At 64.0% G+C, this 55,425-nt stretch carries 56 protein-coding genes and 1 pseudogene (1 of these 57 cut by a window edge); 15 read left to right on the forward strand and 42 right to left on the reverse strand.

From position 1 onward, the window contains the following. Positions 1-125 precede the first annotated feature (125 nt). The 17 genes from AC0L21_RS20635 to motA form a co-directional block, all read right to left on the reverse strand. Positions 126-1,034, reverse strand: a complete 909-nt coding sequence (locus AC0L21_RS20635) for a flagellin N-terminal helical domain-containing protein (protein WP_473263667.1) — start codon at positions 1,032-1,034, stop codon at positions 126-128. Between the two features lie 264 nt (positions 1,035-1,298). Continuing rightward, complete coding sequence (gene fliP / locus AC0L21_RS20640) at positions 1,299-2,039, reverse strand: flagellar type III secretion system pore protein FliP (RefSeq protein WP_473263668.1); 741 nt, start codon at positions 2,037-2,039, stop codon at positions 1,299-1,301. Then, positions 2,036-2,479, reverse strand: coding sequence for a flagellar basal body-associated FliL family protein (locus AC0L21_RS20645; RefSeq protein WP_473263669.1), 444 nt, complete (start codon positions 2,477-2,479; stop codon positions 2,036-2,038). The genes fliP and AC0L21_RS20645 overlap by 4 nt, the downstream gene beginning before the upstream one ends. Before the next feature lie 42 nt (positions 2,480-2,521). Beyond that, complete coding sequence (gene flgH, locus AC0L21_RS20650) at positions 2,522-3,217, reverse strand: flagellar basal body L-ring protein FlgH (RefSeq protein WP_473263670.1); 696 nt, start codon at positions 3,215-3,217, stop codon at positions 2,522-2,524. Continuing rightward, entirely contained in the window at positions 3,218-3,976 is a 759-nt protein-coding gene (locus AC0L21_RS20655) for a MotE family protein (protein ID WP_473263671.1), read from the reverse strand. 64 nt (positions 3,977-4,040) lie between these two features. Next, a complete protein-coding gene (gene flgI / locus AC0L21_RS20660) occupies positions 4,041-5,171 on the reverse strand; it encodes a flagellar basal body P-ring protein FlgI (RefSeq protein ID WP_473263672.1) in 1,131 nt (376 codons plus the stop codon). Further along, positions 5,168-5,644, reverse strand: coding sequence for a flagellar basal body P-ring formation chaperone FlgA (gene flgA / locus AC0L21_RS20665; protein ID WP_473263673.1), 477 nt, complete (start codon positions 5,642-5,644; stop codon positions 5,168-5,170). The genes flgI and flgA overlap by 4 nt, the downstream gene beginning before the upstream one ends. 13 nt (positions 5,645-5,657) lie before the next feature. Beyond that, the gene (gene flgG, locus AC0L21_RS20670; protein WP_007595892.1) at positions 5,658-6,446 is read right to left on the reverse strand and encodes a flagellar basal-body rod protein FlgG; all 789 of its coding nucleotides are present in this window, start codon (positions 6,444-6,446) and stop codon (positions 5,658-5,660) included. A 15-nt stretch (positions 6,447-6,461) separates the two neighbouring features. Further along, on the reverse strand, positions 6,462-6,791 hold the full coding sequence (fliE, locus tag AC0L21_RS20675) for a flagellar hook-basal body complex protein FliE (protein ID WP_473263675.1): 330 nt from the start codon (positions 6,789-6,791) through the stop codon (positions 6,462-6,464). Positions 6,792-6,793: 2 nt separating this feature from the next. Next, complete coding sequence (gene flgC, locus AC0L21_RS20680; protein ID WP_473263676.1) at positions 6,794-7,210, reverse strand: flagellar basal body rod protein FlgC; 417 nt, start codon at positions 7,208-7,210, stop codon at positions 6,794-6,796. A gap of 11 nt (positions 7,211-7,221) precedes the next feature. Then, on the reverse strand, positions 7,222-7,602 hold the full coding sequence (gene flgB / locus AC0L21_RS20685; RefSeq protein WP_473263678.1) for a flagellar basal body rod protein FlgB: 381 nt from the start codon (positions 7,600-7,602) through the stop codon (positions 7,222-7,224). Positions 7,603-7,687: 85 nt separating this feature from the next. Then, on the reverse strand, positions 7,688-8,773 hold the full coding sequence (gene flhB / locus AC0L21_RS20690) for a flagellar biosynthesis protein FlhB (protein WP_027519863.1): 1,086 nt from the start codon (positions 8,771-8,773) through the stop codon (positions 7,688-7,690). A gap of 13 nt (positions 8,774-8,786) precedes the next feature. Next, a complete protein-coding gene (locus AC0L21_RS20695; protein WP_473263680.1) occupies positions 8,787-9,827 on the reverse strand; it encodes a flagellar motor switch protein FliG in 1,041 nt (346 codons plus the stop codon). Between the two features lie 2 nt (positions 9,828-9,829). Then, positions 9,830-10,210 (reverse strand): flagellar motor switch protein FliN, encoded by a 381-nt coding sequence (fliN, locus tag AC0L21_RS20700; RefSeq protein ID WP_473263682.1) that lies wholly within the window; start codon positions 10,208-10,210, stop codon positions 9,830-9,832. 76 nt (positions 10,211-10,286) lie between these two features. Then, a complete protein-coding gene (locus tag AC0L21_RS20705) occupies positions 10,287-10,601 on the reverse strand; it encodes a hypothetical protein (protein WP_473263683.1) in 315 nt (104 codons plus the stop codon). Next, complete coding sequence (locus AC0L21_RS20710; protein WP_007613971.1) at positions 10,582-11,520, reverse strand: flagellar motor switch protein FliM; 939 nt, start codon at positions 11,518-11,520, stop codon at positions 10,582-10,584. Before AC0L21_RS20710 ends, AC0L21_RS20705 begins: the two co-directional genes overlap by 20 nt. Further along, positions 11,517-12,416, reverse strand: a complete 900-nt coding sequence (motA, locus tag AC0L21_RS20715) for a flagellar motor stator protein MotA (protein WP_007613972.1) — start codon at positions 12,414-12,416, stop codon at positions 11,517-11,519. Before motA ends, AC0L21_RS20710 begins: the two co-directional genes overlap by 4 nt. Before the next feature lie 142 nt (positions 12,417-12,558). Between motA and AC0L21_RS20720 the strand changes: the two genes are divergently transcribed. The 4 genes from AC0L21_RS20720 (at position 12,559) to AC0L21_RS20735 (ending at position 16,928) form a co-directional block, all read left to right on the forward strand. Then, positions 12,559-13,347, forward strand: a complete 789-nt coding sequence (locus AC0L21_RS20720; protein WP_473263684.1) for a DUF1217 domain-containing protein — start codon at positions 12,559-12,561, stop codon at positions 13,345-13,347. 3 nt (positions 13,348-13,350) lie between these two features. Continuing rightward, positions 13,351-14,079, forward strand: coding sequence for a flagellar basal-body rod protein FlgF (gene flgF / locus AC0L21_RS20725; RefSeq protein WP_007595915.1), 729 nt, complete (start codon positions 13,351-13,353; stop codon positions 14,077-14,079). A gap of 37 nt (positions 14,080-14,116) precedes the next feature. Continuing rightward, positions 14,117-15,442 carry a flagellar protein export ATPase FliI gene (fliI, locus tag AC0L21_RS20730; RefSeq protein ID WP_018453953.1) on the forward strand — a complete coding sequence of 442 codons (1,326 nt, stop codon included), beginning with the start codon at positions 14,117-14,119 and terminating at the stop codon, positions 15,440-15,442. 850 nt (positions 15,443-16,292) lie between these two features. After that, complete coding sequence (locus AC0L21_RS20735; RefSeq protein ID WP_473263685.1) at positions 16,293-16,928, forward strand: MarR family winged helix-turn-helix transcriptional regulator; 636 nt, start codon at positions 16,293-16,295, stop codon at positions 16,926-16,928. Positions 16,929-18,022: 1,094 nt separating this feature from the next. Here the strand turns inward: AC0L21_RS20735 and AC0L21_RS20740 are convergent. Further along, on the reverse strand, positions 18,023-19,606 hold the full coding sequence (locus AC0L21_RS20740; protein ID WP_473263686.1) for a porin: 1,584 nt from the start codon (positions 19,604-19,606) through the stop codon (positions 18,023-18,025). 506 nt (positions 19,607-20,112) lie between these two features. Between AC0L21_RS20740 and AC0L21_RS20745 the strand changes: the two genes are divergently transcribed. Further along, positions 20,113-20,592: a MarR family winged helix-turn-helix transcriptional regulator gene (locus AC0L21_RS20745; RefSeq protein ID WP_106942150.1), complete on the forward strand. Its 480-nt coding sequence runs from the start codon at positions 20,113-20,115 to the stop codon at positions 20,590-20,592. Between the two features lie 76 nt (positions 20,593-20,668). Here the strand turns inward: AC0L21_RS20745 and AC0L21_RS20750 are convergent, their stop codons facing one another. After that, on the reverse strand, positions 20,669-21,751 hold the full coding sequence (locus AC0L21_RS20750) for an alpha/beta hydrolase family protein (RefSeq protein ID WP_473263687.1): 1,083 nt from the start codon (positions 21,749-21,751) through the stop codon (positions 20,669-20,671). 851 nt (positions 21,752-22,602) lie between these two features. On the opposite strand from AC0L21_RS20750, the gene AC0L21_RS20755 reads away from it, so the two are divergent. Together AC0L21_RS20755 and AC0L21_RS20760 are read left to right on the forward strand one after the other, a co-directional pair. After that, on the forward strand, positions 22,603-23,667 hold the full coding sequence (locus AC0L21_RS20755) for a ketopantoate reductase family protein (protein WP_007595931.1): 1,065 nt from the start codon (positions 22,603-22,605) through the stop codon (positions 23,665-23,667). A gap of 287 nt (positions 23,668-23,954) precedes the next feature. After that, positions 23,955-25,463: a helicase HerA domain-containing protein gene (locus AC0L21_RS20760; RefSeq protein ID WP_473263689.1), complete on the forward strand. Its 1,509-nt coding sequence runs from the start codon at positions 23,955-23,957 to the stop codon at positions 25,461-25,463. Positions 25,464-25,479: 16 nt separating this feature from the next. Here the strand turns inward: AC0L21_RS20760 and AC0L21_RS20765 are convergent, their stop codons facing one another. The 9 genes from AC0L21_RS20765 to AC0L21_RS20805 form a co-directional block, all read right to left on the reverse strand. Then, a complete protein-coding gene (locus AC0L21_RS20765; protein ID WP_473263730.1) occupies positions 25,480-26,511 on the reverse strand; it encodes a HoxN/HupN/NixA family nickel/cobalt transporter in 1,032 nt (343 codons plus the stop codon). Positions 26,512-26,687: 176 nt separating this feature from the next. Continuing rightward, positions 26,688-27,428 (reverse strand): ABC transporter ATP-binding protein, encoded by a 741-nt coding sequence (locus tag AC0L21_RS20770; protein ID WP_473263690.1) that lies wholly within the window; start codon positions 27,426-27,428, stop codon positions 26,688-26,690. Next, positions 27,425-28,267 carry an ABC transporter ATP-binding protein gene (locus tag AC0L21_RS20775; protein WP_473263691.1) on the reverse strand — a complete coding sequence of 281 codons (843 nt, stop codon included), beginning with the start codon at positions 28,265-28,267 and terminating at the stop codon, positions 27,425-27,427. The genes AC0L21_RS20770 and AC0L21_RS20775 overlap by 4 nt, the downstream gene beginning before the upstream one ends. Next, positions 28,267-30,090, reverse strand: coding sequence for an ABC transporter permease (locus AC0L21_RS20780; RefSeq protein ID WP_473263692.1), 1,824 nt, complete (start codon positions 30,088-30,090; stop codon positions 28,267-28,269). The genes AC0L21_RS20775 and AC0L21_RS20780 overlap by 1 nt, the downstream gene beginning before the upstream one ends. 13 nt (positions 30,091-30,103) lie before the next feature. After that, complete coding sequence (locus AC0L21_RS20785) at positions 30,104-31,261, reverse strand: ABC transporter substrate-binding protein (protein WP_473263693.1); 1,158 nt, start codon at positions 31,259-31,261, stop codon at positions 30,104-30,106. Positions 31,262-31,321: 60 nt separating this feature from the next. Then, positions 31,322-31,906: an alkylhydroperoxidase domain protein gene (locus tag AC0L21_RS20790; protein WP_473263694.1), complete on the reverse strand. Its 585-nt coding sequence runs from the start codon at positions 31,904-31,906 to the stop codon at positions 31,322-31,324. Positions 31,907-31,918: 12 nt separating this feature from the next. Then, on the reverse strand, positions 31,919-32,545 hold the full coding sequence (locus AC0L21_RS20795) for a CMD domain protein (RefSeq protein WP_473263695.1): 627 nt from the start codon (positions 32,543-32,545) through the stop codon (positions 31,919-31,921). 47 nt (positions 32,546-32,592) lie between these two features. Further along, complete coding sequence (locus AC0L21_RS20800) at positions 32,593-33,627, reverse strand: putative FMN-dependent luciferase-like monooxygenase (RefSeq protein WP_473263696.1); 1,035 nt, start codon at positions 33,625-33,627, stop codon at positions 32,593-32,595. Between the two features lie 136 nt (positions 33,628-33,763). Beyond that, positions 33,764-34,558 carry a MetQ/NlpA family ABC transporter substrate-binding protein gene (locus AC0L21_RS20805; protein ID WP_473263731.1) on the reverse strand — a complete coding sequence of 265 codons (795 nt, stop codon included), beginning with the start codon at positions 34,556-34,558 and terminating at the stop codon, positions 33,764-33,766. Positions 34,559-34,947: 389 nt separating this feature from the next. Here AC0L21_RS20805 and AC0L21_RS20810 point away from each other — a divergent pair, with 389 nt between their 5' ends. Continuing rightward, a complete protein-coding gene (locus AC0L21_RS20810) occupies positions 34,948-36,735 on the forward strand; it encodes a peptide ABC transporter substrate-binding protein (protein ID WP_473263698.1) in 1,788 nt (595 codons plus the stop codon). Positions 36,736-36,790: 55 nt separating this feature from the next. Here AC0L21_RS20810 and AC0L21_RS20815 read toward each other — a convergent pair whose 3' ends face one another. From AC0L21_RS20815 to AC0L21_RS20825, 3 genes are all read right to left on the reverse strand, one after another. Next, positions 36,791-36,976 carry a hypothetical protein gene (locus AC0L21_RS20815; protein ID WP_473263699.1) on the reverse strand — a complete coding sequence of 62 codons (186 nt, stop codon included), beginning with the start codon at positions 36,974-36,976 and terminating at the stop codon, positions 36,791-36,793. A 336-nt stretch (positions 36,977-37,312) separates the two neighbouring features. After that, positions 37,313-37,495, reverse strand: coding sequence for a hypothetical protein (locus tag AC0L21_RS20820; protein WP_473263732.1), 183 nt, complete (start codon positions 37,493-37,495; stop codon positions 37,313-37,315). 120 nt (positions 37,496-37,615) lie between these two features. Next, the gene (locus AC0L21_RS20825) at positions 37,616-37,810 is read right to left on the reverse strand and encodes a hypothetical protein (protein WP_473263700.1); all 195 of its coding nucleotides are present in this window, start codon (positions 37,808-37,810) and stop codon (positions 37,616-37,618) included. 71 nt (positions 37,811-37,881) lie between these two features. Here AC0L21_RS20825 and AC0L21_RS20830 point away from each other — a divergent pair. Continuing rightward, positions 37,882-38,049 (forward strand): annotated as a pseudogene (locus tag AC0L21_RS20830) (DUF892 family protein); the annotation flags it as partial. Positions 38,050-38,152: 103 nt separating this feature from the next. On the opposite strand, the gene AC0L21_RS20835 reads toward AC0L21_RS20830, so the two are convergent. Both AC0L21_RS20835 and treZ read right to left on the reverse strand, forming a co-directional pair. Further along, a complete protein-coding gene (locus tag AC0L21_RS20835) occupies positions 38,153-39,010 on the reverse strand; it encodes an SDR family oxidoreductase (RefSeq protein ID WP_473263701.1) in 858 nt (285 codons plus the stop codon). Positions 39,011-39,073: 63 nt separating this feature from the next. After that, on the reverse strand, positions 39,074-40,885 hold the full coding sequence (gene treZ / locus AC0L21_RS20840) for a malto-oligosyltrehalose trehalohydrolase (protein WP_473263702.1): 1,812 nt from the start codon (positions 40,883-40,885) through the stop codon (positions 39,074-39,076). Positions 40,886-41,161: 276 nt separating this feature from the next. On the opposite strand from treZ, the gene AC0L21_RS20845 reads away from it, so the two are divergent. The 4 genes from AC0L21_RS20845 to AC0L21_RS20860 all read left to right on the forward strand — a co-directional run bounded on the left by AC0L21_RS20845 (position 41,162) and on the right by AC0L21_RS20860 (position 45,515). Then, positions 41,162-41,443, forward strand: coding sequence for a hypothetical protein (locus tag AC0L21_RS20845; RefSeq protein WP_473263703.1), 282 nt, complete (start codon positions 41,162-41,164; stop codon positions 41,441-41,443). 19 nt (positions 41,444-41,462) lie between these two features. Further along, positions 41,463-43,700 carry a glycogen debranching protein GlgX gene (glgX, locus tag AC0L21_RS20850; RefSeq protein ID WP_473263704.1) on the forward strand — a complete coding sequence of 746 codons (2,238 nt, stop codon included), beginning with the start codon at positions 41,463-41,465 and terminating at the stop codon, positions 43,698-43,700. 104 nt (positions 43,701-43,804) lie between these two features. Beyond that, the gene (locus tag AC0L21_RS20855; RefSeq protein ID WP_473263706.1) at positions 43,805-44,098 is read left to right on the forward strand and encodes a hypothetical protein; all 294 of its coding nucleotides are present in this window, start codon (positions 43,805-43,807) and stop codon (positions 44,096-44,098) included. A gap of 145 nt (positions 44,099-44,243) precedes the next feature. Beyond that, entirely contained in the window at positions 44,244-45,515 is a 1,272-nt protein-coding gene (locus AC0L21_RS20860; RefSeq protein WP_473263707.1) for a DUF892 family protein, read from the forward strand. Between the two features lie 3 nt (positions 45,516-45,518). On the opposite strand, the gene AC0L21_RS20865 is transcribed toward AC0L21_RS20860, so the two are convergent. Continuing rightward, positions 45,519-48,635, reverse strand: coding sequence for a DEAD/DEAH box helicase (locus tag AC0L21_RS20865; protein ID WP_473263708.1), 3,117 nt, complete (start codon positions 48,633-48,635; stop codon positions 45,519-45,521). Here AC0L21_RS20865 and AC0L21_RS20870 point away from each other — a divergent pair. Further along, on the forward strand, positions 48,634-48,879 hold the full coding sequence (locus tag AC0L21_RS20870; RefSeq protein WP_473263709.1) for a hypothetical protein: 246 nt from the start codon (positions 48,634-48,636) through the stop codon (positions 48,877-48,879). The genes AC0L21_RS20865 and AC0L21_RS20870 overlap by 2 nt on opposite strands. A gap of 159 nt (positions 48,880-49,038) precedes the next feature. On the opposite strand, the gene AC0L21_RS20875 is transcribed toward AC0L21_RS20870, so the two are convergent. Then, positions 49,039-49,299 (reverse strand): hypothetical protein, encoded by a 261-nt coding sequence (locus AC0L21_RS20875; RefSeq protein WP_007595982.1) that lies wholly within the window; start codon positions 49,297-49,299, stop codon positions 49,039-49,041. A gap of 121 nt (positions 49,300-49,420) precedes the next feature. Between AC0L21_RS20875 and AC0L21_RS20880 the strand changes: the two genes are divergently transcribed. Next, positions 49,421-50,152: a DUF3750 domain-containing protein gene (locus AC0L21_RS20880; protein WP_473263710.1), complete on the forward strand. Its 732-nt coding sequence runs from the start codon at positions 49,421-49,423 to the stop codon at positions 50,150-50,152. 276 nt (positions 50,153-50,428) lie between these two features. Here AC0L21_RS20880 and AC0L21_RS20885 read toward each other — a convergent pair whose 3' ends face one another. The 7 genes from AC0L21_RS20885 to AC0L21_RS20915 form a co-directional block, all read right to left on the reverse strand. Next, entirely contained in the window at positions 50,429-50,716 is a 288-nt protein-coding gene (locus tag AC0L21_RS20885) for a DUF2934 domain-containing protein (protein ID WP_063996830.1), read from the reverse strand. A 282-nt stretch (positions 50,717-50,998) separates the two neighbouring features. After that, positions 50,999-51,160, reverse strand: a complete 162-nt coding sequence (locus AC0L21_RS20890; protein WP_007595988.1) for a DUF2934 domain-containing protein — start codon at positions 51,158-51,160, stop codon at positions 50,999-51,001. A 146-nt stretch (positions 51,161-51,306) separates the two neighbouring features. After that, entirely contained in the window at positions 51,307-51,963 is a 657-nt protein-coding gene (locus tag AC0L21_RS20895; RefSeq protein WP_473263711.1) for a hypothetical protein, read from the reverse strand. 14 nt (positions 51,964-51,977) lie between these two features. Beyond that, positions 51,978-52,472 carry a type II 3-dehydroquinate dehydratase gene (locus tag AC0L21_RS20900; protein ID WP_473263712.1) on the reverse strand — a complete coding sequence of 165 codons (495 nt, stop codon included), beginning with the start codon at positions 52,470-52,472 and terminating at the stop codon, positions 51,978-51,980. Positions 52,473-52,504: 32 nt separating this feature from the next. Continuing rightward, positions 52,505-53,785 carry a TRAP transporter large permease gene (locus AC0L21_RS20905; protein ID WP_473263713.1) on the reverse strand — a complete coding sequence of 427 codons (1,281 nt, stop codon included), beginning with the start codon at positions 53,783-53,785 and terminating at the stop codon, positions 52,505-52,507. A gap of 61 nt (positions 53,786-53,846) precedes the next feature. Further along, positions 53,847-54,356 (reverse strand): TRAP transporter small permease, encoded by a 510-nt coding sequence (locus AC0L21_RS20910; protein WP_007614042.1) that lies wholly within the window; start codon positions 54,354-54,356, stop codon positions 53,847-53,849. Between the two features lie 76 nt (positions 54,357-54,432). Then, positions 54,433-55,425, reverse strand: the 3' portion of a protein-coding gene (locus AC0L21_RS20915) for a TRAP transporter substrate-binding protein (protein ID WP_018453915.1). It continues 24 nt past the right edge of the window; the window shows 993 of its 1,017 coding nt (coding positions 25-1,017); its start codon lies beyond the right edge, outside the window; it ends in the stop codon at positions 54,433-54,435.

Consider the following 55,425-nt stretch of genomic DNA (forward strand, 5'->3'; position numbering starts at 1 on the left):
TTTTTTTTTTTTTTGCCCCCCCCCCCCCCCCCCCCCCACCCCCCCCCCCCCCCCCACACACACCCCCCCCCCCCCCCCCCCCCCCCCCCCCCCCCCCCCCCCCCTCTTCCCGGATGGTTCGGAGGTTAGCGGAACAGCGACAGGATGCTCTGGCTGCTGTTATTGGCGATCGAGAGCGCCTGCACGCCGAGCTGCTGCTGGACCTGGAGGGCCGACAGGCGGGTGGACTCCTGGTTCATGTCGGCGTCGACGAGCTGGCCGATACCGCGATCCACGGAGTCCATCAGCGACTTCACGAAGTCCGTGTTGGTCGAGAGCCGGTTCTTGACAGCACCGAGATTGGCGGCGGCCGAGGCCACCGAGTTGATGCCAGCGGTGACCTGCGCGATGTAGCCATCGAGCGTGGTCTGGTCAGCCGCCGAGTCGGTGAGCGCGGAGATGCTCATCGTGTCGATCGACGGAGCGGTCGAGCCGGCCGTGTCCAGAATGCCGCCTTGAGCCGAGGTGTAGAGCGAGTAGTTGGCGGTGGTCACGCTGATGGAGCCGATGGTGGGCGTACCGCCGACACGCGAGTACGACGACACGAGGCTGAAGGTCGTCGGCGTCGTGGCGGTCGTGCTCAGCCAGTTGATGCCGTTGAAGGTCGCCGCATTGGCTGTCGCCTTCATCTGCTGCTGGATCTGGGTGACGTCGGCCTGGATCTTGCTGCGGTCGATACCGGCGGTCTTGGCTTCGACCAGCAGGGACTGGAGCTTGGTCAAGCCGGAGTCCTTGTCGCCGATGACCGTGGTCAGAGCGGTATATTCGGTGTCGACGGTCGCGGCCGACAGACCGAGCGAGTCGGAGACCGCAGAGAGCGCGGCGTTGTCGGCGCGCATCGAGGTCGCGATCGACCAGTAGGCAGCGTTGTCCGACGCGGTCGAGACGCGCTGGCCGGTGGAGATGCGGGTCTGCGTGGTAGAGAGCTGCGAGCTCACAGACCGCAAGGTCTGGAGTGCGGTCATGGCGGTCGAGTTCGTAAGCAGGCTTGACATTGCGAATGTCCCTTTATGTACGCGTTACATTTTCACGAGGGGACATACCGGGCTTTCACCGGTACGGAGGGGCGGCATCATGCCTTTGGACTGATGTGGGTGGGGTCCAACCCGCCGTGACGCATTGCTAGCACGCCGAATCTTGCGCGCAGATTAAGATCGGATTGAATTACGTTGTAAAATCAGATGGTTAACGGTACCTATTGCTAACTATAGTCCGGTACTTCTCGCTAACCATAACGCTCCCTCTGGCGCTCGTTGCCGTTACGAGAACGACCGCACCAGTCCGGAGGCGAGAAGATTCCAGCCGTCGATCAGCACGAAGAACAGCATCTTGAATGGAAGTGCGAGGATCGTTGGCGGCATCATCATCATGCCCATCGACATGGTCAGCGTCGCCACGATCATGTCGATGACGAGGAACGGCAGGATGATGAGAAATCCGATCTCGAACGAACGCCTGAGCTCCGAAATCATGAAGGCCGGAATGATGACGCGCATGTCGACGCGCTTGTCGTCGAACTTCCTGCGGAAGCTCTCCGCGGCCAGCGATTCGAAGGTCTGCAGATCCTTGTCACGAACATGGGCCAGCATGAATTCGCGGAACGGATCGGTGATCTTCAGATAGGCCTCTTCCTCCGAGATTTCGTTCTTCATCAGCGGCTGGATGCCGGTTTCCCAGGCGCGGTCGAAGGTCGGCGCCATCACGTAGAAGGTCATGAACAGCGCGAGGCTGACCAGCACCAGATTGGCCGGCGTGGTCTGGAGGCCGAGACCGGCGCGCAGGAACGACAGCGCCACCGCAAATCGCGTGAAGCTCGTCACCATGATGAGCAGCCCCGGCGCCACCGACAGCACCGTGATCACCGCCATCAACTGGATGATGCGGCCGCTGGTCGAGCCGTTGCCCGGCGGCAGCAGCGAATTGAGGTCCGGAATCTGGGCCAGTGCCACTTCAGGCAGCACGACCAGGAGCAACGCAAGCAGCAGGACTCTCAGTTTCACTGAATCACCAACGTCTCAATGATCAATTCGCGGATCTTGCCCGCGGAGCGGATATTGGCGCGTTCGGTCAGGTCGTCGCGCAGATGCTGAAGCCCGCGCGATCCCTCGAACTGCGCCACCGTCGCCGACCGCAGATAGGTGACGATGTCCTCGCTGATATGGGCCGCCAGGATGCCGGCATCCTCGTCGCTCATGCTCTCGGTCACCATGGAGGCTTCGATGCGGGCCCAGTTGTTGGCCGGCGCGCCGAGATTGGTCACGATCGGGGACAGCTTCCTGAGCCGCGCGCTGCCGGCGTAGCTTGAGGCAAGAGGTGGCGGCGTGGCGGTTTTCTTCGCATCGGCAACGCGCTCGGCGGCCGCAAACAGATGCAGGCCTGCAAGCGCGCCCGCGCCGATCGCGATCAGGGTCAGCACCACGATGGCCGCAATCAGGCGCATGACGTACCCTGCCCTCGTGACGCGGCCCGACGGTCGCGCATCTCAGAACGGTGCCACGGCGTCATAGATCCGATGTCCCCATCCGGGCTGCTGCACGTCAGACAGATTTCCGCGACCGCCATAGGCCACGCGCGCCTCGGCGATCTTCTCGTAGGAGATCGTGTTGGTTCGCGAGATATCGCGTGGGCGCACGATGCCGCCGACGTTGAGCACGCGCATTTCCGTGTTGACCTTGAATTCCTGCGAGCCGCTGATCATCATATTGCCGTTCGGCAACACGTCGGTGACGATAGCTGCGATCGACAGCTTGATATCTTCAGTGCGGTCGATCTGGCCGTTGCCCTTGATCTGGGTGTTGGTGTTGAGGTTGGCGCTCGTCGAGCCCTTGTCCTGCCATCCCGCAACGTCCATCAGCCAGTCGAGCCCGAACTTGATCTGCGAATCGCGCGAGCGGTCGGTCTTGTTGTCGAGCTTGGCCTTGTCCTGCATCGAGATGATCACCGTCACGACGTCCCCGGTGCGGCGGGCACGGGGATCGCGGTAGAGATCGGTGCCGTCATCCCAGGTCGAGCGATAGCTGACGGGCGAGCGCATGCGAGGCGTCACGGGAATCGGATCGGCCTGCGTCCTCAGGCCGGTCCCGACCGGCGACAATCGCGGCCCCGTCAGGACCTCGGCCGGATCAGTGACGCATCCGGCAAGCGACAATAGCGACAGGATGAGGATCAGATTCTTCATCTATTTGGTCTTTCCGTCATCCACGCGACGCATCCCGCCGAGCAGATCGGCGAGGTGCGCCGCGCGCCCCGTCTCCATCTCGTTGAAGATTGCGCTCGAGCTCCTCGGGCTGAGCTTTGCGAGTACGGCAGCGGCCGTCTCATCCGCCATCCCGGCGATCTGGGTTGCGGCGGCGTCCGGCTTCATGCGCGAGTAGATCTCGACCACGCTCGCTTCGGCCTTCTTCAGGAAGTCGTCGCGCAACGCCATCCACTTCTCATATTCCGCGCGCTTGGCCTCGACCTCGGCGATCCGCTCGCGAAGCTGGTTCTCGGCCTTCTCCAGCTCCTTGAGCTGCCAGGCCAGCCTTGCATCGACGGCGGGCTCGGCGACATTGCTGCAGAACAGGGCGACTTCGTTGTCCGGGGTTGCAGCGGCCTGGGGCGGCACCGGCTTCGGCGGCGCCGTGACGCTGCCGGGCTTGGCCGGTCGCGGCGCGGCTGTGGGTGCCGGCGCGGGCTTCTCGGAGGCCGGCACGGCACCCGTGGTCGCGGGTCCCGAATCTTCGGCTGCCCACGCTGTCGCCCGCATCGACGCATTGTCGCTCGGGATCGACGAGATCGGCTTGTGCGGGCCAGGCGCGCGGGCGCGCGCGAAGGACAGCAGGTTCAGCGGCTTCGACGGCTTGGCCTCATCCAGCGCCAGAACGGGCGAAGCGCTCGCGAGCGCGGAGGCCGCGACCAAGAGGAGGAGTTTGGCTTTATGATCCAGCTTCAACATCGGCCCGCGTACGATTTTCGGTCGAGAGAGCATTGAGCGACCAAGCTTGCAGGGCGCTTACGCGTCATTGCACGATGACATCCGCCTGGAGGGCGCCGGCCGTCTTGATCGCCTGGAGGATCGCGATGATGCCGGATGGTTTCAGGCCGATCTGGTTAAGGCCGCGCACCAGGCGCTGAAGATCGACCCCGCTCAGGATCGCCACCTGCGAGCCGGCCTCGTTGGCCTCAACCACGGTTTGCGGCACGACCACGGTCTGCCCTTGCGAGAACGGCGCCGGCTGCGACACCACGGGAAGCTCGGTGACGCGGACCGTCAGATTGCCGTGCGTTACGGCAACGGTCGATATCCGTACGTCGCGTCCGATCACCACCGTGCCGGTACGCTCGTTGATCACCACCCGCGCCGGCGTGTCCGGTTCGACCGTCAGCTCGCCGATTTCCGCAAGAAAGCGGACCGGGCCGATGTGGCGCGGCTTCGACAGCACGATGGTGCGGTAGTCGCGCTCGAAGGCGATCTGGGCGCGGTAGCGTCCGCCCGCGTAGCGGTTGATGGCGTCGAGGATCCGCGTTGCGGTGACGAAGTCGGGGTTCTTGAGCTCCAGCACAAGATACTCCATTTCATGGAGACTACCCTGCACCTCGCGCTCGACCAGCGCGCCGTTCGGGATGCGGCCTGCGGTCGGCGTGCCCTGGCTGACGTTCTGGGCCTGGCCTCCGACGCTGTAACCGGCGACCGTGACCGCGCCTTGCGCCACTGCATAGACCGCTCCGTCCGCCGCGCGCAGCGACGTCATCACCAGCGTGCCGCCGAGCAGCGAGGTCGCGTCTCCGAGCGACGACACCGTCACGTCCATGCGCTCGCCCGCACCGATCGAGGGCTGCAGGTCCGCGGTCACCATCACGGCCGCGACGTTGCGCGTGCGCAGCGTCGTCGGACGCGGCGGATTGTTGGTGCTGGTGGTCTCGTTCCTGACATTGATGCCCATGTTCTCGAGCATCGATTGCAGGGACTGCTCCGTGAACGGCGCATTGCGGAGCGTGTCGCCGCTGCCGTTCAGGCCGATGACGAGGCCGTAGCCGACGATCTGGTTTTCGCGCAATCCCTTGATGTCCGCGATGTCCTTGATACGGACGGCAGCCTGGGCGCTGGCGGCGGAAACGAGCAGGACGAGCGCAAGCAGGACTCTGGTCATGACCCGTCCACGACCTTGACGGTGCCGTCCGACTGGACGACGCCCCTGATGATCACGCCCGTATCGGTATTTCGTATCGGGATCAGCGCGCCGGGCGCACCCGACTGCATCGCTGCGCCGTAGGTCACGATCGACAGGCCGCTGTCTTCGACCACGACCTTGACCATCGCGCCGCGGGCGACCGTCCAGGGATCCTCCACCGAGTTGGTCGGGATCGGCTGGCCGGGCAGCAGCGCGCGGCGCGCCATGCGGCCGACCAGGACCTGGCGTCCTTCGATGAACATGGCGACGCCGAGCACGTTCGGCGCGAAGGCACGCTCGGTGATCATGTCGTCCCGGATCAGCTCCCCGGCGCGGATCGAGACGGCCGGCACGGGGAGCCGCTTCTCCTCGGCCGCCGCGAGACGCGCCGAGGCGAGAACCAGCAGCACGGCGGCCAACCCGCGCATGATCGAGCCCATCGTCTTCAACATGGATACACCGGAACTAGCGCATGCCCTTCGAGACCGTCTGGGCCATTTCATCCGAGGCCTGGATGACCTTGGCATTCATTTCGTAGGCGCGCTGGGCAGAGATCAACTCGGTGATTTCCTTGACCGGATCGACGTTCGAGGCTTCGAGATATTGCTGGTTGATCTTGCCGTAGCCAGAATCGCCGGGCAGCCCGACGACCGGCGTGCCGGACGCCGTGGTCTCGCGATAGAGATTGCTGCCCAGCGGTTCGAGACCGGCCTCGTTGGCGAAATTGGCGAGGTTGAGCTGGCCGATTTGCCTCGGGTTCACTTCCGTATCCAGCTTGGCGAACACCTGTCCGGTCTGGTTGACCGTGACCTGGACCGTTCCCTGCGGCACCGTGATAGCCGGATCCAGCAGGTAGCCGTCGGTCGTGACGAGCTGGCTGTTGGCATTGGTGTTGAACGAGCCGGCACGGGTATACTGCACCTCGTTGTTCGGGCCGAGCACCTGAAACCAGCCGCGGCCGTTGATCGCCATGTCGTAGGGATTACCGGTCTGCGTGAGCGCGCCCTGGATGTGCAGCTTGCGGATTGCCGCCGATTTGACGCCGAGGCCGAGATTGGCGCCTTCCGGGATCGGCGACGAGCCGCTGGTGTTCGCAACGCCCTGCATGCGGTCCATCTGGTAGAACAGATCTGTGAACTCGGCGCGCGCCCGCTTGTACGACGTCGAGTTGATGTTGGCGATGTTGTTCGCGATGACTTCGATGTTGGTCTGCTGGGCGTTCATGCCCGTGGCCGCGATGGCAAGCGATTTCACAGCGTCACTCCTTGATCAGATCGACATCCGAACGACTTCTTGGTAGGCCTGCACGACCTTGTCGCGAACTGCGACCGCCGTCTGCAAGGCCTGCTCGGCCGACATCAACGCCTCCACGACGCGCCGCGTCGATTCCTTGCCCTGCATCGCCGAGATCGAGGCCGCCTCCCCCGCCTTCAACGTTCCGATCGCGTCCGTCGTCACCTGCTTCATGATCGATTCGAATCCGCCATCGCCGCCGGACTGGATCGCGGGCGTGGCCGCCGGCGAAATGGCCTGCGCCTCGGTGGCGCGGCTCGCCGCCTGCGCGGTTGAGATCGCCGTGGATGAAATTGCCTCAAGCATTGTCAGCTCCTCAGCAGGTCGATGGTCATGCCCAGCATCGACCTCACCTGTTTCACCACCTGGAGATTGGCTTCATAGGACCGGTTGACTTCCCGCATGTCCGCCATCTCGATCATCATGTTGACGTTCGGCATCTTGACGTAGCCGGCCTTGTCGGCGGCGGGATGCCCCGGGTCGTACTCCACACGGTACGGCGTGGTGTCGACCCCGATTTCCTTGACCTTCGCCAGCTGCGCGCCCGAGGCGCGGTCCATCGCGGCATCGAAGGTGATCGTCTTGCGTTGATAGGGATCTGCGCCGGCAGTGCGCCCCGTCGCCGTCGCGTTGGCGAGGTTCTCCGAGACGATGCGCATGCGCGTCGACTGCGCTTCGAGCCCGGAGCTCGCGACCGTCAACGAGGATTGCAGAGAGTCCAGCATGTCAGTTCACCTCAGGTCTTTGCGCTCGACAGCAGCATGCGGTGAAACGACCGCACGATGGCCGAGTTCATCGAGTAGTCGCGACTGACGTCGCTGCCCTTGATCATTTCCTGCTCGAGGCTGACGGAGTTGCCGGAGTGAACCACATCCCAGCTATCCTTCTTCGCAGTCGCCCGCGTGTCGCTCTCGGCTGGGGAGAGCTGCAGGTGTGACGGCGACGTGGTCGCCAGTCTCACCGGGGTGCTGTCGAGCACCTTGTTGAAGGGTTCGACGTCGCGCGCCTTGAAGCCCGGCGTGTTGGCGTTGGCGACGTTGGTGGCGATCGTCGATTGGCGGAGCTCGAGGTATCGCGCCTGCGACGATGCGAGTTCGAAGAGATAGAGCGGTCCCACGGCAGCACCATTCTGGTTCAGACGGTGTAACCTTAGGGTCGCAAGCTTTCGTCAGGCTGATGGAAGGGACGCTGTCCTCGGAATTCTACTGGACCTTCTCGGACCGCGGCGTCTGCTTGGACTGCAGGAAGTAGATGATCTCGGCGACCGGCCGGAAGAACTCCGCCGGAATCACCTGGTCGACCTGAACCGCCTCGTAGAGCGCGCGCGCCAGCGCCTTGTTCTCGATCACCGGAATCCGGTTCTGCTCGGCGACTTCGCGGATCTTCAGCGCAATCACGTCCATGCCCTTCGCCACGACGATCGGCGCCGGATTTTCCTCACGATTGTAGCGCAGTGCGATCGCGAAGTGGGTCGGGTTCGCGATCACCAGCGTCGCGCGCGATGCGGAAGCGATCATGCGCTGGCGCGAGCGATCGCGCGCCAGCGAGCGCAGGCGCGCCTTGATCAACGGATCGCCTTCGGCCTGCTTGTGCTCGTCCTTGATCTCCTGCCGCGTCATGCGCAGCTCGCGCCGCCAGTGGAAGCGTGCCCAAGCCAGATCGACCGCGACCAGGACGATGGTCGCGATGCAGATCGCCGAGACGATTCGCATGGCGATGTTGAGAATCATCTCCGGCAGCGCGACCGGATCGGTGTACATCGCCTCGAACGCCTTCGCTTCCGACGAGCGCAGCACGAACGCGACGACGATAGTCACCGCGGCGAGCTTGAACAGCGACTTGGCGAACTCGACGAGGCCCTGCGATCCAAACAGCCGGCTCCAGCCGCCGAGCGGAGAGATTCGCGAAAGGTCCGGCGTGATGCGCTGGAGCACCAGGCTGGGAGCATTTTGCAACAGCGAGGCTGCGAGCCCGAACGCCGCCAGGGTGACGACCAACGGCGTCAGAAACCGCAGTGCCTGAAGGCCGACCACGATGAGGAGATTCTGGGCGTCGGCCCCGGTGCTGAGGGGGAAGCCGTCGGGATCATCGAGAAAGCCCGTCAGCATCGGCGTCAATTGCTGCACGCCCTGGCCGATCAGGAACGCCTGGATCACCATCAGCGCTGCCATCGAGGCGAAGATCGAAGCCTCCCGAGAGACCGGGATTTTGCCCTGTTCGAGCGCATCGCGGACTTTCTTCTCGGTCGGCTCTTCTGTCTTGCTCTCCTGATCGGTTGTTTCTGCCATGCCCGTTCAGCGGTCAGCGAAAGACCAGCTCATCCTCCTGCTCGGGGTTGAGCTCGATTTCGCCCTTTTCCGCAAGGTCGAGCGCGAGGTCGGTGATCACGCGCCGCGCCTCCAGCACGTCGCGCTGGTTCGACGGTTCGCCGATGGCGAGTTCGTGCTCGACGACCCTGCGGACGCGCGAGGCGACCGAGGAGAGGATCATCTCGCGGAAGTGCTTGTCGGTGCCCTTCAGCGCGATGACGATACGATCGGTCGGCACCTGGTCGAAGATCATCGTGCGCGCCTTCGGCGTCAGGTTGGTGACGTCGTCGAAGGTGAAGAGCAGCTCCTTCAGCACTTCGGCCGACTTCGGGCGCTTCTCCGAAAGGCTCTTGAGCATGTCCTCGATGTGTCCGCGCTCCATCTTGTTGATGATGTCGGCGACGCGGGCATAGGTATCGGCGCCGAGGTTGCGGGCGAAGTTCAGCGTCAGGTCCTCATGCAGCGTCTTCTCGAGGACCCTCAGGGCGTCGTCGACGATCGGCTTGAGGCTGAGCACGCGCCGCATCAGCTCGTTGCGCAGGCTCGACGGCAGCTGGCTCATGACCTTGGCGGCGCAGGACGGCTTGACCTTGGACAGGATCAGCGCCGCGGTCTGCGGATGCTCCTTGGACAGGTAGCTTGCCAGCGAGTTTTCCGACACCGACGAGACGCGGTCCCACACGGACCGGCTCGAATTTCCGAGCAGGTCCGACATGATGGCCGAGACCTGGTCGGCCGGAAGCACGTCGCCGAGCACGGCTTCCAGGCCGCCGAGGGTGCCGAGAATGTTGGCGCCCATCGAGAATTGCTGGGCGAACTCCTCGACGATCGCCTCCAGTTCCTGCGCCGTGATCGGCCGCAGCTCGGCCGCGGCCTTTGTAACGGTGCGGATATCCTGCGGCTCGAACTGCGCGAGCACGCTCGCGGCAGCCTGCCGGCCCATGGCGAGCAGGAGTGCCGCGACTTTCTCTGTCCCGCCCAGCGTGGCAACGCCTCGCTGTTTGATGGGAGCCACGCCGACCTGTGCCGCCATGGTCAGCTATCACCCTGCCCCAACGGCCCGACAATCTCTGTGAGCGAGACGCCGAAGCGGGAATTGTCTTCTTCGACCACGACCACCTCGCCGCGGGCGACGACGCGGCCGTTGACGACGACGTCGACCGGTTCGCCGACCCGGTGGTCGAGCGGAACCACCGCGCCGCGGCCGAGCTTCATCAGGTTTGCCACCGGAATGGTGGCCGATCCCAGCACCACCTGCATGGTCACGGGAATGCGCAGAATGGCATCGACATTGGCGAACTTGCCGGTCTCCTCCGCGGTGCGCGCGGCGATCTCCGCCAGCCGCTCCAGCGGAGATGTCTCGGTATGCCCCTCGTCGGACGCCGATGCTGACTCATAGTCGAAGGATTGCGCCATCTGGTATCGCCTCTTGGTATTTCCGCTCCCGGAGCGCCGCGACGTTCCGATCGTATTTCTTCCGCCGGCTTCGGCTTCAATGCTTGTTCACGTCGGCGCCGCCAGCGCTCGCCGCGGATGCGAGCCCGTTCCTCGCATCCAGCGCCGCGATCGCCTCGTTGGCCTGATCGATCTTCGTGCTCAGCACGCTGGCAAGCCGCCCGAGGTTTGCGGTGGAATCATGCGCCGCGGTGATGACCGTGTCGAAGGCGCCCGCCGTCTCCTGGACGATGGTCGAGAACTCGCCCTGGTAGCTGCGCAACCGCGCCAGCTCGCGATGCATCCGGGTCACCCGCATGCTGGTGAAGGCGAGCGCGATCAGCAGCACGGCATCAACGAGATAGGATATCATCGACGAACTCCCGTTTCTGATCGACGGGATCTGCCACCTGCATGGCGTAATAGCCATCAAGCTGGCCGATCTGACACCAGAACAGCACCTGGTTGTTGCTCTCGAGCCGGGCCAGCGTGCGCGGCGTGGCTTCGAGCTCGAGCACCTGCCCGACCTGGAACTTGACGACGTCGCCGAGCGAAATCATCTTCTCGTCCAGCACGGCGCTCAGGGTCACCTCGGTGCGGTGAACCTCGGTCTCCATCTGCTCGCGCCAGCGCGGATCGGCCGCCCGGCCGTCGCTGACGACCACGGTCGCGAGCTTCTGCCTGAGCGGGTTGAGCGCGGAGTGCGGAATGATGAGGAACATCTGACCGCCGCGGTAGAGCGCCTGCAGCATGATGTTCGCGCAGATCGACATGTTGCCGCTCCGCCCGATCGCCAGCGACGCCATGGCGGTCTCGACCCGCTCGACGCGGAAGGTGACGTTGGAGGTGCCGGCGAAAGCGGATTGCAGCGCCTTGGCGAACCGCTCGAACAGCGCCTGGACCAGGCGGATCTCGATGTTCGAGAAGCTGCGCTCGACGTCGAGCGGCGGTTCGGCGCCGTCGGAGCCGAACATCGCCTCGACCATCGTGAACACGAAGTCGCGGTCGAGCATGATGATGATGCGGGAGTCCCACTGCTCGGCATAGAGCACGGCCGCAACCGCGTTGGCCTCGTAGTCCTTGATGATGTCGCCGACACGATCGTTGGTGATGCCGTTGACCGAGAAATAGCATGGCGTTCCAGCCATCGGCTGCAGGCTGTCCGTGCACGATGCCGCCATGCGATCGAAGATCACATTGAGCATCGGCATGCGCTCGATCGAGATGCCGGCGGCGTCCAGCAGATAGTTCGGCAGCGGCTTGCGCTGATCGACGTCGAGGGCTTCCATCATGATGCGCGCGCAGCCTTCGGTTCAACCTCGGTCACGACCGCCTTGGGGCCCGCGATCGTCTCGTTCTCGACGACGTCGATCGAAGGCCGCTCGGGGCTCGCGATCATCTTGCGGCCGTGCTCGACGGCGATCTGCGGCATGGCGCCGTTCATGAACGCCAGCAGCGTCTGCTTGACGATGATGTAGGGCCGGCAACGCTTCTCCCGCGTCATCTTCACCTTCATCGCGAAGGGCGAAATGATGCCGTAGGACAGGAAAATGCCGGCGAAAGTGCCGACGAGGGCGGCGCCGATGAAGCCGCCCAGCAGCTTCGGCGACTGGTCGAGCGCGCCCATGGCCTTGATGACGCCGAGCACCGCGGCGACGATGCCGAGCGCAGGCAGCGCTTCCGAGACCACCACCAGCGCGTGGTAGGGCGCCAGCTTGCTCTTCACGATGGTGTGGATCTCCTCGTCCATCAGCGCTTCGATCTCGTGCGTTCGCGCGTTACCCATGATGATGAGGCGGACATAATCGCAGATGAACTGCAGCAGCGACGGATCTCCGAGCACGCTCGGGAACGCCTTGAAGATCTCGGAGGACGCGGGATCGTCGATATGCGCCTCGACCTCGTTGCGGCCCTTGCCCCGCAGCTCCCGCATCAGCGCGTGCAGCGCGCCGAGCAGATCGAGATAGTAGCGCTGGCCGGGCACCGCTCCCGTCACTGCCTGCACGCAGGCAAGCCCGGTATCCGCGACCGTCTTCCAGGGATTGGCCATGATGAAGGTGCCAGCCGCGGTGCCCATGATGATCACGAACTCCCACGGCTGCATCAGCACGCCCAGATGCCCGCCCATGGCGGCAAATCCGCCCAGCAGTGCCGCTACCGTGATCACGATCCCCACGAAACTGCCCAACGCGCCGCTCCATCACCGACCCCATCGGGAATATCTAGTGGGCGAGCCTTGCGTGAGGCTGGCTTCCCCCTCGCCAGCCTCGCGCAAGCGATTCACGGCAGCTTGGGACGACGTCGCGAAAGCGGCCAGAGGGGCGCGGGTCATGCTATCCACCATCGCGGACTACACCAGACTGACCAAGGACATGGGGAAGTCGCTGACACAGGTCGCGACGCAACCGGACGTCAGCCGCGACACCGATTATTTCCTCAGCCACATCGGCAACGTGAAGACGATCGACGACTTCCTGAAGGACTATCGCCTCTATTCCTACGCGATGAAGGCATACGGCCTCAGCGACATGACCTACGCCAAGGCGTTCATGCGCAAGGTGCTGACCGAGGGTATCGCCGACAACAAGACCTTCGCCAACAAGCTGACCGACACCCGCTACCGGCAATTCGCGGCCGCCTTCAATTTCGCCGCCCTCGGCGACAAGGCGACCCAAACCGCCGCGGCCACGACCGGCACGGCAACCCAGTTCGTCACGCAGACGATGGAGGAGAAGGCCGGCGACCAGAACGAGGGCCTGCGGCTGGCGCTCTATTTCACGCGCAAGGCCTCCACGATCACCAATTCCTACCAGATCCTCGCGGACAAGGCGATGACGCAAGTGGTCCAGACGGCGCTCGGCCTGCCGTCGACGATCAGCTCGGCTGATATCGATGCCCAGGCCAAGATGATCACGAGCAAGATCAACCTCACCGATTTCCAGGACCCGGCCAAGGTCACCAAATTCGTGCAGCGCTTCGCGGCGATGTGGGATGCGACCCGGGCCCAGAGCGACAACTCGACCAACCCGGCGCTGGTCCTGATCGGCGGCGCCGCAACGTCGATCAGCATGGATAGCAACGTGCTCACGACACTTCAGAACATCAAGTTCAACAGGTAAGTCATGCAATCGGCCCTCTATGTAGGATTGTCGGCACAGGTCGCCCTCGAAAAACGGCTCCAGACGATCGCCAACAACGTCGCCAACGTCAACACGGCGGCGTTCCGCACCGACGTGGTGAAGTTCGAGACCGTGCTGTCCAAGGCGGGCGCGAACCCGGTCGCCTTCTCCTCGCCCGGCGACAACATCATCTCGCGCGAGATGGGCAGCATCACCGAGAGCGGCAACCCGCTCGACGTCGCCGTGGTCGGACAGGGCTGGATCGCGTTCGCCGGTCCGAACGGCACGGTCTATACGCGCGACGGCCGTCTCCAGATCGCCGCCAACGGCGACCTTCAGACCGTGTCCGGCTTCCCCGTCATCGATTCCGGCGGCGCGCAGATCACGCTGGATCCGAACGGCGGACCGGTCTCGATCGCGCGGAGCGGCGCGATTACCCAGGACAACAACGAGATCGGCACCATCGGCCTGTTCAACATTCCCGCCGACGCCAATCTCGACCGCTACGGCAATTCGGGCGTCACGCCCAACCGGCCTGCGACCGCCATCGCCGACTTCTCCCGCGACGGCTTCAAGCAGGGCTATGTCGAGGGCTCCGGCGCCAATCCGATGATGGAATTGACGAAGCTGATCGCGGCCTCGCGCGCCTTCGACGGCACCAATTCGATGATCGAGGGCACCGAGAGCTCGCTCCAGAACGCAATCCGGACGCTGGGCGAACCCGGCAAATAGACTGCGCCCCCGCGCGCAATGAGGTTGGACGGTTTCCTTGAACGCTCTTCGGCAACTTGAGTGGGCGCTGCTGGAGCTTCAGCAGAGCACTCCCCTGGCAAGCGTTAGCGGCGCGATCTCCGAGATCGCCTCGACGCATTTTCGCGTCTCCGGCCTGTCGCGCTTCGTCAGGCTCGGCGAACTGATCGGCGTCAACTCCGGCGGCAAGCCCCAGATCGGCGAGGTGGTGCGGATCGACAGCGAGGGCATCATCGCCAAGCCGTTCGACCGGCAGTTCGCCGGCGGCCTCGGCTCGGTCGCCTACCGGATGCCCCCATTGTCGTTCGCGCCCGATCCGAGCTGGAAGGGCCGCGTCATCAACGCGCTCGGGGCGCCGCTGGACGGACAGGGCCCTCTCACCCCCGGATCGCGTCCGGTCTCGGCCGAGGCGGAGGCGCCTTCGGCCATGAAGCGCGCCCGGGTCCACAAGCCGCTGCGCACCGGCGTACGCGTCATCGACCTGTTCGCCCCGATCTGCGCCGGCCAGCGCGTCGGCATCTTTGCAGGCTCCGGCGTCGGTAAATCGACGCTGCTTGCGATGCTCGCCCGCAGCCAGGGTTTTGACACCGTCGTGTTGGCCCTGGTCGGCGAGCGCGGCCGCGAGGTGCGCGAATTCATTGAGGACGTGCTGGGCGCCGATCGTCACCGCGCCGTCACGATCGTGTCGACGGGAGACGAGAGCCCCATGATGCGGCGGCTGGCGCCGAAGACGGCCATGGCGGTCGCCGAATATTTCCGAGACCGGGGCGAATCGGTCCTGCTCATGGTCGATTCGATCACCCGCTTCGCCCACGCAGCCCGCGAAGTCGCGCTCGCCGCCGGCGAGCCCGCGGTCGCGCGCGGCTACGCACCCACCGTCTTCACCGATCTGCCGCGCCTTCTGGAGCGCGCCGGCCCCGGCGAGGAGGGATCCGGGACGATCACCGGGATTTTCTCCGTGCTGGTGGACGGCGACGATCACAACGAGCCGATCGCCGATACCATCCGCAGCACACTCGATGGCCATATCGTGCTCTCCAGGCACATCGCCGACCAGGCGCGTTATCCCGCGGTGGACGTTCTGGGTTCCGTCTCCCGCCTTGCCCATAACGTCTGGGACCCCGAAGAGCGCGAATTGGTGAGCAAGCTGCGCGCCATGATCGCGAAATACGAGGACACGCGCGACCTTCGCCTGATGGGCGGATACCAGGCGGGACGTGATTCGGGTCTCGACCAGGCGGTCGACATGGTTCCGAGAATCTACGGCGCGATGCGACAGGACGCCTCGGCTCCGCCAAGCGCCGACCCGTTCCGCGAGCTGCGGGATATGCTCAAGGGCGACTAGCAAGTCTCAGATTTAGCCGGCGCGCGAGGGCGCCCGCGATCACTTGCTCCTTGTTTTCGACAGGCGATTACGCATGCAGCCACGCTTACAGCGCATGCGCCTGCGCGACCGTCTCGGTTTTCGCCGCGATCGCCTCCACCATTCGGGTGAGGCAGCCCGCGCCGAATACGACTGAACTGGCGATTCCTCGATCTGGTCCGGACAACCGCCGCGTGCAATTCCTGTGAGTTCCCTCGGACAATCCTTGGCAGAACGCACAAGTTGTGGATGACATGCCGAGGCACATCGTCGTCATGCACAAGGTTCGATCAACTTGCATCAACGACGACCAACAACGTGCCGTGCAATAAAACTGTCGCATAGTCGCGTGCATGTTGCTGGTGGGACAGGGCATTGCGTTCACCATCATGTGTCCCGAAGAGCGAGATTGTCTTGAACGTTACATTCGCCTGCGACGACATCCAGTCTCCGAGAGGGTCTCTACTTGATTTTGTTGAGAAGCTCATTCATCGTTTCGTTGAACATAAGAAACGTCTGCGTGTGACTTGAACCTTAGGGGCTTCGGTTGAACTACTCCGATCCTTCGTCTGCTGGCGACGGCTATTCGGGCTCCCGTGCGACGACGCCGCGAATGGCATACCATCAGCAACACCGCTTCCCGCGTCATAACCTGCAGTGCTCATCAGTCCAGGTCGGGCGCCGAGCAGGCCGTGCTTTCACGCCAGAGAAGAGCACGCTGCATATGTCGGGCGTTGCGGTCAGTACGGCTTCTCGCAAACGGTTCGTTCGCGACGACGGAAGGCGGCTCCGGGGCGCCGCAGACGTGACTCCCGGGGCAAGGTAGGAATTAATGCCATTGGCAAGAGAAGCCGTCGAGCTGCTGATTCAGGCGGCGAGGGCTTGGTATTTCGAAGGCAATCAGCATGGGTTGCGCGACCGGGAATGGATGGCGCTGCGCTTTCTCGGCCGGGCCAACAGGTTTTCGCGCACGCCGTCCGCGCTCGCCGGCTTCATCGGCGCCACCAGGGCGACTGCATCGCAGATCGTGAAGACGCTGGAGGGCAAGTCCTTCCTGGTGCGAAAGCCGTCGCACGAGGACAAGCGTTCTGTCGTGCTGCACGTCACTGCGCAGGGCGAAAAGTGTCTGAGCCAGCACGATCCAATCAATCACGTGCTGAACGCGGTCACAGCGCTCGGCCCCGACGAGTGCGTCAGGCTGCGCGATTCGCTGCGCGAGATCCTCAACCACCTCGACGCGGCACATCAGCGGCTCGAAGCCAGCATCTGCCGGGACTGCATGTTTCTCGCCGAACGCGGGCCGAGTACCGGCAAGGGACGCGCAACGGCCGAATTCATGTGCCGGCTGTATCGCGCCCCGGTTTCGCTCGAGGAGACCGAACTGCTCTGCACCAGTTTCGAGCGCACCCGCGACCGTCCCAAGATCGATGAGCATCTCGACCGCGCGCGTGTGGTGAACCAGGGGTGAGGCACGCGTCATTTCCGCGCGCGAATCCTGCGCTGAACTTGCGGAAGGTTGCGCAGCGTTGGCGAGAACGAAATGTGGCGCACACTCCGTCAAACCGTCATTGCGAGCGAAGCGACTTGTCCGCCGAAGCTTTGGCGAAGTCGGAAGCAATCCAGATTCCCTCCGCGGCGGCAGACTGGATTGCTTCGCTGCGCTCGCAATGACAGAGCATGAGGTGGTAGCGCCAATGTTCCAGCTCGCATTTCGAATTGCAGACACAGCTTCGCAGCCTCGCGGCGCGTTTCGCCCGAGCTTTGCTTGGTCACTCCACCCTCAATGCCAAGAGGGCGCAGGGAAGGCCGGGTGCCGGCTCGCACCCGCGGTCCGCTGCGCGAAAAGCACACGCAGGAAAACCGCACAGCAGCATACAGGTGTAGCCAATCACTCGGCCTTCCCTGCGCGATGGTTGGACGGCTTATGCCGTGATCTCCCGGGAGCCGAGTTCCTGCTGGCCTCCCTCGTCCCAACGAAATTCACCGACACCGCGCCGGTTGACGCAGATGCCGCATTCGCCGGGGCTTGACCGTAGCAACGACGGCCAGGACCACACGGTTTTGCCGTACGCACGGCCCGCCATTTCGCCGCAGTTTTCCCAGCCCTGTCGACGGAGCCAGAAACTTACAGACGAGACGAAGCCTGACAGCGCCGCTCATCGGAACGCAGCCTTGGGCTCACGGAGAGCAATCCGCCCTGCCCTTGGCCACTCGCACCCGAACGCTGCCGCGTCCACCGCAAGCCCGGCTCGCGAACATGACGACCACAAGATCGCCCCTCGAGGATGAGCCGGGATGGGCGACACATACGCCAATTCCGAATTTCGGTAAAGCGGAATATATTTGCATGAGCGGATTGACAGAGGCGACACAGAGGAGGTCCGGTAGCCCGGATGGAGCGCAAGCGTAATCCGGGAAGGTGCCCGAGGCAGCGCGAGCAGCCCCGGATCATACTTGCTCCATCCGGGCGCCGGGGCTTCGCCGCCTGACATCATCTGCCTTGCGCAAAAAAAACACCCGGCGGTTTCCCGCCGGGTGTTCGTTCATGCGTTTCGACAGATCTTACCAGTTGCGCTGAGCGCGGAGGATCATGGCGATCGAGTCCTGGTCCTTCAGTTCGTAAACCGCGGCGGGCTTGGCGGTCACGACGTTCGGGACGAGGCCAACCGTTCCAGAATACTTCTGGTCGAGATGGGTCCAGGACACGTCCGCCGAGAAAGTCAGGTTCTTGACCGGGGTCCACCGGGTGACGACACCCAGCTGGCCGATCGCGAAGTCCGGGTTGCAACCCGTCACACCCGCCAGGCCGCCGAACACACCGCCGCCGCCGCCAGCACCGCAGAGAGTGGTCTTGGCCAGCGTGCCGAACTGGGCCTGAGCGTAGGCACCGTACAGCGAGGAGTTCCAGTATGGATCCCAGTTGTGGGTGTAAGCGCCGCGGAAGCCCCAGGTCTTGACGGTTTCCTGCGAACTGCCGGTCACGAACACCGTATCGGGAGCGCTGGCGAAGCCGATGCTGCCGTAAGAGCCAGCAATGCCCGAATTGCCGTACAGCGCGTAGCTGCTGCCCGACAGATTCTGGAAGTTGTAGCGGGTCGCACCGTCGGTGTAGACGCCCTGAATGTTGATCGTGTCACCCGCGCCGGTCGGGATGTTCTTGATCGACAGAGCGAGCTGAACCGCCCAACCCCATTTGTCGTCGGGGTGGCCGGTCGTCTCGGTCGCGCCGTAATAACCGACGTGGTTGTCATGCGCGGCCACCGACGCCTGGAACAGGCCCCAGGCTTGGTCGACACGAACCTGACCGACGAGGTTCGGCGAACGAGTGCCGCCGATCGCGTTGGTGCCGTACGAGCCGCCGATCATGCCGCCCGCGGTCGCGCCCGTCATGTTGACGTTGCCGGCCTGATAGTAGGCCGAGACGTCTTCAGCCGAGAACGACGCCGTGATGCCCTGACCGAAGTCGGCGGTGTAGGTGAACTGGTTGACACCAGTGACCGTGCCGCTGCCGCCGACGAGGTTGTCGGTGAGATTGCCCGGATAGTTGGTCCAGGGCGCGTCGAACTGCGACACGGCCTTACCCATGGTGAAGCCGGCGAACTGGATGAAGGCATAGTACACGCCGAGCGCACCACCCGAGGTGTTGCCGTCGGTACCGTTGACGTTGCCGCTACCGTTCGAACCGACGAGGGCGGTGCCCGCAGCGTTCAGACCGAGCGTACCGCTGTATTGAGTGCCACCCGTTGCCGAACCAGTCGGGGTGTAGTTGCCGCTCGTCCAGGTGAAGACACCGTCGAAGAAGGTGCGGACCACGCCGTACTCGGTCGCGGTGCGGGTGTCGATGTTCAGGTCTTCACGAGCGCGGAAGGTGTAGTAGTTCATCAGACGGTTGCGCGCACCGGCAGTACCGCCCTGGTTCGGATTGAAATCCGAGTTGGTGTTGAAGTTCGCGTCAGCGCGCACGTAGCCGCCGAGCTTGATGCAGGTATCGGTGCCCGGGATGTAGTAGAAGCCGGCGCCGTACAGCGAGCAGATCTTCACGTATTCGACCGCCTTGGCCTTGACGGGAAGATCGGCAGCGAACGCCCCGGAGGCGGCCATCAGGCCGGCAGCCGAGCCGAGAAAGAGTGTCTTCGTCAACTTCATTAGTAAACCTCCAGGTCGGTTCAGTGGGCTCGGGGTCCTCGGTGGACGCCGCTTTACCCTCTCAATTTCGATCAATTCAGATCCGCACGAGGGTCCGGACTGAAACGACAGTGAGGTGCCCCCCCTCCGTCGTGGCTTCACATATAGTTTATAAAAACAACTGCCTCAATTTATTGATTTGATGAATCGACAGTTCGGGCCGCGATGTGTCTTGAGAGCAACAGCGGCGATATCTCCTGGGAAAAACCATGCAGAAAAACGAGTAAAGCCCTCGGGGGGCATCCCGAGGGCTTCTTGGAGGTCTCGCATCGCTGTCCATCGCGTGGGTCAAGAGCAGCGAAATAGAGTGGGATAGTCGATAATAAAATTAATTGTTCTTTGCAAGCAATAATTGAGCCTACGATTCCTTCCCTGCGGTATCTCTCTTTGGATCGGCGCGCGATTTTCGAGACGCTTCCAAGATATCCCACTAAAGATAGGCAAGGGATAAACGGGGAGGGAGCCACATGATCGAGAAGAAACTCGACAGGGCGATTACGGACTTCATCTGGAACGTCGTCGAAATTCATTCCCAGCTGGAAGACATCCACACCAGCTGGGCAGGACTGCTGGGCATTACCGAGCCGCAGTGGCTGATCCTGATGGCCATCACGGAACTGGACGAGGGGCGAGGTGTCGCCGGAATCGACATCGCAAACAAGCTGCGGGTCCACCCGGCCTTCGTGACCAACCAGACCAAGGCCCTCGAAAAGGGCGGTTTCCTGTCGCGACGGCCGGCAGCAGACGACGCACGCTACGTCCTGATGTCGCTGACAGCGAAAGCAACGACGGAAATCGAAAAACTGTCGAAGAGAAAGCTCGCCTTGAACTCGACCATGTTCAACGAGCTCGACGAGAAAACCTTAGCCGATCTGAATGCCGCGCTCGCAACGATTGCCAAGAATGCCCGGCTGGCCGCACGGTTGCTGGCCATCGACGCGTCCTGACCCACTGACGTCGGGCGCGGAGCGTGGGCCTCGATTCATCCTCAATCTCTTCTTGCCTTCGCAATCTTTTGGCACCCTAGAGGTAGGTCACAGAATCCAGCTGACGGGCAATTCCAAGTTTGCTGTCGAGCCATTCGAAAATGAAATCGTCCACCGCGATGAAATTCTCGACCTCGCCCAAAGGGTGAGGAATGCAGTTCGGCACGACGGTCGCGCAATCGGCTCCGGCCTGCCGATAATCGGCTTGCAGCTCGAGAGCATCCTCCTCCCAAACCATTGAGCGGCTCCCGACGACCATCAGAAGCGGGCAAGGTATCCGACGCGACGGCAGCAACGAACCTGTCGAGGTCCCGGCACGGACCGCCTGCTCGACGCCGATCATCCAGCGCAGCGATGCCCGGCGCATGACCGGCGTCGCAATGCCGCCGTCGCACACGGCGGCAGCCATCCTGCGATCCAGGAGGGCAAGACGGGATGCGTGACTGGCGGCCGCCCCCTCGCCGTAGACCGCGATCTGCTGCGAATCGACGTCCGGACGAGCTTCCAGGTAATCCAGCCAGCATTGCAGAATATGCGCCGGCTTGAAGGGGCTGCGACCGGATGAATTGCCGGTATCAACGAGCAGGAGTGACATGTTCCGTCGCCCTGAGGCCGGCAACAGCCTGCTCATCATCGAGCCCACGGTGATGTCCTCGTCGCTGACACAAAGAACCGCGGGTGCGAAAGACCGATCGGGGAACGCCGGCAGAAAATAGCCCGCAAGCGAGCCTTGATCAAAGCAGTCGATCTCCACGCGCTCGATCGCCGAACCGGCGTCCGCCTCGAAGCCCCTCAGGCTGAGTCCGACCTTGTCTACGAGGTCGGTACTCCCGGGATCTCCGGGCCAAGACAGGTTCCTCGCGACTTCAAGAGCCGTCAGCGAGCACAGCCACGCTTCCCGCGCGGTCTGAGCCGAACCGGTTACGCGCGTCGATTCGGCGAATATCCGGTACTCGCCTGAGATCCTCAACCAGTCCGAAATCCACCGATGCCTGTGCGCCTCGCGCACGAGTTCCGCGACCGACAAGCTTTCGAAAAAATCGGACGCGCGTTTCCGCAAGCACGCCAAGCTTCGACCGGCGCCGTCGCACGCGCCGTGAGGCCAATGATCATGTTCCATGTCAGTCCCCGAACGGCGCGGCGGCGGTTGCTTGGACCAGGCGCAGCGCTGTCAGCGCAACGCCCTGCATGTCTGCTCGAGGCGATGTCACGCGTGCGTGATCGCGCTTGCGTCTGCCGTCCCGATGATCGTTCCGCTTTCCCTTCGCGGGCGGGGGCACTGGACCAGACGGACTACACTCCGAACGAGCCGGTCGCAAAGCCAGTGTCACGCCGACTCCAACTCAATCGTCACGTCTCAGCTCCGTTGCTGACACACAGTTTAGGCCCCGCACCACTCTGCCATTTTTTGCTGTCTCGCGTTTGCAGTTTTTTGTTGCGATGGACGACTAAAATTGGAGCTCATTTGACGAGGGAGAAGGCATCGCCTGTATCGGCTTCCATCATGAATTTCTCATGACGCCGATCCCGCGTGCCACCAATCACACCGGCGATGAAAGATGCTACGGGTTGCCGCCTGATCGATGCCGACGGCCTTCGCCAAGGGACTTTCCGGCTCTCAGCGCCGTAGGAAAACCGGTGCGACAAAATCCTCGAAGTCGCTCATGCGCACCCGGCGCGCGAGACGTGACGAGGTATGATAGTGAGCCCGGGCGAACGGGACGTGCAACATTTTCTACTTCGGTAAGCCAGTTATTTGAGCAACTCAAGGACCTGCAGAGCCCGTCGCCGGTGAAGCGTCGTCGCGCTTTCGGCGCCAAGCAACACGCCGGGCCACCTGCTGAGCCCTCCGCGGCCTTGTATCCATTATCCCAGTTGCCATCGCCTGGCACTTTGCCTTACATGCCCGCCAAACTCGCCTGCGGATGACGGCCGGGGCTCAAAAATCACAAATTGTCAAAGGGACGAGACATGGCACGTAACATCCTGATTCTCGGGGCTTCCTACGGCTCCCTGCTGGGCACGAAGCTGCTGATGGCGGGGCACAACGTGACCTTGGTATGCCGCGCCAAGACCGCGGAGCTGATCAACCGCGAGGGTACCGAGGTGCGCATCAAGTTGCGTGACGAGGCGGTTCACCGCGCCATCTTCTCGCGCGACCTGCCGGGCAAGCTCGACGCCGTGACGCCGGCCAATGTGGACTTGTCCCGTTACGACATGGTCGGCCTTGCGATGCAGGAGCCGCAATACACCAACCACACGGTGCGCGTTCTCATGGTCAGGATCGCGGCGGCGAAGCTGCCGTGCCTGTCGATCATGAACATGCCACCGCTGCCCTATCTGAAGCGGATCCCCTCGCTCGCAGACATGGATCTCGAGGAGGCCTACACCAATGCGCAGGTGTGGGAGCGCTTCGAGCCGGGGTTGGTGACCCTGTGCTCGCCCGACCCGCAAGCGTTCCGTCCGCCGGAAGAGGCTGCGAACGTGCTTCACGTCGGTCTGCCCACGAATTTCAAGGCATCCGTGTTCGCCGACGAGAAGCACAACAAGGTGCTGCGCGAGCTCGAAGCCGACATCGACGCGGTGACCCTCGATGGTCACGACGTGCCGGTGAAGCTGAAGGTGTTCGATTCTCTGTTCGTGCCGCTGGCGAAATGGTCGATGCTGCTGACCGGCAACTACCGCTGCATCACGCCGCACGAGCCGCAGTCGATCCGCGATGCCGTGCACGGTGATCTCGCGCGCTCACAGACGATCTACGAGCATGTCGACGCCATCGCCCGGCGTCTCGGCGCCGATCCGCAGGACCAGGTGCCGTTCGCGAAATACGCCAAGGCTGCCGAGAGCCTGCTCAAGCCGTCGTCGGCCGCACGCGCGGTGGCCGGCGGCGCGCCCTTCATCGAGCGCGTCGATCTCTTGGTGAAGCTGATCTCGCATCAGCTCGGCGCGCCCAATGCAGAGATCGACCGCACGGTCGAGACCGTGGACCTGAAGCTCAACGAGAAGATCGTGCAGGGCGGATCTGGCGCGCTGTAGCGCCGCGATCCCCTGGCCGGACTTCGCGGACCGCTCATTGACGGGGCGCATGCCCGGCGCGCGGCGCAATGGCGGTTTCGCACATCAACGGGTCAGGCTGGAACTCGGCTCGAGCGATACCCGAGGACGACGATCCGCAAGCCCTCTATCGGCCCGCACTTCTACGGCAATCGAATCACGCCTGAACTGCGTCGTGGGCAACGGACCATGATTCTCGCCGTGGCGCTCGACGCGCCCCGGCCGGGTTGATAAGCCCCTGTCCGCGAATGATGGGACTTGAGTCGGGCATGACGGTTGCGATCGAGATGGGGCAGACCACGGCGGGCGCCGCGGCGGCCATGGACCTCGAGGAACTGCTGGCGACCCGCCTTTTGGTGCAGGGCAATTCGGGCTCCGGCAAATCACATCTGCTGCGGCGGCTGCTGGAGCAGAGCGCGCCCTGGGTGCAGCAGGCCATCATCGATCCCGAAGGCGATTTCGTCTCGCTTGCGGAGCATTTCGGCCATCTCGTGATCGAGGCCGAGGATCACACGGAGCGCGGCCTTCAGGTGGCCGGCGAGCGCGCACGGCTGCATCGGGTCTCCACCGTGCTCAATCTCGAAGGGCTCGACGCCGAGAACCAGATGCGCCGCGCCGCGGCGTTCCTCGGCGGGCTGTTCGACGTGGACCGCGACCATTGGTACCCGATGCTGGTGGTCGTCGACGAGGCGCAGCTGTTTGCGCCTGCGGTCGCGGGCGAAGTCTCTGACGAAGCGCGAAAATTGTCTCTGGGCGCGATGACCAATCTGATGTGCCGCGGCCGCAAGCGCGGGCTTGCCGGGATCATCGCGACCCAGCGGCTGGCAAAGCTCGCCAAGAACGTCGCGGCCGAAGCGTCCAACTTCCTGATGGGCCGCACCTTCCTCGACATCGACATGGCGCGCGCCGCCGACCTGCTCGGCATGGAGCGGCGGCAGGCCGAATCGTTTCGCGATCTCGAACGCGGACAATTCATGGCGCTCGGCCCCGCACTGTCGCGACGCCCCCTGCGTTTGAATATCGGCGCGACCGAAACCCAGCCGCGCAATTCCACGCCGCGGCTGATGCCGATGCCTGAAGCCGCACTCGAAAATATGCGCGCCGTGATCCTGGCCGCGCCGCCGCCCGATGCCAGCCGGCCGCAGCGCCGGCCCGCGCCGGATCTGCTCGAGCAACTCCGCGCCGCCAAGGCTGCGGCGCCGGAGATCGGCCCCGAAACGATCGAGGTCCCGACAAGTGCCGAAGAGCTCGCCGAGCGGCGCGAGCGCGTGGATCGGACCCTTCGTGCCGTGCTCGCCGCGCCCGATGCCGGTTTCCGCGCGGTCGGCGTGCTGTACCAGGAGTTCGTGGTTCGCTGCCGCATCGAGGGGCTCGGCTCGGCGGTGCCCGACCTCACCGAATTCCGCCGTATGCTGACGCGGGCGCGCGCCGGGCTCGGCGCCGAGCATGCCGAGGACGACGCCTGGCAGGATGTGTCGCTCCGCGCCTCGATCCTTCCCGACGACATGCAGGGCGTGTTCATGATGATCGCGCGCGCGGCGAAAGAAGGCTGGCCGTGTCCTGGCGACGCCGCGATCGCCCGCGCCTACGGCTCGCATTCGCTGCGCCGGGCGCAGCGCCTGCTCGGCTACATGGAAGAGCAGGGCCTGATCGTCTGCCAGCTCGACGGCGCCGGCCGCCGGATCGTGACGCTGGTGGAACTGGCCTGGGCCACCGCGCCGGGCGATCCCAACGCCGACGATCTGCCGGCGGACCAGGTCGCGAGCGCGTCAGCCTGAGCCAGCGGATTGTCGATCAGGCCGCTTCGGTGGCATCGGCGCCAATAAGCGCATCCGCCGCGCGCCGCCGCTCAACTGCAAACATGCGCCGATAGAGCACGACCGAAACGAGCCAGGCGACCGCGAACAGCGCGACCACGGCAAAGCCGACATTGGCGAGCGAGTCGTTGAGCGCGTCGACCAATGCCCACACGCCGCCGGACGGGCCGAGCCGGTCCGCGATCAGCCCGAGCGCCTCGATTCCGCCGATCAACAGCGCCACCGCCACGGAAGCCCCTGTGATCGTGAGATTGTACCAGAGCTTTCGCAGCGGATCGACGAAGGCCCAGCGATAGGCGCTCACCATCAGCGCGGAATCGGCGGTGTCGACCAGCGCCATGCCCGTTGCGAACAGCGCGGGAAAGACCAGGACATCGGCAAACGAAGCACCGCGCGCGGCTTCGCCGGCGGAGATGCTGAGCAGGCCGATCTCGGTTGCGGTGTCGAAGCCGAGCCCGAACAGGAAGCCGAGCGGATACATGTGCCAGGGCTTTGTCACCAGGCGGAACGTCGGGCCGAGCAGCCGCGCCAGGAGGCCGCGATTGGCAAGCTGGGCATCGAGGCCCTCCGCGTCGTGAATCCCCTGCTCCCGTACCGCGCGGAACGTCCGCCACAGGCCGGCGAAGATGACGAGATTGATGGCCGCAATCACCAGCAGAAATAGCGCCGAGACCGAGGTGCCGATGAAGCCGCCAATCTCCTTGAGCAGGCTGTCGCCACCGAGCCTCACGACGCCGAGCGCGAGCAGCATGGTCGCGACCACGACGATCGTGGAATGGCCGAGCGCGAAATAGAGACCGACGCTACGCGGCGTGCCGCCTGCCTGCATCTGCTTGCGCACGACATTGTCGATGGCCGCGATGTGGTCGGCATCGACGGCGTGGCGCAGGCCAAACACCCAGGCGAGCAGCGCGGTCGCCATCACCGTCGGCCGGTCACCGAACGCCACGAAGGCCCAGGCCCAGGCCCCGATGTTGGCCGCGATCAACCCGCCGAACAGCAGCACCATTCCGGGCTCGACCGCCCGCAAAGATAATTTCGTCACGACAATCATTCTGTCCACTGCACGCCCATCGCACGAGCGGTATGATCTTTTCATAAGGTGGTCATACTGACCAGCCCCGGATCGCTGCGCGACGATCGTGTATGCGGATCTGCGGGAGGGAGGAGACGACAGCGGACCCCTTACGCCGCCTCGGAGCCGCCGAGATAGGCATCGCGGATGCGGGGATCGTCCTTCAGCGCGCGGGCGGAGCCGGAGAGAACGATCTTGCCGGTCTGCAGCACATAGGCCTCGTGCGCGATCTCGAGCGCGAGGCTGGCGTTCTGCTCGACCATGAAGACCGAGACGCCCTCCTGGTTGATGGTGCGGATCAGCTCCAGCACGCGGTCGACATAGAGCGGCGACAGGCCCATGGTGGGCTCGTCCATCACGATCATCCTGGGACGGCTCATCAGCGCACGCGCCATCGCGACCATCTGCTGCTCGCCGCCGGAGAGCGAGCCGGCGCGCTGCGACAGCCGCTGGCCGAGCTTCGGGAACAGCGTGAGCATCTTGTCGAGATCCTGCGCGATCGCCTCTCGGTCGTCGCGCACGAACGCACCCATCAGGATGTTCTCGCGCACGCTCATGTCCGCGAACAGACGCCGCGCCTCCGGCACCGAGGCGATGCCGCGGCGGACGATCTGCGGCGTGGTCAACCCGAGCAGCGAGGCACCGTCGAAAGTCACCTCGCCCGAGCGCGGCTTCACCAGACCCAAAATGATCTTCATCGTCGTCGATTTACCGCTGGCGTTGCCGCCGAGCAGGCAGACGATATGGCCGCGCGGAACTGATATCGACAGGTCGAAATGCACCTGGGCCTGGCCGTAGAAGGTATTGACGTCGGTCAGCGCGAGCAGCGCATCGGGAGGCGGGTTCGTCATGCCGCGCTCTCCTGCTTCGTCGTCAGGCCGTGGCCGAGATAGGCCTCGATCACCTTGGGATCGCCGCGCACCCGGTCACCCGGCCCTTCCGCGATTTTCTTGCCTTCATCCATGACGATGACACGGTCGGAGAGGCGCATCACCATTTCGAGCTTGTGCTCGATCAGCAAGATCGTCAGCCCTTCGGCTTTCAGCTCGGAGACGAGCCCCTGCATTTCCGTGGTTTCGGTGGGGTTCATACCGGCGGTCGGCTCGTCCAGCAGCAGCAGGCGCGGCCTCAAGGCGAGCGCACGCGCGATCTCGACGCGGCGGCGATTGGCGTAAGAGAGGCTGTAGGCCGGCTGGTCGATGCGCGGCAGCAGCCGCTCGCCGAAGCGCGCGAGAATGACCTTCACTTCCTCGCGCAAGCGCTCCTCCTCGGCCTTGACGCTGGCGGGGCGCAGCAACGCCAGACCCAGTTCCAGCAGCGGACCAATCACCGGCACCGCCGGCTTGACCGCACGCAGCCGCGTATGGGCACCGATCAAGACGTTGTCCATGACGCTGAGATTGCCAAACACGCGACCGAGCTGGAACGTCCGCGCGATGCCTTCGGCGGCGAGCCGTTCCGGCGAGAGACCCGTGATGTCCTGACTTTCGAAGCGAACCGTCCCGGCGTCCGGCAGGTCAAGCCCGGTCACGAGATTGAACAGCGTCGTCTTGCCGGCCCCGTTCGGGCCGATGATGCTGATCAGTTCGCCTTTGGCGAGATCGAGATCGATGGCGTCGACGGCGGTGAGACCGCCGAAGCGGCGCGTCAGCCCGCGCAGGGACAGCATCGCCGTGTGTGCGTCCATCATCACATCGTCCCCAACAGGCCCTGCGGCCTGAACCGCACGAGCAGCAGCAGCACGATGCCGTAGATCAGGATGCGATACTCCGCCGCGATCCGGAACACTTCCGGCAGCCCGACCAGCGCCACCGCACCGAGAATCGCGCCGACGACATTGCCGAGTCCGCCGAGGATCACGACGGTCAGCGCCAGGATGGATTGCTGCGTGTTGAAGGTCTCGTGGTTGATGTAGGAATAGAGATGCGCGGCGATGCCACCGCTGATGCCGGCGGCAAAGCCACCGAAGATGAAGGCCAGCGATTTGTAGCGGTTCAGGCTGAGCCCATAGGCGCGCGCGGCGATGTCGTCGTCGCGGATGGCGCGAAAGCTGCGGCCGAGATGCGAGCCGAGCAGGCGTCCCTGCAGCAGCGCCAGCATGACCATCACGATGAAGCTGAACCAGTAGATCGAAATCGGGCTGACCAGCTCATAGCCAAACAGCGACAGCGGCGGGATGCCGGAGATGCCGATCGGCCCGCGCGTGACGCTCTCCCAGTTCAGGATCACCAGCGAGACGATCTCGCCGATCGCGAGCGTTGCGATCGAGACGTAGTGCCCGCGCAGCCGGAACGACGGCGAGATCAACGCAGTGCCGAGCGCAGCACTCATCAAGCCGCCACCGATGATGGCAAGGCCGACCGGGATGCCGAACGTGAGCGACAGCAGCGCGGAGGTGTAGGCGCCGATCGCGAGCAGCGCGGCGTGCCCGAGCGAGACCTGGCCGATGGTGCCTGCAACAAGGGTGAGGCTCAGCGCGAGCATGCCGAGCAGCCAGGCGTTGATCAGCGTCTGGAGCACGTAGAAGGACACCGGCAACAGCGGCAGGATCGCGAAGACGGCGGTCGCGATCAGCAGCGCCCAGCGCGGAATGCGCACCGGGCGGCTCGGCGCAATGAACGTGCCGGTGAGCGGCTCGGGCGGCGCCTGCCGCGCGCTGGCGAACAGGCCGTTCGGGCGCAGCACGAGCACCACGACCAGCAGCAGGAACGCGAACAGATTGCGGTAGCTGGTCCCGAACACAGCAACACCGTAGCTCTCGACCAGTCCGAGCAGCAGGCTGCCGATCACCGCACCCGGCACGTTGCCGGCGCCGCCGACGACTTCGGCAACGACGCCCTTGAGCGTCGCCTGCAGGCTCATCGCGGTGTCGATCTGGTTGTAGTACATGCCGACCAGCAGGCCGGAAACGCCGCCGAGCGCTGCCGCAATGCCGAACACGGCCTGATTGACGCGATTGACGTCGACGCCCATCTGCATCGCGGCGTCGCGGTCCTGCGCGGTGGCACGCACGGCCCAGCCGAGCTTGCTGTAGCGCAGGAACACGAACAGCAGCAACGCACTGGTGAGGCCGACACCGGCGATGAGCAGATCGAGCGGCCCGATGGTGCCGCCGCCGATCTGGAAGCGGACATCCGGCAACTGGCTCGGCAGCGCGCGCGGATTGGGCGAGAAAGTCAGCATCACGAGCTGATCGAGCACGAAGCTGATGCCGATCGTCGCCAGCAGCGGCGCGATGCGCACCGAGTTCTGCAGCGGACGCAGGCCGAACCGTTCGATGATCAAGCCGACCAGCGCCGCCGCCACCGCGACCACGATGATGGTGAGCGGGAGCGGCGTATGCAGCTGCACCACCGCGACCCAGCCGATATAGGCGCCGACGAGGTAGATCGAGCCTTGCGCAAAGTTGATCAGCCGGCTGACGCCGAAGATCAGCGCGAGCCCGACCGCAACGAGGGCGTAGACGTTTCCGACGATCAGCCCGTTGATCGTGTAGTCGAGCCAGGAAGACACGCAGAAAATCCCCTCAGGTCGGCTTGCCGTCCCAGAGCGCGAACTGGCCCTTGCGCACGACGAGCTCGGCGTTCATGGCGCCCTTGACGCGCCGGCTCTCGACGTCGAACGTCGCTTTGCCGAAGATCACGCTCGATACGTCCTTCACTTTCGTGAAGGCGTCGCGGATCGCACGCCGGTCGGTGCCGCCGATCTTCACCACCGCGGCGGCCGTATTCATCGCGTCATAGGCGTAAGCGTTGAACGCGTCGGGCTCCACCCCGTTGTACTTCTTCTTGAAGCCCGCGATGAATTTCTGCACCTCGGGGCGCGGGTCTTCCGGGAAGTAGCGCGTGCCGACATGGACGTCTTCGACGGCCTCGCCGCCGAGCTCCAAGAATTTCGGCGAGTAGACCGAGCTCGCGGCGCAGATCACCTGCTTCAGCCCGACCTGGCGCGCCTGGCGGGCGATCAGCGCACCGTCGGAATAATAGGAGATCAGGATCAGCCCGTCCGGATTGGCGTCACGGACCCGCACCAGCGTGGAGCGGAAGTCGCGCTCTTCCGCGATGTAGCCCTCGGTGACGGCGATTTCGGCGCCGTTCTCCTTCGCGGCCTTGACGAAATAGTCGCGGCTGGTGCGGCCCCAATCGGTGTTGAGGTGCAGCACGGCGAGCTTCTTCAGGCCGAGACGCCTGACGGCATAGGCCGCCAGCAGCGGCTGCTCGTCAGCCTGGCTGACCGAGGTGCTCCACATGAAGTCGCCGCCCTTGGTGAAATCGGGATGCGAATTGGTGAAGCCGAACTGCACCAGCCCGCCGCGCTGATAGATCGGCGAGGCCGCCATCGAGGCGGGGCTGGAGAAGTCGCCGAGCTCCATGACAATCCTGGGATCGGAGACGAACTTCTGGGCGATCGCCACCGACTGGCGCGGGTCGCTCTGGCTGTCCTCGAAACTATAGGCGAGCTTGCGGCCGTTGATGCCGCCCGCTGCCTGGATCTCGTCGAGCGCGAGATCAAAGCCCTGCTTCCACTGCGTGCCATATTGTGCGTTCGGCCCGGTCAACGGACCGCTGACGCCCAGCAAGATCGGTTCGGACGATTGCGCAAGCGCGGCGCGCGAGAAGGCCGCTCCCGCCATGATAGTGGCAAGCGAGCCCTTGACCAGGGTACGACGATCGATGTTGCTCATGGATGGCTCCATCCTGTCAGGTGTTGAAACAACCAGCAATTTCTATGCCGGTGAGATTGGCTATTTCGAGGGCTCGCCGAGCGACAGCATCAGCCGGTTCGCCCAATTGAAGAACGACGCGCCGTTGATGACGTCGACGATCTCCGCATCGTCGAGACCGGCGCGGCGCAGCTCATCGATATTGTCGGGGCCGAACGCGATCGGCGTCGCAGCCAGCGCCACCGAGGCCTTGACGACCGCATTCCAGCGCTCGCCGAGATCAGCGCCGACGCCGTCGTCGAGCAGCCGCTGCACATCGTCGCGGCGCTTGGAATAAGTGCTGGCGAAACGCGCATGCACGGAGGCGCAGTAGATGCAGCCGTTGTAGCGCGAGGTCGCAGCCGCCGCGAGCTCGCGCTCGGCGCGCGGCAGGCCGTCGGCGACGTTGTAGAAGATGTCCTTGTCGGTCTTGGTGCGGGCCTCCAGCACCTCGGGATCGCGCACCAGCAGGCGGAAATACTCGGACTTGGAACGGGACCGATCGACGAGGCCAGCGAAATGCCGCTCGGTTAGCTCGGCTTCGGGCAGCGGATCGATCCACGACACCCAGCCCAGTTCATCCTGGGTGAAGACGACAGGCGGATCGACATTGTTTACAGCGCTCATGATGCAGCCTCCTTACGCGCCGGCCGCGGCGTTCGCGGTGCGCCCGAGCGAGGCACCGAGCACGCGCAGTCCGGTGACGACGCGCACCTGGAACGACAGGAACGCAACGAGCTGAGAGAACGTGACGATGCCGGTGTTCGACCAGCCGGCGGCCAGCAGGGCCTTCATGTCGGCTGCAGCCGCATCGCGCGGGCGGAACACCAGCAGATGCGCATGTTCGAAAGCCGCAGCGAGCCGGTCCCCGAGATCGGGCCTGCGCTCCGCGCTGACGCGATAGATCAGGCCGGCCTTGTTTTCGACCGACAGGGGGCCAGCCGGAAACGCACCGTAGGGGCCCGAGGTCTCGCCCCGCGCGATTTCGACATCGACCGCTTCGACCAGGCGCGCACCATCGGCGGTCGCAGCTAACTTCGCCCGGTAGAAGCCGGCCGTTGTGGGCTCGCGGTGAAGGCCGATCACGAAGAGCGCGACCGCGGCGCGCTCCACCAGCGAGACATCGCCGGCGTCGATCGGCTCGAACAGCGAGAGATAGCTCTTCTGCGCATTGTCGCGCGCCTGCAGGCGGCGCCCGCGAATGGTATCGAGCGCCGAACCCGGTTCGATCCCGGCGAGCGTGTCGATGATATCCTTCGTAGTCATCATTCAGCCTCTTGCAGCCTCGTGCAACGCGATTCCGTTCATTCCGACTATCCCGCCAGCGCCACGTCGGGCGCCGTCCGCGCCCAGCCGAGCGCCGGCGCGACCTTTTCCGCGACGAGCTCGATCGAGCGCAGGATATGGGGATGCGCGGCATCGACCGAATGCGCCTGGAAGACGAGATCGGTCACCCGCTCCAGCGTGGCGTCGCCGCGGAGCGAAGCGATGACGTCGTCGGCCGCGCCGACATGGGTGTCGAACGCCGCGATCATCTCCTCGAGCGTCTCGCCCGGCTTGGCGTGGCCGCCCTTGAGGAATTGCGGCAGCGCGCGCCGCAGCCCGATATCGGCAAGGCGCATCGCCTCAGCACGGTCGTCGGCGACGAAGATTGTGCGCGAGGCCATAATGCGGGGCTCGCGTCCCGGCGGCAGTGCTTCGAGATAGGCATCGATCACCGGATTCTGAATCTCGGCCAGCGTTGCCTTCGGCGCCTCCTTGATTCGAGGCTGGGTGCGCGACAGCAACAGGCCATCGCCCGCCTTGCCGGCACGCGCCCCGCCCGCCACAGAGAACGTCGCCTGCCAGATCCGGTTGTCCAATTGCGGCCGCTGCGGATAGAGCGTGTCGCCACCGTCGAGCGGCTTGCCCATCAGCGCGGTGCGGACGATTTCCAGATTGCGCGCAAAGATCTCGTTGCGCTGGGCGCTGTCGAGGCCGAAGGCGGCAAAGGCCGAGGGATTGCCGCCGGTGCCGACACCGAGCTCGAAGCGACCGTTGCAGAGCAGATCGAGCACCGCGGCGTCCTCAGCCACGCGTACCGCATTCTCAAGCGGCAAGGTGACGATGCCGGTGCCGAGCCGGATGCGCGAGGTTTGGGCTGCGACGTAACCGAGAAAGGTGAAGGGCGACGGCAGGCCACCCTCGCGCTCGTGGAAATGGTGCTGCGCAATCCACGCGGAATCGAGGCCCGCCTTCTCGGCGCGCACGATCTGCTCGGCCGCGAAGCGATATCGGTCGGCGGGCGGGGCCTCGTCGAGAAGCCGCGTGAAAAACCCCAGGCGTTTCAGGTTTGCTAAGCGTTTCATACGACCCCTGTCGGACGAGGATGGGCCCCGATGATGTCGGTTGCCGCAGCTCCAGACAAGCGGGCATTGCGCAGGGCTAGTACGCAACCCTGCCCGCCGGGATCGCCCTGAGCTGAACTTTGGCTGGGCAGACTGCCTACCAGCTCGGCAGAACCGCGCCCTTGAACTTGGTCAGGACGAACTCCTTGACCTCCGCCGTGTGGTAGCTGCCCACCAGGATCTTGACCCAGGGCTTGTCCTTGTCGGCGGCGCGAACGGCGATCAGGTTGACATAGGGCCCCTTCGGGTCCTCGCGCAGGATCGGGTCCTTGACGGGATCGAGGCCCGCCTGGGTTGCGTAATTGGTGTTGATCGCGGCGGCATCGACATCGTCGAGCGCGCGCGGCGCCTGCGCCGCGTCGACCTCGATGAACTTCAGCTTCTTGGGATTCTCGGTGATATCGAGCACCGTCGGCTTGAAGCCCGTGCTGTCCTTCAGCTTGATCACGCCCTTGTCGCGCAGCAGCAGCAGCACGCGGCCGCCATTGGTCGGATCGTTCGGGATCGAGACCTTGCCGCCTTCGGGGATGTCGGCGAAGGCCTTGTGCTTCTTGGAATAGACACCGATCGGGAAATTCACGGTCAAGCCGACGGCTTCGATCTTGTAGCCACGGTCGGCCTTCTGGTTGTCCAGATAAGGCTGATTCTGGAACGAATTGGCCTGGATCTCGCCAGCATCGAGTGCGGCGTTCGGCACGACGTAATCGGAGAATTCGATGAGCTGGATGTCGAGACCCTGCTTGGCGGCGATCGGCTTCACGGCCTCGAAGATCTGGGCGTGCGGCCCCGGCGTCACGCCGATTTTGATGGTCTCGCCTGAAGCGGCGGCCGACCAGGCGGCGAGCACGGTCGCAAGGATCAGGGGGAGGCGAAACGACATCTTGGTCTCCATGACTTGGCGGAAATGATTGGAACCGTATTCGCTTCTCCGCGGCGCGAAATCAATGAAATGGAAATCCATATTGGTCTCCTGGCGCGGACGACGCTTCTCCGTTCGTCCGCATGTGGGGAACGAATGCGCCTGCGCAAGCGTGAGGCGCATCACGGCAAAACAGCACGGATCGTTGTCCTAGTCCGATGGAGCGAAGCACAATCCGGGGCGCCGCCTGCGCGGCAGGACCTATCCTGGTTTGCGCTCGGCTCCATCCCGGCTTCAAACCTCCGCAAATTCGTCATTTCGCCGCAGGGTTTTCTGACCCTGTCGGCATTGCCGCCTCGCCCTCGATGAAACATGATGGGCCCTGGCCAGTGACGACTTGTCTGTGAAGTGGGGATCATCCGATGAACGAGAACGAAATCCGCAAGTCCATCGCTGAGGTGAAGCAGGGCACGCTGTCGCGACGCTCGTTCATGCAGACGATGGCTGCGATCGGGATCGCAGCGCCGGTCGCGAGCCAGATCCTGGTCTGGAACGACGTGGCGATGGCGGATGCCACGCTGCAATACAAGCCGACCAAGGCCGGCGGCGGCGGCCCGCTCAAGATCCTGCTCTGGCAGGCCCCGACGCTGCTCAATCCGCATTTCGCGCTCGGCACCAAGGACCAGATCGCCTCGCGCGTTTTCTTCGAGCCGCTCGCCGGTTGGGACAAGGAGGGCAACCTCGTCCCCTGCCTCGCGGCCGAAGCCCCGTCAAAGCAGAACGGCGGCCTTTCGCCCGACGGCCTGAGCGTGACCTGGAAACTGAAGCAGGGCGTGAGATGGCACGACGGCAAGCCCTTCACCGCCGATGATGTCGTCTTCACCTGGCAGTACGCCTCGGATCTCGCCACAGCGGCGTACACGACCGGTTCCTACAAGGACATCACGGTCGAGAAGATCGACGACCATACCGTCAAGGTGCTGTTCAAGGCGCCGACGCCGTTCTGGGCCGATCCCTTCGTCGGCTCGGTCGGTCCGATCCTGCCGAAACATCATTTCGGCGACTATGTCGGCGCGAAGTCGCGCGAAGCGCCCGGCAATCTGAAGCCGGTCGGCACCGGTCCCTACAAATTCGTCGAGTTCAAGCCCGGGGACCTGATCCGGGCCGAACGCAATCCCGACTATCACGTCAAGAACCAGCCGCATTTCGACACGCTCGAAATCAAAGGCGGCGGCGATGCAGTGTCCGCGGCGCGCGCCGTGCTGCAGACCGGCGAATATGACTATGCCTGGAACATGCAAGTGGAGGAGGAGGTCCTCAAGCGCATGGAGGCTAGCGGCAAGGGCAAGCTCGACGTCACGCCCTCCGGCAATGTCGAGTTCATCATCCTCAACACGACCGATCCGTGGACTGAGGTGGACGGCGAGCGCTCCAGCCCCAAGACCAAGCATCCGACGCTGTCAGATCCCGCCGTTCGCCGCGCGATGAACCTGCTGATCGACCGCGAGTCGATCCAGAAGTTCATCTACGGGCGCGGCGGCGTCGCCACCGCGAGCTTCGTCAACGCACCCAAGCAGTTCAAGTCGCCAAAGCTGAAATACGAGTTCGACGTCGGCAAGGCCAACAAGGTCCTGGATGAAGCCGGCTGGGCCAAGGGCGCGGACGGCCTCCGCGAGAAGGACGGCAAGAAGCTGAAATTCGTCTTCCAGACCTCGACCAATGCGCCGCGTCAGAAGACGCAGGCCATCATCAAGCAAGCCTGCCAGAAGGCCGGCATCGAGATCGAGATCAAGGCGGTCACGGCATCGGTGTTCTTCTCATCCGACGTCGGCAATCCCGACACCTACTCGAAGTTCTATGCCGACATGGAGATGTACAACACGACGCAGCCGCAGCCCGACCCGGAGCGCTTCCTGAACCAGTGCGTCTCCTGGGAGATTTCCAACAAGGACAACAAATGGCTCGGCCGCAACGTCTCGCGCTGGTCCGATCCCGAGGCCGACAAGGCCTACAAGGCCGCGCAGAACGAGCTCGATCCGGTCAAGCGCGCCGCGCTACTGATCAAGGTCGACGAAACTTTTTGCGAGGCCAACGTGTTCCTGCCGCTTCTATCCCGTAACATCGTCAACGCAGGGGTCAACAACCTCATGGTCGACATGTCGGGCTGGGACGTCACGACCTGGAATCTGGCGAGCTGGTACCGCAGCTGAAGCTTGCAAATTCCATCCTTGCGAGCTCAGTCCTTGCCAGCTCGATCCTTGCAGCTCAATCCCTGCCGCCGAATTGACGGTCGAGGCTTGACGCCGTGTCGGCGCTTCTCAGCCGTTTCATCAGCTCATCCCGCTCCTTGCCGTCGGGCAACGACTCGGCCTTTTCACGGATGGTCCTGGTGAACTCCGCAAGCCGCTCTTGAAGCGTGGTGGTTTGCTGAACGCGACGCCGCCTGTGCACGATCGGGTCTCCATGTCATGGGCACATGCTGTGCCTTCTGGATGGCCAATGATATGAGCGAGCCCAGCCATATCTATATCAAATGATGTAGTTCACGCCATTTGGTGCCGGCGCCCTCTGTTTACATGTGAACAGTCGGCGCTGCTTCAGCAGAGCCGTTCAGGAACGAAAATGCCGGCTGTTACATTGACGCGGCGGAACAGCACGGACGCGCCATGGGCAAGATATTGATCAGCACCGTCGTCGTAAGCCTGGCGCTCATCATTGCCTTCGCGGTCTATGTCATCACTCTGTGAATTGCCGACAGCAGAAGCCGATGATGGTGCGGCTCGGACATCACCCGCGCGCGCAGCAATCGACCAACAGGTCCCAGATCCGCTGCGCCTCGGCCGGCTTGCGGGTTTCGAGCCCCTTCTCCGGGTCGGACTGCGAGTGGCCCGCCACCGATTGCGCTTCGCGCGGCACGATCCATCTCTGGGAGATGGGGTCGTACCATTTTCCGATAATCATTTCAGTCACGCTGATCGACCCACCGATTTGATCCTGGGCGGCGCTACGGCTCGGGCTTCGTCGAATCCCATTCACCGCGCCTCGCCCATTTTACAAATCGGCTTCTTGCCTGATCGTTCCTGCCGCGGCTCAGCCAGGCCGCGCCGGATGAAGCGTACGGGGATGCCGCTCGTGCAACAGCCGCGCGAGTTCTTCCCGCTCCGCAGGCCGTCCCTTCATGGCGGTCTCGAACAGCGCTTCCTGGATGTCGCGGGGCATGTCGCCCCACACGTCCATCGCCGCTCGTCCGAGCAGGCTCGCAAGATGATCCTCACCGTCGCTCATTCGGCTCTCCTGATCTGGTCACGGGAATGGAACAGCTGCGGCTGTGCGGCGTTCCAGTTCCATCATTGTGAAAGGTGTTCGCGAAGCTCGGCAAGGAGCCCAGCGGCCAACATTGTCCCGCCGTCGACGGCATTGTCGAGGAGGCCGATGAGACCGCCGGCGAGATCGACGAAGAGAAAGCCGCCAACACCAAGCTGAACGCGGTGGCGCTTCGCAAGGGCGTCAATGCCAAGGCGTCCCAGCGCCGCTTGATCGAGACGCCGTGGTCAAGACGTGCTGGTGAAGATGTACTGGACGTGGCGGCCCGCCCGCGGGGCTGCCACGTTCTCGTTGCGCGCTGGGTCAGATGAACGGCTTCCCGCCGGTGACCGCCAGGGTCGCTCCCGATGTGTAGCTCGAGAGCGGATCGGCGAACATGACATAGGCGGTCGCGAGTTCGGCCGGCTGGCCGGCCCGCTGCATCGGCACCTGCTTGCCGAAGTTCTTGACCTTGTCCTCCGGCATCGTGGACGGAATCAGCGGCGTCCAGATCGGGCCCGGAGCGACCGCATTGACCCGAATGCCCTTCGCCGCCAGCATCTGTGCGAGCCCACCAGTAAAGTTCTGAATGGCGCCCTTGGTCGTGGCATAGGCCAGCAGGGTCGGATTCGGCATGTCGGAGTTCACCGACGCGGTGTTGATGATCGCGGCTCCCGGGCGCATGTGGGGCACCGCGGCCTTCGTGAGATAGAACATGGCGTGAATGTTGGTCTCGAACGTCCGCTGCCATTCCTCATCGCTGATATCAGCGATCTCCTTGAACGTGTCCTGATGGGCAGCGTTGTTGACGAGGATGTCTATTGCGCCGAACGCCTCGACGGTGCGCTGGATGATCGCGCGACAATGATCGGGATTGCGGATGTCGCCGGGGATCAGGACGACCTTGCGTCCCTCGCGCTCCACCAGCGTCTTGACCTCGGCGGCATCCTCATCCTCGTTCAAATAGGCGATGACGATGTCGGCACCTTCCCGGGCATAGGCGATCGCGACCGCACGGCCGATGCCACTGTCGCCTCCGGTGATAATTGCCTTCTTTCCGGCCAAGCGGCCCGAGCCTTTGTAGCTCTCTTCGCCATGATCCGGTCGCGGGTTCATCGCGCGCGTCGAACCGGGCATCGATTGCTGCTGCGGCGGAAAAGGCGGCTTTGGATAGTCGGTCATGAAGCGGCTCCAGCGATTTACTCCGCTAACGGAAAGCTTTTGGAAGCGTTCCTCGCGGTTCCATCAAGCCTCGTGGCCAAGCCGCACGATGATGTCGTTCGGCAACAGGGCTGGCGCGTCGGCGGCGCCCAATCGCCATAGGCTCTCGCCCGCAACCAGCGCCGGCATGGGCAATTGGCGATCGGCTAAATTGGCGACAATCTGCAAGATGTCTCCCTTCTCCGTCCGCCACCGGGCATCCAGGCCGCCATTACGCTGGTCCTCTCCCAGCAACTTGCAATGAGCCGACACGAAACCCTGCTTGATCAGCGGCACGATTCTCTCGCGCCGTATCTTCAGCAATCGGGTTGTGAGGCCGCGAAACCTGGCGCTGGCGGGAGAGCGGTCGATGCCGGTCCAGTCGAGCTTCGATGCCGTGAAGGTTTTTTCGTCGCACGGGTCCGGAATCCTGGCGCGCATGTCGGGCGTCGAGAATGCCTTGAAATGCGCGAACTCCTTGCGCCGGCCTTCCCGCGTCAATTCGGCGGCTTCGCCGGACCAGTCGGCGAAGAACAGGAACGGCGTCTCGGCCGCGGCTTCCTCACCCATGAATAGCATGGGGATATGCGGGTTCAGGAGAACCAGCGCCATGGCCTGATCCAGTTTCTCCGGACCGACCAGCGCGGAAAGCCGCTCCCCGAGCGCGCGATTGCCTATCTGGTCGTGGTTCTGGGCGAAGAAGATGGTGGCCTCAGGCGGCAGATGCGCGCTCGGCTCGCCGCGCGGTTCGTCATGCAGCGGAAAGATTTCGCCCTGGTAGGCAAAGCCTTCGGTGAGCGCTCGCGCGAGATGTTCGAGCGGCCTGTCTGCGAAGGCGCGATAATAGCCTTCGTCCTCGCCCGTCAACAGGACGTGGAGCGCGTTGTGAAAATCATCGCCCCATTGCGCGTCATAGAGCCGGGTTCGCCCTTGCGCCCGGTCGAGCAGGCGGGCCTGATTGTCCTCGTTCTCCAGCATCAGATGCACGCGCCGGCCCGGCAGCTGACTGCGAACCGTCTCGGCCAGCTCGATCAGGAAATGGCGGTCGGAATCGTCCTTCAGCGCGTGAACGGCGTCGAGCCGCAAGCCGTCGAACCCGTAGTCGCGCAGCCACATCAACGCGTTCTCGATCAGGAACTCGCGCACGAACGCGCCGTCGTGTCCCTCGAGGTTGACGGCAGGGCCCCAGCCGGTGCTGTGGCGCTGGGTGAAGAAGCTTTCCGCATAGAGATGCAGATAGTTCAACTGCGGCCCGAAATGGTTATAGACGACATCGAGATAGACCATGATGTCGAGGGCATGCGCCGCGCGCAACAGCCGCTTGAGGTCTTCCGGCCTGCCGTAGCGTGCATTTGGCGCATTCAGCAGCACGCCGTCATAGCCCCAATTGTGCCGGCCGGGGACGTCATTGAGCGGCATCAGCTCGATTGCGGTGATGCCGAGATCGCGCAGATAGGGCAGCTTCTTCTCGACGCCGGCATAGGTGCCTTCCTCGCTGAAGGTGCCGACATGCAACTCGTAGATCACGGCCTCCGCCCAGGGGCGGCCGGGATAGAGCACCGAGTCCCGGAACGTCGCGGTGTCGATCACCTCGCTCGGCGCCCCAACGTCGTCGGGCTGGAAGAACGAGGCGGGATCGGGAACGACCAGGTCTTCGTTGATTCTGAACTGATAGCGCGTGCCGACGTGCGCGGTGGGACTCAACGATTGGTACCAGCCATCGTGGTCGCGCGTCATCCGGAGTGGCGGCCGGCCGGCTTCGAGCAATTCGACCGATTGCGCCGTCGGCGCCCAGAGGTTGAAGCAGACCCCGTGATCGAGGCATCGAGGGCCGTGGTGTCGCGCTTGCCCGGCCATTCCCAATCTGTGACTCAAACCTAGCCGCCTTTGCGTGGCTGGAAATAACAGCAAGCTTCGCGAGGCTCGATTTTGCGATCGCTCAAGCATGCTCAGGACGGGAGAAGCCGAGATGCAGGCATTCGTTCCTCAGGCCGGCGCCACACCGATGCGCCATGCTCGTTGTGTGCACTTTTGGGCCAAGGTGCGGCGACGACGGTTGGGGAAGATCACTGTTGCAAACAGGGAACGGAATCGCCTGGGCGACGGTTGCAATTCTACACGGGAGATTTCGCCATGCGCCGCTCGAAGCCACAGCCGATCCGCAACAAGCTCGACCTTGCCGACCCTACTCAGGTCCGCCTCGTCAGAAAGCGTCTGGGACTGTCCGACGCAGAGCTGACCAGCATCGTCGAGCGGACCGGCAACTCGATTGCGGCCATCAGCAAGGAGGCGGCGCTGCAAAGGGCAACCACGCTGCCCAAACCGGACGATGTGCCTCCTGCCGCCGTAGTCGCTTCGGCGGCGGTTGGCGACCAAACCACCGGCGAAGTGGCGGCGACTGCACCAATTTCTTGAACGGCATTTCGGGGCAATAATGGACCAACAAGCACATTCAGACGACGCCCTGACGCGGGCAGCCTCGAGCCTGCGGCGCTCGCGGATCAGCGAGGGCAAACCGTTTCCGCTCGGCGCCACCTGGGACGGGCTTGGTGTCAATTTCGCGCTGTTTTCGGCCCATGCCACCAAGGTCGAACTCTGCCTGTTCGACGACGGCGGCGAGACCGAATTGGAGCGGATCGAACTCCCGGAATATACCGACGAAGTTTGGCATGGCTATTTGCCCGCGGCCCGTCCCGGCACCGTCTACGGCTACCGCGTCCATGGCCCCTACGAACCCGACGGGGGACACCGCTTCAATCCCAACAAGCTCGTGCTCGATCCCTACGCCAAACAGCTGGTCGGCCGGTTGCGTTGGGGACCGGAGCTGTTCGGCTACCAGCTCGACCATGCCGACAAGGATCTCTCCTACGACGAACGCGACAGCGCGCCCTTGATGCAGAAATGCCGCGTCATCGACCCGGCCTTCACCTGGGGCGCCGCGCGCAAACCGGAAGTGCCGTGGGAGCGGACGATCGTCTACGAGATGCACGTCAAGGGTTTTACCCAGCTGCATCCGTTGGTGCCCGACGCAGACCGTGGCACGTTCTCCGGTCTTGCGCATTCGGAGGTGCCGGCCTATCTGCGATCGCTCGGCATCACCAGTGCAGAATTGTTGCCGATCCATGCCTTCGCCGACGACAGCTATCTGGTCGAGAAAGGCCTGCGCAATTACTGGGGCTACAACTCCCTCGCCTTCTTCGCCCCGGAGCCGCGCCACCTCAAGACGCCGTTCGCGAACGAATTCAAGGCCATGGTCAACCAGTTCCACGCCCACGGCATCGAGGTCATCCTCGACGTTGTCTACAATCACACCGCGGAAGGCAACGAGCTCGGCCCGACCCTGTCGTTCAAGGGCATCGACAACGCCAGCTATTACCGCCTGCTGCCGGACCAGCGGCGCTATTACATCAACGACACCGGCACCGGGAACACGGTGAACCTGTCGCACCCGCGCGTGCTGCAACTGGTCGCGGACTCCCTGCGCTACTGGGCGACCGAGATGCGGGTCGACGGCTTCCGTTTCGACCTCGCCACCATCCTGGCACGGGAGCCCTACGGGTTCGACGAAGGCGGTGGCTTCCTCGATGCCTGCCGGCAGGACCCCGTGCTCTCCAGCGTCAAGCTGATCGCCGAGCCCTGGGACATCGGTCCGGGCGGCTATCAGGTCGGTCAGTTTCCGCCGGGATGGGCGGAGTGGAACGACAAGTTCAGGGACACCGTGCGCGCTTTCTGGAAGGGCGACGAAGGCACGATCGCGGACTTCGCCAAGCGCGTGTCCGGATCCGGCGATCTCTTCAACAAGCGCGGACGCCGGCCATGGGCCAGCGTCAACTTCGTCACCGCCCATGACGGTTTCAATCTCAACGATCTCGTCTCGTACAACGACAAGCACAACGAAGCCAATGGCGAGGACAATCGCGACGGCCACAGCAACAATCATTCCTGGAACTGCGGCGCCGAGGGACCGACGGACGATCCGGAAATCATTGCGTTGCGCGAGCGACAGAAGCGCAATCTGCTGGCGACCATGCTGTTGTCTCACGGCACGCCCATGCTGCTTGCCGGCGACGAATTCGGACACACCCAGCACGGCAACAACAACGCGTACGCCCAGGACAACGAGACCACATGGCTCAACTGGATGGGCATTACCGCAAACGGCCGCAGCCTGCGCGAATTCACGCGCAAGCTGATCGCCACGCGCAAGGCATTTCCGATTCTCTACCGCAGCCGCTTCCTGGTCGGCTCCCACAATGAAGAGCTGGACGTGAAGGACGTGACGTGGCTCGCGCCGTCCGGGGAGGAAATGACGACGGAACAGTGGCAGGACGGCAACGCCAAATGTTTCGGCCTGCTGCTTGACGGCCGCGCCCAGGAGACCGGGATCAAGCGCCGCGGCTCGGACGCAACCATGCTGCTGATCTACAACGCCCATCACGACGTCGTCAATTTCACCTTGCCTGCCGTCGCCGAGGGACGCAGCTGGGTCGGGTTGATCGACACCAATCAACCGGAGGGGCAGATGCCCGCGTTCGACTTCGGGCATGTTTATGCGATGACCGGACGATCCCTGGTGGTGTTCGGCCTCGCCACCGAGAGCATCGCCACCCGCCGCCTGCGCCAGGGCCTCGGAGCGCTGCTGGACGTCGTGGAGGCGCCGCTGCCGGGATAGTCCGCCATGATAGCGCGAGAAGACTTTTCGAGTTGATGACGACAGGGAACGCACGCAGGTCACCGGCGTTCGAGTAGATGGGGCATCAGTCGGAGAACACCGAGATGAAGTTCACAGGTGCCGTTATCCTCGCCGCTCTCGCGCTGCCTGCAGCAGCTTGGGCGCAGGCCAGCAAGCCTGACGTTTCGTCCGCGCCAAGCGCGCAGAATTCGGGTGCCGGCATTGCCGGACAGCCCGGCAACAAGAACGGACCGGCCGCCAAGCCTGGTGAAACCGTCGGATCGAATTTGACGAGCTCCACTGGCAACACCGCCGTGCAATCGCAGGACCCGTCGAATATTCAAGGGGCTCCCGGCAACAAGAACGGGCCTCCCGCCAAGCGCCCGGATCAACGCTGATCGAATTCGTCCACAATCCTGCCGCCGACATCGAATGATCTGCGCCGCATATCACCGGCGCAGATCATTTGGTTAGGAACAAACCATTGGCGCCACCCGTTCGGGAAGCATCTTCTTCCACAATCCCCAGATCGAGAGTCCCCCCATGTATCATCACGTCAAGAAGCTGATGTTCACCGTTCGCGTCGACGAACCCGATCCGCGCTTTGGCAACATGCTGCTGGAGCAGTTCGGCGGCGCCAACGGCGAGCTTGCGGCCGCGATGCAGTACTCGATCCAGGGGTTGAACTGCGAGGATCCCGATCGCAAGGACCTCCTGATGGACATCGGCACCGAAGAGCTCAGCCATCTGGAAGTGGTCGGCACGTTGGCGCGGATGCATCTCAAGCCCTCGAAGTTCGACCGCCAGGCGGCCGAAGCCGATCCCCTCATCGCCATCGCGGGCGGCGGCGGCGTCAATCTCTTCAACTCCCAGGGCAATGCCTGGACCGCCGACTATCTGAAGATCACCGGCGAGCTCGACGTCGATCTGCGCAGCAACATTGCCGCAGAGGCGCGGGCCAAGATCGTCTACGAGCGGCTGATCAATTTCTGCGACGATGCCGGCAGCAAGGATGCGCTGCAGTTCCTGATGACCCGCGAGATCACGCACATGAAGGCGTTCGCGCTGGCGCTCGAGAGCATGGGCAAGCCGGCCTTCAGCATCGGCCGCATCGCGCCGACGCCCGGCCTCGTCGACCAGTTCTTCAACGATTCCACCGGCGCCGGCGACCATGGCGAGATCGACACGCGTGGGCCGTGGAACGAGGGCGGCGACTGGGTCTTCACGGACTCGCCGGCAATCCAGGCGGGCGAACCGGGTCCGGCCTCGGCCATCGTCACCGAGAGCTCGCCGCCGGCGGACGAAGCCGGTCTCGGCGATCTGCTCATCAACGAGCTGCGCGATATCCTGCATGCCGAGAAGCAATTGACCAAGGCGCTTCCCAAGATGGCGGAGGCCGCCCGCTTCGACCAGTTGCGCGAGCTGTTCGAGCAGCACCTCGCGGAGACCGAAGCGCAGGTCGAGCGCATCAACGAATGCTTCGAAATGCTCGGCAAATCCGCCCGCGCCAAGCCCTGCAAGGGCATGATGGGCCTCGTCGAGGAAGGCCAGGAGATCATGGCCGAGGGCGAGGACAAGGAGGACGCGGCGGCCGACCTCGCCCTGATCGGCGCGGCGCAGCGCGTCGAGCACTACGAGATCGCGGGCTACACCACGGCGCGCAACCTCGCCCAGCAGCTTCGCCACAGTGCCATTGTCGCGCTGCTGTCGAAATCACTCGCCGAGGAGGAGAACGCCGATCAGCTCCTCAACCAGGTGGCTCGCTCGCTGATGTCGGTGGCGAAAATGCCCACGGCAGTCGAGCAGACCGAATGATCCTCATGCGTCGAGGAGTTCGAGGAATTCCTCGACGCGCCTGAACGGGTCCTGATCACGGCGACCGGCGTAGACGACGCGGTCGCCGTCGCGCTGTAGCGCTCCCGCCTGCGACTTCCCCCTGGATTTCCGCAGCCGCCCCGGCAGGAAAGTCGCGGCGACGGCCTCGGGCCCGACATCGAGCCTGACGATGCCGCGCCGCTTGCAATCGATCCGGAGCCTGGCGGATGCGAAGAAGTCGCGGGCCTCCGGCGGCAGCCTGCCGAAACGACGCGAGATCTCCTCCTCCAGATCTTCCAGATCGTCGTCGTTTCGGCACCTGGCAGCGCGGCCATAGATCTCGAGCCGGACCGCTTCCGATTGCACGTAGCCTTCAGGCAACATGTCAGCCAACGGCATATTGAGATCGGGCACCCACAGATCGGCGCCGGTATCGCTGCCTCGCTCGGACGCCCGCTTCAGCAGATGACTGTAGAGCACCGGTCCGAACACCTGGACGTGGCCGGACTGCTGTTCCGAGAACAGATCGCCGGCGCCCCTGAGGTCGAGGTCGCGCTCGCTGATCGCAAAGCCGGCACCCGGCTTGCTGAACTCCTCCAGCACCGCCAGACGTTTCTCGGACTGCTCCGAGGTCGATTCCGTCAGCAGATGGGCAAAGGCGCGCGTGCCGCCGCGTCCCACCCGTCCCCTGAGCTGATGCAGCTGCGCAAGTCCGAACTTTTCGGGCCAGCACACCACGATGGTGTTCGCGCGCGGAATATCGAGACCGCTTTCCACGATATTGGTCGCCAGCAGCACGTCCGCCTCGCCATCGACGAAACTCATCATGCGGTCGTCGATCTCGTCCACGGGCAGTCTGCCGTGAAGACAGACGATGCGCAGCTCCGGTGCCACCGATTGCACACGGGCCAGCATCGGCTCCAGATCCTGGATGCGCGGGCAGATCAGAAAGCTCTGACCATGCCGCCTGCGCTCGCGCAGCAGCGCCGCGGCGATGGCAGCGTCGGACAGCGGCGCGATCCTGGTCACGATGGGAAGGCGATGAACCGGCGGCGAGGCGATCACGCTGAGATCCCGGAAGCCGGCAAGTCCCGCCGCGAGCGTGCGCGGGATCGGCGTGGCGCTCATCCACAGCGAATGGGCTCCCTTGGCGAGGCCTGAAAGCTTCGCCTTCTCCGCTGCGCCGAAATGCTGCTCTTCGTCGATGATGACGAGGCCGAGGTCGGCGAACTTCACGTCCTTTGCCGCAAGCGCCTGCGTGCCGACCACGACTTTCAGCGCGCCGCGCCGCAGCCCCTCCTTGGTCTCTCGCGTCTCCGGGCCTGAACTGGCTCGCGACAGGCTTCCCACCTCGATGCCGAGAGGGCCGAACCGCTTGCGGAAGGTTTCGACATGCTGCCGCGCCAGCACGGTCGTCGGCGCGGCGATCGCCACCTGCTTGCCCGACAGCGCCACTGCGGCCGCCGCCCGCAGCGCGACCTCGGTCTTGCCGAAGCCGACGTCACCGCAGATCACCCTGTCCATCGGATGGCCCGCCGCAAGATCGTCGAGGACGTCTTGAATCGCCTGGCCCTGGTCCACTGTCGTGAAATAGGGGAACCGCGCGACGAACTTTTCGTAGGCCGGCCCCGGTGGCACCAGTTTGGGTGCACGACGGCGGAGGCGCTGGCTGATGTGTTTGGCGAGAGCCTTGGCGGCGACCTGGATTTCCGCTTCCGCCTCGGTGCGCCGCGCCCACCAGCTGCTGCCGTCCGCCTTGTCGAGCGTCAGCTTGCCGGGCTCGCCGGCATAGGGCCAGATCACGGCAAGATCGGACGGCGGTACGAGCACGGCATTGTCGCCCGCGAATTTGAGCCTGATCATCTCGCGTCGCGATCCCTTGCCCATGTCGAGGATCTGCAAGCCATCGAGCACGGCGAGCCCTCGTTGCAGATGGACAATGGCGGCGCCCTTTTCGGGCACATCAGGATGATCGAACGCCGGGTTCCAGGCGCGCGCCATCGGCTGGGGATGATGGGCCCGGCTGCCGAGCACGTCGGAGGCGGTCACGACGACGAGCGGCTTGCGGCCGGCGCCAATGAACCCCGCGTCGAAATCGGCCAGCAGCGCGCCTTCGCGGCTGCGTGCCTTCGTCACCTCGCTCCAATCGGCCAGCCGCTCCGCCTTGATGCCGCTCATGCGCTCCATCGCACGAAGGTCGTCCTCGACGGCTGCGACGAACAGCAGCCGCGATCCGCCGCGCTGCATGTCGGCGACGAAGGCGCGAAGCGCCTTGCGCGGCGAGGCCAGCTTCGAGAACTCCGGCGTCGAGATGAAGGCGGCCTTGCGCGGCAGCACGCTGATGCGCTTCTTCAGCTGCTTCCAGTCCGCCTGCCCCAGATACTCGCGCTCCGCATCCCTGCGGCCGGCAGCGTCCTCGATCGTGCCCAGCCAGCTCTCGGCGTGGGTCGATACCCCGGCATCCGCGATCCATCGCGCGCGGCTGCAATAATCCGGCAGAGTCGCCCGCTGTCCGCGCGTAGCTCCCAGCGCGATCCGCTCGGACATCGGATCGATGATCAATTCGGCGGTCTCGTAGACGACCTCGTGCTCGATGGGATCGACGGCGACGATCTTGCGGATCGTGTCTCCGGAATGCTCGATCCGGAAGGGAGCGAGCGCGCCAGCGGGAAACACTTCGAACGTCTTGCCGTGGAACAGGACGCCGCCCGGATACTCCGCCTCTTCGTCGAGATCGTAGCCGAGAGCCTCCAGCCGCTTCTCCAGCTCGGGCCCGGAATAGGGCGCGCCTACCTTCAGCGTGAGGCTCGACCGCGACCAGCTCGCCGGCAGCGGAAGCCGTTCCATGATCGCTTCCGCGGTGGACACCAGGAAGACGGGCTTCTTTGCCTTGGCGAGACGCCGCAGCACCGAGCTGCGCCGTCCCGCGATCTCGCGGGAGGGCTCGAGACCGTCGAAGGGCAGCGTGTTCAGGCGCGGAAACACCAGCACGTCGACCGAGGGATCGAGGGCGTGGATCACGCCGCCCAGCCGCTCCGCCCTGCTCTCGTCGTCGCAGAGGAAGACGAGGCCGTCGCGGCCGGACTTCTCCCACTGCTCGAGCAGATGCAGCGCCAGCATGCCGAGCGGCGACGAGGAGGCGACCGCGGACCGCGAGGCGCTCTTGTCCGGGCGCTTGCTTGTCGAGCTGGTACTTTTCGAACTCCTGCTTTTCGAACTCCTGCTTTTCGCGCTCGTTCTTTTCGAGCCTTTGCCTCTTGAGCTCTTGCTCTTTGAGCTCGCGCTTTTTGTCTTTGTCACGCCGGTCGTGGCCCGGGCTTTCCTGGTGGGCGCCAATGTGTATCCAACTTTGTTTCGCAAATAGAGGCGAGCGACGACGAGCCCTCCCGTCGAGCTCCGTCGATAACGCGCCTCGGGCGTGAGCGCCCAATGACGTCATTACAATCTTGCAATTGCGTTGAAAAGCAGAGACAGGGGACAAAGGCAAGCGGCCTGAACGGGCAGAAGGCGAACGGGCAGGCTGCTATTGCAGGACCTTCGGCAGCACCACGACCACGTCCACGCTCTGCGCGAGGATGTGCGTGGCGACCACGGCGAGCTGGTGCGAGAACTCGTCCTCGATCTCGGCCGCGCAGTCTTCGTCGCTGGCAATGGCAAACAGCAGATTGCCGTCGATTTCGTCGAACCGGATGCCGGCGAACAGGCGATCGAAAATCTCGGCGCCCGCGATGTACGCGATTCGCGCCTGGATGGCCTGGTCCTCGACGAGCGACAACTTCCTCATGGACGCAACATATGGCCGCACCACCCGAATGCAAGAGCAGGAGAGCGCTGGCGCGGCGTGCCTTGCGAACTATATTGGTGGCATCGTCCCGCCTGACCGCCGTTTGCCCTTGAGGAAATCCTTGATTCTGTTCCTGCTGCTGATCTTCCTGCCGATCGCCGTGTCGGCCGGCCGCTATTATTTGCGCGGCGACGGCCGCGGCAACTGGCAGACGGCGGATCGCTCCAGCGCCGGCCTGCTGCCGCCCGCGTCAGCCAATCCGGACGCGGTGATCCGCGTGTTCGCCGCGCGCACGGTGCGCTGGCGCAGTATTTTTGCTGTCCATACCTGGATCGTCGTCAAGGAGAAGGGCGCCGCGACCTACAGCCGATACGACTACACGGCCTGGGGCGACCCTGTTCGCAGCAACGGCTTTGCGCCCGATGGCCGGTGGTTCGGCGCCTTGCCGGAAACGGTCGTCGCCGTCGACGGCGCGCCGGCCGAAGCGCTGATTCCCAAGATCCGCGCCGTCATCGAGAATTACAAGTTCCGTGCCTATGGCGACTACAGCGCCTGGCCGGGACCGAATTCCAACACCTTCGTGCAGGCGGCGCTGGACGCTGTTCCTGAGTTGCGCGCCGTGCTGCCGCCGACCGCTATCGGCAAGGATTTTCCCTACAGCGGACGCTGGGCCGGCATCACGGCGTCCGGCACCGGCCTCTACGCCTCGCTGTCGGGCTATCTCGGCATGACCATCGGCTGGGTCGAAGGAATCGAGATCAATTTCCTCGGCGCGGTGCTCGGCCTCGACATCCGCCGCCCCGCGCTGAAGCTTCCAGGCATCGGCCGCCTGGGTGTCGCGGCCGGCGTGTAACGCAATGACGGAGCAGTCCCATCAAAGTCGGTGCCCTCGCAAGCTTCCCGACATCGTCCTTCCAATGTGTGCTTCAGGTCACAGCAGAATCGAGCGCCTTGGCCTAGACTGAACTTGCATGGCCGCAAACAAGGTAACGGCGGTACGCACCAGGCTGGAGAGGCGACCAACAGCTACGGACTTTGAAGCCGCCAGGTGAAGAACTCGGCGGCTTTTTCTCTGTCCAGGAACGCGCGGCCCGAAGCTTGTTCGCTGCCGATGTGGCTACCGGAACTTCTACCGTTTGTCTGAGCAATCCGAGGGCCTTCGCTGATCGCGCTCTTCTTCGATCTGCCGTTCGGCCTCGAGCCAAAACTCCACATCCCGATCGACCGGGCGACCGGCCTGCTCCCAGAGTTCGTACGCGCGCGCTCGCACCTTGCCGCGCCGCATCATGCGAAGCAGCTTTTGCTTCAGCTCCTCGGCGAACGTCCTGAATCGCTGGACAGTGGTTTCGTCTTTGACAAGGGCTGCCGCTCGCGTTGCGAGTTCGATCTGGTGCTCTATCTTTTGCCGCTCGTCCACCGCAAACCCCGCCGCAGCCACGGGCCTGCGTCGCAGCCCGTGCTGCTCACAACCTCAATTCCTGCTGGAAGGCTCTGTTCCGCCTTCAATGCCAGGTCCTTCAATGCCACGTGGTGTCCGCTTCGACGATCACCGCCCTTGTTTCGGGATCTTCCGTCGCGTTGCAGGTGCAGGGCATGCCCTCACCGCATCGGCAGCCGCCCAATTCGTCGCTCCAGGCGCGGAGCGGATGGTTTTCGCAGACCCATCCCAGACCGTGGCAGAATGGGCAGCTCTTGTCGGTCACAGCGTATCCGGCGTCCGCATGGGGTTCGACTTGTCCTCGTTGCGCAACTCCTGCTCGGCCGCGTGCCAGAACTCTTCCTCGCGGCCTTCCGGCTTGCCCGCCTGTTCCCACAAGCGGTGCGCGCGTTCTCTGATGTCGTGATCGGTCGGCTCGGGCATTGTGTCTCCTGCGAAGAGACACGGCCCCACCCTGGGGGGTATGGGGGCTTGGAGGCGGGGCCGTGCAGGCCAGCAAATCGGCGGCGACGCTGGCCCGCCGAGTCAAGCCTCGATGGTGCGCAAGAGTTCCTAGCGAGACGTTGCCATCAGCCAAAATCCGCGATGCGGGCGTCGAGCGCAAACATGCTTTGATAAACTTCCGGCTCGCTCGCCCTGGCCATGACGTCGGGGGCAATTTCCGCGGCTTTCCGCAAGGCAGCCTGCAGCGACGCAACGTCGAGCGCCTCGATCAGCAAAAGCCCCGCGAAGAAGCCCTCGTTCTTCCGCATGCCCTTCTCGGTCGTCCGCACTGATGTCCGCGCCTCGTCGGTCGCGCCGATCTGCACGGCGGCAACCCCGTCGCACGCAACGAGCGCCCGGGCCAAACCTTGGGGATCCTTCGGCAAGGTCTCGATCCGCAGCGCCACGATCGATGCGCCCTCGCCCCGCCCTCCCCGTGCAATCATGACGCCGCCGCCCCGCACGAAATTTCCGAGCTTCGGCATGATGCGCTGGGACCACGGCGTCGGTGCGTTGAGGCGCGCCAGATAGGCCTCGCCGTCGAGGACTTCCGGCGTCTTCAGCTCATACAGAATGAAGAAGCGGTTGATGTCGTCCCTTGCCGCGCGGAAGACACGCGATGCCAGGAAGCCCTTCGTCGTCACGCGCTCGGTCGTGTGCTCGCGCGTCAGCCAGTGCCGGTAGTCGGTCAGGTCGTGAGCCTCGACGTCGCTCCAGATGGCGAGAAATCCCGTGCCGCGCATCCCGCCCTCCATGCCTACACCTTGCCGCCGGCCGCAAGCCCGTGCAGAGCCGGTGCGATGGCCTCAGGCAATTGGCCCAGCCGTTGGACCGCCGCGAGCATCGCGGCGAGATAACCATAGGGACCCAGGCCGCAAATGACCGCCGTGCAGGCACTCGACGTCATCGAGTGGCGGTGCAGCTCGTCCCGCGCGTGAATGTTCGAGATATGCACCTCGATCTTCACACCCTCGAAAATCTTCAGCGCGTCGATCAGCGCGATCGAGGTGAATGAATAGGCGGCGGGATTCATGATGATGGCGTCCGCGTTGCCATGGGCGGACTGGATCAGGCTGACGAGTTCGCCCTCCATGTTCGTTTGATGGAACGACATCGAAACTCCGAGCTGGTCGGCCAGCGCGCGGCAGCTCGCCTCGATCTCATCGAGCGTCGTCGAGCCGTAAATGTGGGGCTCGCGGATGCCGAGGAAATTGAGATTGGGTCCGTTGAGGATCATGATCCTTGCGGCCATTTTCGCTTGTCCTTCCTTTGTTGCCGACGCCTCTAGCCGCTGAACCACTTGGCCGGGATCGTCACCAGTCCCGGGAATAGCACCATCGCGAACAGGACGATCAGTTGCGCGATCAAGAAGGGCCAGACGCCCTTGATGATGTCCTCCATGCTGATCCTGGAGACGCCGCAAACCACATTGAGCACGATACCGACCGGCGGCGTGATCAGGCCGATCGCATTGTTGATGATGAAGAGGACGCCAAAGTAGACGGGATCGATGCCCGCCGCCTTGACGATCGGCATCAGGATCGGCGTGAGGATGAGGATGGTCGGCGTCATGTCGAGGGCCGTTCCCACGATCACCACCACGACCATGATCGCAAGCATCAGGAGCGTGTTGTTGCCCATGAAAGGCTTCAGCAGGGCGACGATCTGTGCCGAAATCTCGGACACGGTGATGAGCCAGGACGATACCAGCGCCGCTGCCACGAGAAACATGACGATGCTCGTCGTCAGCGCAGAGGAGACGAACACCTCATAAAGCTGCGACGGCTTCAATTCCCGATAGATGCAGGTCGCGACGAACAGCGAATAGACGGCGACGACGACTGCGGCTTCCGTCGGCGTGAAGATGCCGAAGCGCAGGCCGACGATGATGATGACCGGCAGCATCAGCGCCCAGAAGCCGTCGACGACCGCTTTCACCATTTCCGAGAGCGATGCTCTTGGCGGGGGCGTCAGGTTCTCCTGGCGCACTACCCACCACCAGGCCAGGCAGAGCCCTGCCCCGAGCAACATCCCCGGGACGATCCCGGCCAGAAACAGTTTCGAGATCGACACGCCCGCGGCGACGCCGAAAATGACGAACCCGATGCTGGGCGGAATCACGGGCGCGATGATGCCGCCGGCCGCCACCAGGCCCGCTGCATAGGACTTCTTGTGGCCCGCCGCCACCATCATCGGCACCAGCAGGGCAGCCAACGCCGCGGCATCGGCCGCCGCGGAGCCCGAGAGCGACGCAAGGATGCAGGACGCGAGGATCGTGACGTAACCGAGTCCCCCGCGAAAATGGCCGACTGCGACGAGCGCAACGTTGACGATTCGCTTGGCCAGACCGCCCTTGTTCATGACTTCGCCGGCGAGCATGAAGAATGGAATGGCCATGAGCGGAAAGCTGTCCGCGCCGTTGATGACGTTCTGCGCCACGATCTGGGCGTCGAACATGTCGATCGTGCTCATCAGCGCCACGCCGCAGACGATCAGCGCAAAGGCGATCGGCATGCCCAGCGCCATGGCGCCGAGCAGCGAGAAGGTGAAGACGGCAATCGTCATGGCGTGATCCCGGTGATTTCCAGGATGTGAGCGCCGCGCGGCACGATACGGGGAGACAGCATCAGTGCTCCTCCGATTCCCTGACGGCGACCATGTCGGCTTCGCTGGCCTGTCCGGACATGACGCGGAACAGGTCGTAGAGAAGGATCACTCCGGCCGAAACGCCGAAGATCACGCCCACGCCATAGAAGATGCCGAGCGACAGGCCGGTCGCCGGGGCGCGGTCGTCGATATTGATGATCGTCTGACGCCAACTTCCCGAGAGCAGAAGCCAGTCGGCGAACAACATCAGGACGTAGCTGACGATGAAGCAGATGCGTTTGCCGTAAGCCGGTAGCATCCGCACAAGGCTATCGACTCCCAGATGGGCGTGCTCACGCATTGCCACGACTGCACCGAGGAAAGTCAGCCAGACCAGGAGCCAGCGCGACAGCTCCTCGGAGATCGCGATACCGGAGTTGAAGCCGTAGCGCAGCACCACGTTGCCGAACACCAGCACCACCATCACCGCAAGAAATGCGGCAATGATGCCCTTCAGCAGGGTGCAATAGAGGTCGAGAAATCGCGCCATACGTGCCGTCCGGGCAAAGTCGGGTTCAGAGCCGGCCGACTGGCCGGCTCCGCCTCTTGCATGCTGACGAGGTCGACTATTTCACGTCCTTGCGGATGCGATCGAGCTCGTCGTTGAACAGCTTGACCGCTTCCGGCTTAAGATTGGCGGCAATCTTGTCGACGACCGGCTGCGCGGTCTTGCGCATGCGATCGAGCTCTTCCGGCGCGACGGTGTTGTACTGCATGCCCTTTGCCTGCAATTCAGAGAGGGCCTTTTCGGTCTGAAGGCGCGTCTGCTCCTTTTGATAGCCTCGGCTCTCCTCATACGCCTCGCGCATCAGGCGCTGCTCGGTCGGCGACAGCTTGTCCCAGAACGCCTTGCTCACCAGGATGATGTTCAGGGTGAAGGTGTGATTGGTGGCGGAGACGTATTTTTGCACTTCGTAGAACTTGTTGGAGAGAATGACCGTGAAGGGGTTCTCCTCGCCGTCGACGGTGCGGGTCTCCAACGCCGAATAGAGTTCGCCGAAGGCCATCGGAACGGGATTGGCCTTGAAGGACCCGAAGGTCTCGAGGTAGACCGGGTTCGGAATCACGCGAAGCTTGAGGCCGTTGAAATCCTCGACCTTGGTGATCGGCCGCGTGCTGTTGGTGACGTTGCGGAAGCCGAGGCCCCAATATCCCAGACCGATCAGCCCCTTCGACGGCAACGTATCGAGCATTGACGTGCCGAATTTGCCGGTCCCGAGCGCGTCGGCCTGCTCGATGGTCTTCACGATGAACGGAAAGTCGATGAGGCCGAACTCCGGCACGACGGTTGCGAGCGACGTCGTCGAGGCCGACAGCATTTCCTGCGTGCCGCCGCGCAGCGCCGATTGCTGCTGCAGTTCGTTGCCGAGCTGCGAGGCCGCGAACTCACGGATTTTCATCTTGCCCCCGCTCTTCGCCAGCAGGATCTCCGCAAATTTCTGCACCCCCGCGCTGACGGGGTGATCGGTGTTGTTCAGGTGTCCCCACCTGATCGTGCGCTCCTGAATGTCCTCAGCGGATGCGCCGACCGTCAGCGCCACGCAGATCGCCGTCGCAGA

This window comes from Bradyrhizobium sp. WSM4873 (genome assembly GCF_055811355.1).

What these genes read in the sequence shown, in the direction of transcription:
- AC0L21_RS20635 (WP_473263667.1), bottom strand. Translation starts at nt 1,034, where the DNA reads ATGTCAAGCCTGCTTACGAACTCGACCGCCATGACCGCACTCCAGACC.
- AC0L21_RS20645 (WP_473263669.1), bottom strand. Translation starts at nt 2,479, where the DNA reads ATGCGCCTGATTGCGGCCATCGTGGTGCTGACCCTGATCGCGATCGGC.
- flgH (WP_473263670.1), bottom strand. Translation starts at nt 3,217, where the DNA reads ATGAAGAATCTGATCCTCATCCTGTCGCTATTGTCGCTTGCCGGATGC.
- AC0L21_RS20655 (WP_473263671.1), bottom strand. Translation starts at nt 3,976, where the DNA reads ATGTTGAAGCTGGATCATAAAGCCAAACTCCTCCTCTTGGTCGCGGCC.
- flgI (WP_473263672.1), bottom strand. Translation starts at nt 5,171, where the DNA reads ATGACCAGAGTCCTGCTTGCGCTCGTCCTGCTCGTTTCCGCCGCCAGC.
- flgA (WP_473263673.1), bottom strand. Translation starts at nt 5,644, where the DNA reads ATGTTGAAGACGATGGGCTCGATCATGCGCGGGTTGGCCGCCGTGCTG.
- fliE (WP_473263675.1), bottom strand. Translation starts at nt 6,791, where the DNA reads ATGCTTGAGGCAATTTCATCCACGGCGATCTCAACCGCGCAGGCGGCG.
- flgC (WP_473263676.1), bottom strand. Translation starts at nt 7,210, where the DNA reads ATGCTGGACTCTCTGCAATCCTCGTTGACGGTCGCGAGCTCCGGGCTC.
- flhB (WP_027519863.1), bottom strand. Translation starts at nt 8,773, where the DNA reads ATGGCAGAAACAACCGATCAGGAGAGCAAGACAGAAGAGCCGACCGAG.
- AC0L21_RS20695 (WP_473263680.1), bottom strand. Translation starts at nt 9,827, where the DNA reads ATGGCGGCACAGGTCGGCGTGGCTCCCATCAAACAGCGAGGCGTTGCC.
- fliN (WP_473263682.1), bottom strand. Translation starts at nt 10,210, where the DNA reads ATGGCGCAATCCTTCGACTATGAGTCAGCATCGGCGTCCGACGAGGGG.
- AC0L21_RS20705 (WP_473263683.1), bottom strand. Translation starts at nt 10,601, where the DNA reads ATGATATCCTATCTCGTTGATGCCGTGCTGCTGATCGCGCTCGCCTTC.
- AC0L21_RS20710 (WP_007613971.1), bottom strand. Translation starts at nt 11,520, where the DNA reads ATGATGGAAGCCCTCGACGTCGATCAGCGCAAGCCGCTGCCGAACTAT.
- AC0L21_RS20720 (WP_473263684.1), top strand. Translation starts at nt 12,559, where the DNA reads ATGCTATCCACCATCGCGGACTACACCAGACTGACCAAGGACATGGGG.
- flgF (WP_007595915.1), top strand. Translation starts at nt 13,351, where the DNA reads ATGCAATCGGCCCTCTATGTAGGATTGTCGGCACAGGTCGCCCTCGAA.
- AC0L21_RS20735 (WP_473263685.1), top strand. Translation starts at nt 16,293, where the DNA reads ATGCCATTGGCAAGAGAAGCCGTCGAGCTGCTGATTCAGGCGGCGAGG.
- AC0L21_RS20740 (WP_473263686.1), bottom strand. Translation starts at nt 19,606, where the DNA reads ATGAAGTTGACGAAGACACTCTTTCTCGGCTCGGCTGCCGGCCTGATG.
- AC0L21_RS20745 (WP_106942150.1), top strand. Translation starts at nt 20,113, where the DNA reads ATGATCGAGAAGAAACTCGACAGGGCGATTACGGACTTCATCTGGAAC.
- AC0L21_RS20750 (WP_473263687.1), bottom strand. Translation starts at nt 21,751, where the DNA reads ATGGAACATGATCATTGGCCTCACGGCGCGTGCGACGGCGCCGGTCGA.
- AC0L21_RS20755 (WP_007595931.1), top strand. Translation starts at nt 22,603, where the DNA reads ATGGCACGTAACATCCTGATTCTCGGGGCTTCCTACGGCTCCCTGCTG.
- AC0L21_RS20760 (WP_473263689.1), top strand. Translation starts at nt 23,955, where the DNA reads ATGACGGTTGCGATCGAGATGGGGCAGACCACGGCGGGCGCCGCGGCG.
- AC0L21_RS20765 (WP_473263730.1), bottom strand. Translation starts at nt 26,511, where the DNA reads ATGGTGCTGCTGTTCGGCGGGTTGATCGCGGCCAACATCGGGGCCTGG.
- AC0L21_RS20770 (WP_473263690.1), bottom strand. Translation starts at nt 27,428, where the DNA reads ATGACGAACCCGCCTCCCGATGCGCTGCTCGCGCTGACCGACGTCAAT.
- AC0L21_RS20775 (WP_473263691.1), bottom strand. Translation starts at nt 28,267, where the DNA reads ATGATGGACGCACACACGGCGATGCTGTCCCTGCGCGGGCTGACGCGC.
- AC0L21_RS20785 (WP_473263693.1), bottom strand. Translation starts at nt 31,261, where the DNA reads ATGAGCAACATCGATCGTCGTACCCTGGTCAAGGGCTCGCTTGCCACT.
- AC0L21_RS20790 (WP_473263694.1), bottom strand. Translation starts at nt 31,906, where the DNA reads ATGAGCGCTGTAAACAATGTCGATCCGCCTGTCGTCTTCACCCAGGAT.
- AC0L21_RS20795 (WP_473263695.1), bottom strand. Translation starts at nt 32,545, where the DNA reads ATGACTACGAAGGATATCATCGACACGCTCGCCGGGATCGAACCGGGT.
- AC0L21_RS20800 (WP_473263696.1), bottom strand. Translation starts at nt 33,627, where the DNA reads ATGAAACGCTTAGCAAACCTGAAACGCCTGGGGTTTTTCACGCGGCTT.
- AC0L21_RS20805 (WP_473263731.1), bottom strand. Translation starts at nt 34,558, where the DNA reads ATGGAGACCAAGATGTCGTTTCGCCTCCCCCTGATCCTTGCGACCGTG.
- AC0L21_RS20810 (WP_473263698.1), top strand. Translation starts at nt 34,948, where the DNA reads ATGAACGAGAACGAAATCCGCAAGTCCATCGCTGAGGTGAAGCAGGGC.
- AC0L21_RS20825 (WP_473263700.1), bottom strand. Translation starts at nt 37,810, where the DNA reads ATGAGCGACGGTGAGGATCATCTTGCGAGCCTGCTCGGACGAGCGGCG.
- AC0L21_RS20835 (WP_473263701.1), bottom strand. Translation starts at nt 39,010, where the DNA reads ATGACCGACTATCCAAAGCCGCCTTTTCCGCCGCAGCAGCAATCGATG.
- treZ (WP_473263702.1), bottom strand. Translation starts at nt 40,885, where the DNA reads ATGGCCGGGCAAGCGCGACACCACGGCCCTCGATGCCTCGATCACGGG.
- AC0L21_RS20845 (WP_473263703.1), top strand. Translation starts at nt 41,162, where the DNA reads ATGCGCCGCTCGAAGCCACAGCCGATCCGCAACAAGCTCGACCTTGCC.
- glgX (WP_473263704.1), top strand. Translation starts at nt 41,463, where the DNA reads ATGGACCAACAAGCACATTCAGACGACGCCCTGACGCGGGCAGCCTCG.
- AC0L21_RS20855 (WP_473263706.1), top strand. Translation starts at nt 43,805, where the DNA reads ATGAAGTTCACAGGTGCCGTTATCCTCGCCGCTCTCGCGCTGCCTGCA.
- AC0L21_RS20860 (WP_473263707.1), top strand. Translation starts at nt 44,244, where the DNA reads ATGTATCATCACGTCAAGAAGCTGATGTTCACCGTTCGCGTCGACGAA.
- AC0L21_RS20870 (WP_473263709.1), top strand. Translation starts at nt 48,634, where the DNA reads ATGCCGAGCGGCGACGAGGAGGCGACCGCGGACCGCGAGGCGCTCTTG.
- AC0L21_RS20865 (WP_473263708.1), bottom strand. Translation starts at nt 48,635, where the DNA reads ATGCTGGCGCTGCATCTGCTCGAGCAGTGGGAGAAGTCCGGCCGCGAC.
- AC0L21_RS20875 (WP_007595982.1), bottom strand. Translation starts at nt 49,299, where the DNA reads ATGAGGAAGTTGTCGCTCGTCGAGGACCAGGCCATCCAGGCGCGAATC.
- AC0L21_RS20890 (WP_007595988.1), bottom strand. Translation starts at nt 51,160, where the DNA reads ATGCCCGAGCCGACCGATCACGACATCAGAGAACGCGCGCACCGCTTG.
- AC0L21_RS20895 (WP_473263711.1), bottom strand. Translation starts at nt 51,963, where the DNA reads ATGCGCGGCACGGGATTTCTCGCCATCTGGAGCGACGTCGAGGCTCAC.
- AC0L21_RS20900 (WP_473263712.1), bottom strand. Translation starts at nt 52,472, where the DNA reads ATGGCCGCAAGGATCATGATCCTCAACGGACCCAATCTCAATTTCCTC.
- AC0L21_RS20905 (WP_473263713.1), bottom strand. Translation starts at nt 53,785, where the DNA reads ATGACGATTGCCGTCTTCACCTTCTCGCTGCTCGGCGCCATGGCGCTG.
- AC0L21_RS20910 (WP_007614042.1), bottom strand. Translation starts at nt 54,356, where the DNA reads ATGGCGCGATTTCTCGACCTCTATTGCACCCTGCTGAAGGGCATCATT.